The 42685-nt window shown below is 38.4% G+C and carries 34 protein-coding genes (1 of these 34 running past the window's edge); 27 read left to right on the top strand and 7 right to left on the bottom strand.

The window, feature by feature from the left end:
- The first annotated feature begins 756 nt into the window (after positions 1-756).
- Positions 757-936 (top strand): hypothetical protein, encoded by a 180-nt coding sequence (locus FNN09_RS17270; RefSeq protein ID WP_143303732.1) that lies wholly within the window; start codon positions 757-759, stop codon positions 934-936.
- Between the two features lie 545 nt (positions 937-1481).
- Positions 1482-8339: a sugar-binding protein gene (locus FNN09_RS17265; RefSeq protein ID WP_143303731.1), complete on the top strand. Its 6858-nt coding sequence runs from the start codon at positions 1482-1484 to the stop codon at positions 8337-8339.
- 88 nt (positions 8340-8427) lie between these two features.
- Here FNN09_RS17265 and FNN09_RS17260 read toward each other — a convergent pair whose 3' ends face one another.
- From FNN09_RS17260 to FNN09_RS17245, 4 genes are all read right to left on the bottom strand, one after another.
- Positions 8428-8997 carry a peptidylprolyl isomerase gene (locus FNN09_RS17260; protein WP_143303730.1) on the bottom strand — a complete coding sequence of 190 codons (570 nt, stop codon included), beginning with the start codon at positions 8995-8997 and terminating at the stop codon, positions 8428-8430.
- A complete protein-coding gene (locus FNN09_RS17255; RefSeq protein ID WP_143303729.1) occupies positions 8994-10025 on the bottom strand; it encodes a hypothetical protein in 1032 nt (343 codons plus the stop codon). The genes FNN09_RS17260 and FNN09_RS17255 overlap by 4 nt, the downstream gene beginning before the upstream one ends.
- A gap of 129 nt (positions 10026-10154) precedes the next feature.
- Entirely contained in the window at positions 10155-10613 is a 459-nt protein-coding gene (locus FNN09_RS17250; protein WP_143303728.1) for a hypothetical protein, read from the bottom strand.
- A gap of 95 nt (positions 10614-10708) precedes the next feature.
- Complete coding sequence (locus FNN09_RS17245) at positions 10709-11251, bottom strand: RNA polymerase sigma factor (RefSeq protein WP_143303727.1); 543 nt, start codon at positions 11249-11251, stop codon at positions 10709-10711.
- A gap of 334 nt (positions 11252-11585) precedes the next feature.
- On the opposite strand from FNN09_RS17245, the gene FNN09_RS17240 reads away from it, so the two are divergent.
- The 10 genes from FNN09_RS17240 to FNN09_RS17195 all read left to right on the top strand — a co-directional run bounded on the left by FNN09_RS17240 (position 11586) and on the right by FNN09_RS17195 (position 22812).
- Positions 11586-12296: an ABC transporter ATP-binding protein gene (locus FNN09_RS17240; RefSeq protein WP_255434155.1), complete on the top strand. Its 711-nt coding sequence runs from the start codon at positions 11586-11588 to the stop codon at positions 12294-12296.
- Between the two features lie 11 nt (positions 12297-12307).
- On the top strand, positions 12308-13561 hold the full coding sequence (locus tag FNN09_RS17235; protein ID WP_143303725.1) for an ABC transporter permease: 1254 nt from the start codon (positions 12308-12310) through the stop codon (positions 13559-13561).
- Positions 13562-13582: 21 nt separating this feature from the next.
- Positions 13583-14863: an ABC transporter permease gene (locus FNN09_RS17230; protein ID WP_143303724.1), complete on the top strand. Its 1281-nt coding sequence runs from the start codon at positions 13583-13585 to the stop codon at positions 14861-14863.
- Positions 14864-14896: 33 nt separating this feature from the next.
- Positions 14897-15979 carry an efflux RND transporter periplasmic adaptor subunit gene (locus tag FNN09_RS17225; RefSeq protein WP_143303723.1) on the top strand — a complete coding sequence of 361 codons (1083 nt, stop codon included), beginning with the start codon at positions 14897-14899 and terminating at the stop codon, positions 15977-15979.
- Between the two features lie 113 nt (positions 15980-16092).
- Positions 16093-17544 (top strand): TolC family protein, encoded by a 1452-nt coding sequence (locus FNN09_RS17220; protein WP_143303722.1) that lies wholly within the window; start codon positions 16093-16095, stop codon positions 17542-17544.
- A 154-nt stretch (positions 17545-17698) separates the two neighbouring features.
- Complete coding sequence (locus tag FNN09_RS17215; RefSeq protein ID WP_143303721.1) at positions 17699-18967, top strand: efflux RND transporter periplasmic adaptor subunit; 1269 nt, start codon at positions 17699-17701, stop codon at positions 18965-18967.
- Positions 18968-19168: 201 nt separating this feature from the next.
- On the top strand, positions 19169-19870 hold the full coding sequence (gene tsaB, locus FNN09_RS17210) for a tRNA (adenosine(37)-N6)-threonylcarbamoyltransferase complex dimerization subunit type 1 TsaB (protein WP_143303720.1): 702 nt from the start codon (positions 19169-19171) through the stop codon (positions 19868-19870).
- 81 nt (positions 19871-19951) lie between these two features.
- Complete coding sequence (locus FNN09_RS17205; RefSeq protein WP_143303719.1) at positions 19952-20761, top strand: DUF3108 domain-containing protein; 810 nt, start codon at positions 19952-19954, stop codon at positions 20759-20761.
- 108 nt (positions 20762-20869) lie between these two features.
- Positions 20870-21436, top strand: a complete 567-nt coding sequence (gene efp, locus FNN09_RS17200; RefSeq protein WP_143303718.1) for an elongation factor P — start codon at positions 20870-20872, stop codon at positions 21434-21436.
- Between the two features lie 143 nt (positions 21437-21579).
- The gene (locus tag FNN09_RS17195; RefSeq protein ID WP_143303717.1) at positions 21580-22812 is read left to right on the top strand and encodes a PP2C family protein-serine/threonine phosphatase; all 1233 of its coding nucleotides are present in this window, start codon (positions 21580-21582) and stop codon (positions 22810-22812) included.
- A gap of 49 nt (positions 22813-22861) precedes the next feature.
- Here the strand turns inward: FNN09_RS17195 and tyrS are convergent, their stop codons facing one another.
- Positions 22862-24154, bottom strand: coding sequence for a tyrosine--tRNA ligase (tyrS, locus tag FNN09_RS17190; RefSeq protein WP_143303716.1), 1293 nt, complete (start codon positions 24152-24154; stop codon positions 22862-22864).
- 243 nt (positions 24155-24397) lie between these two features.
- On the opposite strand from tyrS, the gene FNN09_RS17185 reads away from it, so the two are divergent.
- The 5 genes from FNN09_RS17185 (at position 24398) to FNN09_RS17165 (ending at position 31016) form a co-directional block, all read left to right on the top strand.
- On the top strand, positions 24398-26812 hold the full coding sequence (locus FNN09_RS17185) for a DUF5916 domain-containing protein (RefSeq protein WP_143303715.1): 2415 nt from the start codon (positions 24398-24400) through the stop codon (positions 26810-26812).
- Positions 26813-26867: 55 nt separating this feature from the next.
- Complete coding sequence (locus FNN09_RS17180; protein WP_143303714.1) at positions 26868-27278, top strand: hypothetical protein; 411 nt, start codon at positions 26868-26870, stop codon at positions 27276-27278.
- A gap of 58 nt (positions 27279-27336) precedes the next feature.
- The gene (locus FNN09_RS17175) at positions 27337-27921 is read left to right on the top strand and encodes a porin family protein (protein WP_143303713.1); all 585 of its coding nucleotides are present in this window, start codon (positions 27337-27339) and stop codon (positions 27919-27921) included.
- 115 nt (positions 27922-28036) lie between these two features.
- A complete protein-coding gene (locus tag FNN09_RS17170; RefSeq protein ID WP_143303712.1) occupies positions 28037-29494 on the top strand; it encodes a M28 family metallopeptidase in 1458 nt (485 codons plus the stop codon).
- A 67-nt stretch (positions 29495-29561) separates the two neighbouring features.
- Positions 29562-31016 (top strand): MFS transporter, encoded by a 1455-nt coding sequence (locus FNN09_RS17165; protein WP_143303711.1) that lies wholly within the window; start codon positions 29562-29564, stop codon positions 31014-31016.
- A gap of 139 nt (positions 31017-31155) precedes the next feature.
- Here FNN09_RS17165 and FNN09_RS17160 read toward each other — a convergent pair whose 3' ends face one another.
- Positions 31156-31455: an RNA-binding protein gene (locus FNN09_RS17160; RefSeq protein WP_143303710.1), complete on the bottom strand. Its 300-nt coding sequence runs from the start codon at positions 31453-31455 to the stop codon at positions 31156-31158.
- 319 nt (positions 31456-31774) lie between these two features.
- Between FNN09_RS17160 and FNN09_RS17155 the strand changes: the two genes are divergently transcribed.
- Positions 31775-32389, top strand: a complete 615-nt coding sequence (locus FNN09_RS17155; RefSeq protein ID WP_143303709.1) for an NUDIX hydrolase N-terminal domain-containing protein — start codon at positions 31775-31777, stop codon at positions 32387-32389.
- 54 nt (positions 32390-32443) lie between these two features.
- Entirely contained in the window at positions 32444-32767 is a 324-nt protein-coding gene (locus FNN09_RS17150; RefSeq protein WP_143303708.1) for a hypothetical protein, read from the top strand.
- A 150-nt stretch (positions 32768-32917) separates the two neighbouring features.
- On the opposite strand, the gene FNN09_RS17145 is transcribed toward FNN09_RS17150, so the two are convergent.
- Positions 32918-35158, bottom strand: a complete 2241-nt coding sequence (locus FNN09_RS17145; RefSeq protein ID WP_143303707.1) for a sugar-binding protein — start codon at positions 35156-35158, stop codon at positions 32918-32920.
- Positions 35159-35376: 218 nt separating this feature from the next.
- On the opposite strand from FNN09_RS17145, the gene FNN09_RS17140 reads away from it, so the two are divergent.
- The 8 genes from FNN09_RS17140 to FNN09_RS17105 form a co-directional block, all read left to right on the top strand.
- A complete protein-coding gene (locus tag FNN09_RS17140) occupies positions 35377-36417 on the top strand; it encodes a sensor histidine kinase (protein ID WP_143303706.1) in 1041 nt (346 codons plus the stop codon).
- Positions 36407-37129 (top strand): LytTR family DNA-binding domain-containing protein, encoded by a 723-nt coding sequence (locus tag FNN09_RS17135; protein ID WP_143303705.1) that lies wholly within the window; start codon positions 36407-36409, stop codon positions 37127-37129. The genes FNN09_RS17140 and FNN09_RS17135 overlap by 11 nt, the downstream gene beginning before the upstream one ends.
- A gap of 126 nt (positions 37130-37255) precedes the next feature.
- On the top strand, positions 37256-38146 hold the full coding sequence (rarD, locus tag FNN09_RS17130; RefSeq protein WP_143303704.1) for an EamA family transporter RarD: 891 nt from the start codon (positions 37256-37258) through the stop codon (positions 38144-38146).
- A gap of 93 nt (positions 38147-38239) precedes the next feature.
- Positions 38240-39124 (top strand): DMT family transporter, encoded by an 885-nt coding sequence (locus FNN09_RS17125; RefSeq protein ID WP_143303703.1) that lies wholly within the window; start codon positions 38240-38242, stop codon positions 39122-39124.
- Positions 39125-39631: 507 nt separating this feature from the next.
- A complete protein-coding gene (locus FNN09_RS17120; protein WP_143303702.1) occupies positions 39632-40084 on the top strand; it encodes a GNAT family N-acetyltransferase in 453 nt (150 codons plus the stop codon).
- Positions 40085-40147: 63 nt separating this feature from the next.
- Entirely contained in the window at positions 40148-40372 is a 225-nt protein-coding gene (locus tag FNN09_RS17115) for a hypothetical protein (protein ID WP_143303701.1), read from the top strand.
- A gap of 100 nt (positions 40373-40472) precedes the next feature.
- Positions 40473-42038: a cell wall metabolism sensor histidine kinase WalK gene (locus FNN09_RS17110; protein WP_143303700.1), complete on the top strand. Its 1566-nt coding sequence runs from the start codon at positions 40473-40475 to the stop codon at positions 42036-42038.
- Positions 42035-42685: the 5' portion of a response regulator transcription factor gene (locus tag FNN09_RS17105; protein WP_143303699.1), read on the top strand. Its footprint extends 39 nt past the window's final position; only the first 651 of its 690 coding nucleotides appear in the window; it begins with the start codon at positions 42035-42037; its stop codon lies off the right edge, out of view. Before FNN09_RS17110 ends, FNN09_RS17105 begins: the two co-directional genes overlap by 4 nt.

Raw genomic sequence — 42685 nt, 5'->3', positions numbered from 1 at the left:
AAGCGAAATTCAAGTTACAAACTATCTTTTCTTTTGTCAAAAAATCAACTTACTCAACATGTTGTTTAGGCCTCGTTTCCCTTGCCTAGTGCGCCTTTCAGAGTAACCATTGTTTCTCAAAGCGGGTGCAAAATAACGGAGTTTATTTTACACATCCAAATCTAAAAGCATGTTTTTTTGTGGTGCGTTTCTTCCAACAAGCTTTATGAGCTGATTTGGTGGAATTTGGGTGGGTAAATATTTTTGAAGTGAGTGTGGAATAGTACATCCACATGCTGAATTCTGTGTAAAGTACGCCTTTTTAAATGATCATGAATAAGAAAGAAAGGAAGCAAACTCATACTAAAGTCATAGTTAAGTCATATTAAACTCAAAGTAAATTCGATTTTAATTGAGTTTGGTGTGGGGTAAGTGTGACTAAACTATGGCTTGATGGCTTTTTTTGGTTTTGATGTTCGCATAAGAAAGACACGAGAATTTCGCCTAAAACATCATGACCTCTACGTCCGTGTAATGAAAGTAGCTATTCACTACTTATACAGTCAACTTCATCAATAAAGGACCATTCACCAAAACCAGCACCTTGAACTTAGGTTATTTATAATGTAACTTGAAAGCTTGTCGAACAGAAAACTAAAAACCAACAACCAATCTTAAAGCCATTGACATGAAACGAGCCATGCTAAATTACCACACAGAAGACTATGTGTAAATTGGCGAATTTCATGTGGCAATAAAGAACAAAAACCTAATCACATGAAAGCAATATTACTAACATTAGCAACAGCCTTTAGTATATCATCTACACTATTGGGACAAATCACCCATCGTGTAGGTAGTTCTGAAACATTCACAACAATCACCCAAGCATTAGAATTTGATGATGTAAACAATGGTGACATTATCTATTTAGTGGATGCTACCCACACGGAATAGTTATCACAAAAAACGTAAGCATACAAGGAGATTCCTACGACGTTACAAGCATACAAGCAGCTGAAAATGTTGACGCATCGCCCGATCGTATTTTCAACATACCCGAAGGCATTGAATTAACACTTCAAAACCTAAGTATCAAAAATGGACGCGTAAACGGTAATGGTGGTGCCATTTTTAATGAAGGAACACTAACTATTCAAAATTGCCATATTAATAACAACAAAGTAAGTACAGTAAGTGGTAATTTCGAAGGAGGAGGGGCAATCTACAGCAGTGGCTCATTAAACATCATTACTTCTAGCTTTGAAAACAATTACTCATCAGGACATGGTGGCGCTATTCTATCATCGGCCTCCACCAGTACCATAGCCATATACAACAGTATTTTTCAACACAATGAAGCATTAAAATCTGGGGCAGGACTAAGCACCATCCTCACTTCAAGTGTTTATATTGAAAACTCATTAATAGCACATAACACCACCCAAGATAAAGGAGGTGGTATAGCCATTAACGGTGTAAGCTTTCTACCGCTTAATAATGTGACATTATTAGGTAACACCATTAGTAAAAACGCATCGAACAGTGAAGGCGGCGGATTATACATGGTTGGTGGCGACCTAAGCATGGGTAATACCATTATTGCTGAAAACATTGATTACTACGCCCCCCTTCTTTCTGACATAGCCGCCTATGGTGTAGAAACGTCACTTGGTTCGAACATCATCGGAATCAATAGCATTGCCGAAGCAGGTTTTCTTAAAGAACGATCAGACTTTGCAGGATCACAAGAAGAACCTTTTGATCCGGAATTAGATGACAGCTTTACACCACTCCCATCGTCGTGGGCAATAAACTACGGTGAAAACCTCTCGTACATAACTCCTGAAAGCAAAGATGTGTACGGGAATGATCGTATTTATCTTGGAGAAGTTGAAATAGTTGACGTAGGTGCAGTTGAATACCAAGGAGATCCATTACCAAAATACATTATTTCAGTATCAGAAACAAACGTTGATTTTGGTGATATACCACGCGATGCAACTACTAATAAAATAGTTACCATCGAAAATATTGGCACAACAATATTAACAATAAACTCAATTGAAACAACAGGTGAATTTACTGTTCAGGTAAACACTGAACCATCCACAAGGGTGGATGCATTTACTATTGCGCCTCAAGAATCTGCTGATTTAGTTATATCCTTGTTACCTACAAACATTGGCGCCTACAATGGTACAGCGACCATAAACAGTAATGCCGACAATGATCCTGAACTTGAAATAACACTTTCTGCCAACAGTATAGATAATTCAGAATTATTCTCTGGCGACATAACAGAAGATACCGAATGGTGTGCACCGCGATATATCATAGGTAGCGATGTTGATGTTAAAGAAAATGTTACTTTAACAATTTGCGCTGGTACAATTATAGAGTTTGCTAATGATTATATTTTGAAAGTTCAGGGTGCTTTAATAACAAATGGCACCTCAGATAACTATGTTGAATTTACAAGTATTGATAACGAATGGGGCGGAATACGTTTTGAACCGAAACCGAAAACAGCCATGCCATCATACCTCAACTACACACAAGTTAAAAATGCAATAGCTAATGGTGGTGGCAAGCACAACAAAGGCGGAGGCATCTACCTAAACAAAGATGCTGAACTTCAGATAGTCAGCTGCATCATTCAGAACAACAGCGCAGAAGAAGTTGGCGGTGGAATATTCAGCGAAGGCTTAGTCAGTATTACATCAACAATCATTCAACAAAATACAACAAGCACTATTGGTTTATCAACCGAAACATTTGGAGGTGCGGGTATAATGAACCAAGGTGTGATGCATCTTGCGAATTCACAAATTCTAAACAACCATTCTTCTGCTGATGGAGGCGGAATCTACAATGCAAAAAAAGGAACTCTCTATGCAACCAACTGTCAGGTACATGACAATTCAGCTCAGGTATTTGGGGGTGGAATTATGGTCAATGGACAAGAAAGTACTGAAATAAGGGGTAGTCTAATTACTAACAACACATCTATTAATAAAGGTGGTGGTATATCCGGAGGTATTGAAGGAGACATCTGGCTTGTTAACACGACTATTTCAATGAACTCATCGGACGGTGATGTTGGAGGTGTTTATAATCTGGGATCTAACTTTAAGATGATTAACTCTATTATTAGCAACAACCTTGGCGACTCAAGTGCTGATATTTATAGCGAGAGCAACTTTACTTCTGACGGATATAATATCGTAGGAACGAAAGGTATGTTTGATTTCCCACTGGCCGATGGCGATATTGTGGGTAGTAACGACCAGCCAATTAACCCACGCATGGAAGCAGATTTTACCCTACAAGGTAATTCAATTGCCCTCAATAATGGAAGCCCTGACACCAGTTCGCTGCACCTTTCACCGGCAGACTTAGCAGGCAATCCGCGTATTTTTGCTGGCGACCTAGCTATTATTGACATTGGCACCTATGAGTACCAGAGTAATCCTGAGGAAGATCACTTCTTAAGTATTGAACGCGACACGATACTATTCAAAACAATAAACACTGGTCAGTTTATTACGGACACGGTTGTTCTAGCTAATATTTCAACAGGTACCATTGAAATTTCAAGTATTGAAGCTTTCACAAATTATAGTTTATCAATTGATAACATCAATTACAGTGAAACACTCTCGGGTATTGAAATACTTCCTGATGACAGTTTGACTTTATGGATCAATTTCACACCACTAAGCGAAGGTGTATTTGATGGTAACATCATTGTTAACAGCAATGATGACTTTGCTCCCGTAAAAAACATTTATGTGCGCGGAGAAGGTAATAACAACCTTTTGCTTGGTGGCATAATTGACGAAGACCTAGTAGCATGTGTGGCTCCAGGTGATACAATAATAATCAATGAAGACCTGACTGTTGAGGCTGGAGTAACACTCGAAATATGCGCCGGTAGCATTGTAAAACCCAAAGAAGGCGTAGTAATCAACATCTTTGGAATGCTCTACACGAATGGAACAGCTGATAATCTTATTCATTTTGTGAGTCAAGACGATGATAGTTGGTGGGCAGGGATAACACTCCATCAAAATGACCTGAATACATCTCCATCTACCATAAGACACACCACATTTGAGAGAGCAAAAGGTGGCGACCATGGCGCGATTTATATTAAAGTGGGAGCTAGTGCACTTATAGAGGATTGTCTTTTTAGCAACAACGAAGGCAATAAACGTGGTGGTGCAATTCTGAACGATGGTTATTTGACCATTAACAACAGTACAATTAGCAACAACACCGTTACCGCAGGCCGACCTGATGGAGGAGGTGGCATTTGCAGTGCTGGTCAATTGGAAATCAACAATTCAGAAATTACATTTAACAATTCAAGTTGGCACGGAGGAGGTATCCTTATTCGCGGCGGCAGCTCTGAGTGCGTTATTAATAACTGTATAATTACCGATAATACTGCCACCCAAAGTGGTGGTGGCTTAGGCACCATCGATGGGCAATCAATAACAATTAACAACTCCCTAGTTGCTAACAATACAGCAACTAATGGGCGAGCAGGAGGTGTACACACAGGCGCTTCCTTTGACAATGAACTAACCATTATACACTCTACTATTGCTTCAAACGAATCCTTGGTAGCCGCAGGTGGTTTATACATGGGAGCTGGCCAGTTAACGATTAGCCATACTGTGATAGCCAACAACATAATGCCAACAGAGTCTGAGGAATACCGCCCTGATTTCTTCTTACAAGGAACCACAAATTCCTTAGGCTATAACTTCATCAGCAACATTGGTCGTTCATTCTGGGAGGCCGGTCCTGAAGATGTTTGGGGAAATACAGATTTTCCGGAAGATCCAATGTTTGATGTGAACTTCATACCTACTGCAACTTCCCCAATTATGAACCTAGGTGACCCCAATGGAGATACACCTGAAAATCCATTCCCTGAGTTTGATTTAGCTGGTAATCCGCGCATTCACGCAGGCAGTTCACCAATAATTGACAGGGGAGCGTATGAATTTATTGGAGAGAAATCCATTCAAAATATGCTTTTAAACGTAGACGATTCTCCTATTAACTTCTACGCACAACCAATTGGCTTTACATCGGAACCATATAGCTTAAAACTATCGAACTTTGATTCAAATGATATATTAAGGGTTGAAACAATTATTTTGCCTGATGGGTTTAAAGTATCTGTTAATGGCAGTGAATATGCTCAAACATACTTTGACGAAATTGCCATTAATATCAATGCTTCGGTATATTTAGACATAATTTTTGAACCAACCGCAGTGATTGAGTATGGAAATGACCTAACAATACAGTATAATGCCACTTTCCCTTCTTTGCCATTCGTTCAAATTCCTATCAGTGGTGTTGGCGCTAATATAATTCCTTCATTTTCAAAAACAACAACTCCACTAAACATTGATGGCGTACTAGAAAATGAGTGGAATAATTTTGCTTACCAAGAACTAGCTATTGAAGTACAAGAACTTAGCAAAAACGCTACTGAGGTAGCAGCCGACATTGCAGCTGGATTTAGAGCCACATGGGATGATACTAATTTATACCTTATTGTTACAGTTGCTGATGACATCTTACATAATGGAAGTGCAACACCTGCTGAAAATGATAACCTGGAGTTATTCCTCGACTTTAATAACAGCAAGGGAGAAACCTTCGATGCCGATGATTACTTCATCCGATTTATTTGGAGCGATGACACTTACATTGTTGAGAGTGCGACAGATTCAAACATCAATTTTGCTCAAGCAACAAATAGCAACAATGAAGCATATGCATTTGAGATGGCGATTCCGTGGACTGCACTTACCATTGAAGCACCTGAGGCAGGTATGTTAATTGGCCTCGACATGAATATCCTTGATAATGATGGAAACGGCATCGAGGATATTCTTGCATGGCATTCATCATCGCCAAGTAAAAACAGCAATCCTTCCTTATGGGGTGAAGCAATTCTATTGGATGAAAACGGAGATGATCCTGATGTTCCTGTAATGAGTATCAATGTACCAACTACTAATTTTAATATCTCCTGCGAAGAAGAAATTAGCTTGTTAGTAGATATTACGAATGATGGCGATGGTAGACCATTACAAGTATCAAGCACTGTTGAAGCTGATATTAACTCTGTTCTACTCAACTTAAGTCAAAGCTACAGTGCCATAACAGCACTTATTCCTAATCGCTACGACTTTACCGAAGGAGAAACAGGAAACAGAATAGAGAACGGTGGAAATAACATGTACAATCAGGGTAATTACATCAACACCAGCCTTAGTGACAAAATCGATTATACAAATGGCCTCGTCATGGAAAGTGAATTGTTTGGCTCAGGAGGTGAATACTTTACACACAAAGCACCAGGTTTATTCACCATGGTAGCCGATATAGCAAACCTTGATCATTTTGAGATTAATGGTGTGGCTGGTGCTAAAGGGAACGCCACACATAAAATGAGTGAAATTACTGTCGATTATAGAGGCGATCAATACTCTGGTTACATTAAAAAAGTATATGGTTCGGGCGAGCCATCTATTAATCAACTAATTATTACAAAAACTAAAAATGGCATAACACATTCAATCGATCCAAACGTAAGTTTCAATCGACATATGCTTGATAACATTGCTGGATCAAATCGAATTTACTACTTGCTATTTGCTGGTAATCAAGGCGAATTTATGGATGATGCAGTTTTTGAAAGGATTATGTTGTCATTCCTTGAGAATGCAGCAACAAATAGCCTATTAAGAACTGTAAATGCAGGAGCCACTTTGCAAGAGGAATTTATTATTCCTGTTAAAAATCTTCCTAATGGTATTAGTAACGATAGCATTGTTATCTATTCCAATGATCCGATTAATACAACCGATACAATAAGGTACTCTGTTACTAAAAACAGCATACCAATTATTAATATTGATGAACAAATTATTGAATTTGGTGAGGTCGAAAAAAACCATACAAAAGGATTGTTTATGACCATTAGTAACATTGGTTGTGAAGCCTTAGAAATATACGATATTACTTCAAGCAGTCCGTATTTCTTTGTTCAGGAAACTGAGTTTGTAATCAACGAAAATAAGAGTATTGAAGTGGAAATTATTTTCCAACCGCAAGAAGAAGGTCTATTTGAAGAAACAATAACGATTGTTAATAACGACACAGAGCAGGTAATTACTGTAAGAGGAAGTAGTGTGGATAATGAACCTCCGGTGTTATTAAGTGCCGATGTACTTAACAACAATGCCTCTGAAATACTATTGATTTATAATGAGCCTGTTACATTCACCAACTTTGATGGCTTTATGGTCAATGGAACACTTGGTACAATTAATAGTATTAGTGGAGATGGCACAAATATCCTTTCTCTAGGGCTTGACATACCGGTGGTTTATGGCGAAGAACTATTACTTGACTATACAGATGGCAATGTGATGGATTTGGCCGGCTCTCCAAACAACATGATTAATTATAAAGACTTCGTAATTATTAATCTTGTGGAAAATGAATTCGTCAATCCTGAAATTAGCAGTGCATCTGTTGAAGATGATACGCGCACAACTATTGAAGTTACATTTAGCGAGATAGTAAAAGTTGAAGATGTGACAGGCTTTGTACTAAATGGCTCTCCAGCATCTCTTACTGGAGTTGCCGGATCAAACACTAATGCATTAACATTCACAACTGATATTGATCTTCGCTTTAGCGATAATCCGCAGTTATCGTACGATGGATTAGGGACGCTTACCGATAGAGTTGGAAATGTATTATTACCTGTTGATTTTAGCATTACGAATAATATTATAGCCAGTAATAATGCCAACTTGGAATCGTTGATGGTTAATGGGCTTGAGATTGACAACTTTGATCCAGAGACTTTGGTGTATACCTATCCGGCTGATGCACTTGTTGATTTGCCTGATGTTACAGCAACAAAAAGTGATGACAGAGCACAAACCGTATTTAACCAGGTTACTACTCTACCAGGGCAAGCGAGCGTAATTATTACGGCCGAAGATGATAACACCACACAAACCTATTTAATCAACTTCACAATTGCCACTAACATTGCACCTACTAGTTTACTAAGCGGAACCAGAGTTTACCCTAATCCCGCTAAAGATGAACTTTTCCTAAAGAGTGAAATTTCGCTTGCTGGCGAATCAATTGTTCGCATTATTGACTTAACTGGTAAAAAAGTATGGGAGAATGCCTTTGATAACTTACAATCAACTATAATTAACATACAGGCTTATCCGAAAGGAATTTACCACATTCAAATCATCAATAACAAGCAGCAAAAAGTGGTGCGGGTAGTTTTTAAATAAGCCTACTGCACAAATACAGCAATATAAAAGGGGTTTTGCATCAAAAACATGCAAAACCCCTTTTTCGTTTATCTGGAAATACTAATTCTTATTGACGCCTTATAGTTTCAATCTTTACAGGCTCATTCAACATTTGCCTAGTATTATCCAAAGATTGAATCTTTTTAACAACATCCATCCCCTTAATAACCCTACCAAAAGCTGCAAAACCTTGTCCATCAGGATTACGTTGTCCACCAAAATCCAGTTCTGGCTGATCTCCAATGCAAATAAAGAACTCGGAACTTGCACTACCTGGCTGTAAACGCGCCATACTTATCGTTCCATTTTTATGCAAAATACCCGTTTGCAGAGTAGTCTCATGAGCTATAGTACTCAATGCAAGCCGGTGATCTTCTTCAAATAAACCTCCCTGAATAACATCAATTTTGATGGGAGTTTGAGGCTGGTTATTTGCATCAACAACTCGATAGAAACACGCTCCATCAAATCGTTTATCATCAACATATTTTAGAAAATTATTTGCTGTTACGGGAGCGTTTTCTATGTCAAGTTCAATAACGATTGTTCCAATAGCCGTATCTATTTTAACTTTTGTTTGGGTCTGACAGGCCATTAAAAACAATGACATAATTAAAATGATCAATGTAGCTTTCATCCTTTTGGTCTTTTAAAAAATGATAAGCCCAATAATACCACTAAAAGCCCAACAAGCATAAATGCCCAATAATTAATTGTTCGATACTTAGTTACCAAGACCATATCTTTATACAGAAACCCTCCTCGTTTAAACGCCCATTTGGGCACATTATCTTCAAGCTCATTTGCATTTGTTTCATATATAAAACCTGGTACTTCAAGCTGTGCCGAATAATCAGAGTTATCGATTAATATTACTTCATCCTCAATTTGCCTCTCAAATTCAGAGAACCAACCTGATTGGAATGCGGCCGATAACCAAGTCACGCCTTTTCGCTTATCAACTAATAAACACACATCATTAACTTCGGGGGAATTTTCAATACTGGAGCTAAATATTTCATTTGCGAAAATTGAATCCTTTTTATTTAAAAAGTCTAAGCTATTATCCCTAGCATAGCCATTCGCTAACCTCACGAATTCAATTGCTAAAGAATTAGTAATAAATTGCCAAAACTTCTCTTCGCTCCTATTATCAAAAACTTTTTCTTCCTCCTTTGTCATGTGTTCAACACATTTGGTATCATCCATAAAAACATAGGCAAATTCCTCTTTGCTTAAATAATCATCTATAGAGAGATGTCTGTAGGGAAATCGTTGTATAAATGCTTCTTTGTATTCATAAAAAGTAAAGAACCACAAAAACTTACTTTCTAATGTCACTTCAATATTATCCAGAAACACAGAATCATTTTCGATTTTAAAACATTCTGTGACTTCAGAAACAGATGCGAACGTTCTCTCCGCTATCGCATAAAACAAAGTATCTCCTACTTCTGCTTGAATTTTCTTATCGTATTTAACAGTCCAACCATCATCCACATCAAAAGAAAATGGTTGTCCGTAAACAGCAGATGAATCGCCCTCTGCAACAACCCTTTTATAAACCGTGCCATCAGAATTAATTCTGGTAAAATACCTGAATGTCAAATCATCACATGCTGACAGAACAAATATCAACAAAATAAATATCCACTTATTTTTCATCTGTTTAAATTTATTTTCATTTGTCAAATGGAACTCTCAAGTAAAATTCACACTTCGTATTATTCTCTAAATTCTAAACCAAATTGGCTCAATTCCTCATCTTATTATTAAATTCTCACTTTAGAAAAACTACTGATTGGCGATCCATTCACACAAGTCATATCCTTTTCGCATCTGCCAGGCATTTAATCTCAGCCTCTCACCGGCTTCATAGGCTCGATAATCCTTCGGGAAATTATCTTGCAGATAAACAATCAAACCGTCAACCAATTCTAGTAACTCAGGCGCATCATCCTCAAGTTTTCCAACAGTTGTCTTATCGACATAAACCCCTTCTTTGTCATACACAAACGCCTTTGTTTTAATTAAGGTACTTAGCATTTCATTAATGGATACTCTACACTGCCAATCTGATGTTTTTGAAATATTTGCCGGCTTAATCCGCTGTTCTGTCAATAATCGTTTCTCCCAAGTATAAACCTGAGTCCATAGGTAGCCTCCAAGGCTTAACACTATCAAAATACTCACTGCGGCCCGATAAAACCTCATATTATTACCTAAGTTCTTTTGCTTTTGTACCTTAACCATAACATGATTAGTTATTAAATCACGATTACTCAATTGAGGCTTATTTTCTCTTAAGTGCTTTGTAAATCTTTTATACCCCTCCTCGTCCATATCAATCAAATTACGTGTTTCATCAATAACTGCTTAACCTGCTTTCGAGCAACATATAAATTGTCCTTTATTTGCTTCGGCGTTAATTCTGAGATCGCTACTACCTCATCCACACTCATCTCTTCAATTTCTCTTAAAACAAATACCAACTTTTGCAGCTCAGTCAAACGATGCATAGCAAACATTAACAATTTTTCATTCTCCTCATTTTCCAATTTCGCATAAGGGTCAGTGTATTGCAGCTCCATTTCTTTCTCACTTAACGACAACAGCACCTTTCTTTTTCGAATAGTATCAATTGCCAATCGTGTGGCAATGGCATACAACCATGTGCTAAACTTCCCTTTTTTAGGATCAAACTTTTTCAACTTATTCCAAGCACTAATAAATGCCTCTTGCACAACATCCTCAGCATCTACTCTAACATGCATCAAACGGAAGACAATAGAAAAGCAAAATTGGGAATACCGCTCTACCAATTGACCATATGCCCTGGCATTTCCCGCCTTGCTTTTTAGTATTAATATTTCCTCCGTAGTTTTTTTCATAAATGCCTTTAAATGTAATACGATAAAATCATACTCTGGTCGAATTTTATTTTACAATTCGACCAATATCGCCCAACTGTTCGAATGCGCACACTACGAACAGTGTAACTTAATAGTAGCCTCAATCGTCCTATTTACAAGCCTTAACACTTTTTAAGTGTTCGATAGCGTGCATAATTAAAGTAAATGAGAGGTGCAATTACAAAACACAAAATTCCAATCAACTAACAATCAGATAGTTTATATATTCGGCATAGCTATTGATACTTCAAAACAACCCATAAGATTCGATTTATTCTAAGAAAAAAATAATATGAGCCAAAGCATTATCCGCGTGAATCAACTTCACAAATCCTATGTAACAGGAAGCAACTCTCTACATGTACTCAAAGGGCTGGACATAGACATTCAGCAAGGCGAAATGGTTTCGATCATGGGCTCTTCAGGCTCTGGCAAATCTACATTGCTTAATATTTTAGGGATATTAGATAATTATGATGAAGGAGAATATTATTTAAATAACATCCTCATCCAAAAAATGAATGAGCGTAAGGCAGCTGCATTTAGAAATAAATACATTGGTTTTATATTCCAATCGTTCAACCTCATTTCGTTTAAAAACGCCATGGAAAATGTTGCTTTACCACTCTACTATCAAGGCGTTAGCAGAAAAAAAAGAAATGCCAAAGCTTTAGAGCTACTTGATAGACTTGGATTAAAAGAGTGGTGGAATCACTTACCAAGTGAGTTGTCAGGAGGGCAAAAACAACGAATTGCTATTGCTCGTTCGTTAATTTCAGAACCTAAAATAATTTTGGCCGATGAACCAACTGGTGCTCTCGACACTCAAACTTCCTATGAAGTAATGGACATCTTAAAAGAGGTCAATAATTCAGGTATTACGGTCATAATTGTCACACACGAAAATGACATTGCCGATATGACTCAAAGAGTTATCAGGCTAAAAGACGGACTTATTGAAACCAACAAGCTCAATGCTCCATTAAGCGAACAACAAGGCCATACTATTTACGCTAATTCCTAAGTCACAATACCATGATAGATTATTTTCAAGAGATATTTTCCACCCTCAGGCAAAATAAGCTAAGAGCGATTATGACCGGTTTTAGTGTAGCTTGGGGAATTTTCATGCTACTCATTCTTTTGGGCTCGGGTAAAGGGCTGCAAAACGGCATGGAAAACAATTTTAAAGGCACATCAAAAAATGCACTATGGATTTGGAGTCGCCGTACACAAGTAGCTCATGATGGATTAAAAGCAGGACGACGCATTCGTTTCAATGATCAGGATGCTGTTGCTATACAGCGTAAGTTTGAAGATGATATGGACAACTTCTCTGGTCGATTTCACATTTGGGGTAACAACGATGTCACCTACAAAACGGAATTTGGCAATTTTCAGACAGAAGGTGTTATGCCGGAGTTTAAAAAGATTCAGATAGTGGACATGGTAAAAGGACGATACATCAACAAATTTGATGTAGAGGAATTCAGAAAATGTGCCATTATTTCAAAGCCTGTTGAAAAAGCTCTGTTCAAAGATGATGAAGATCCAATGGGGAAATACATTCGTATTGGCGGCGTTCCATTTAAAGTTGTAGGGGTATTTATTAACCCAGAAGACCGTGAAGATAAGCAGATTTACCTCCCACTAACCACTACTCAACGTGTGTTTAATGGCAACAACCGCTTAAACGAAATGGCCATAGCCACTAACGCCATCACTGTGGCAGAGAACAAACGTATTGAAGAAGAAGTAAGGCAGTTGCTGGCTGAACGGCATCATGTATCTCCAGAAGACAAACAAGCCATTGGCATATGGAACACACTGGAAAACTTTAAACAGGCACAAGGTGTATTTGCCGGAATCCGGATGTTTGTGTGGGTTATAGGTATCATGACCATTATTGCCGGGATTGTCGGAGTCAGTAATATCATGATTATTCTGGTTAAAGAACGAACCAAAGAAATTGGTATTCGCAAAGCCATTGGAGCTTCGCCATTCTCAATCATCCGCTTGGTTTTATCTGAGTCAGTATTAATCACCAGTCTTGCAGGGTTCTTTGGCATGGTGGCCGGAATGGGTCTTCTGGCCGGTGCAGCTGCAGTCATTAAAATGATTTCGGCCGAAAACCAGGAGGTTGAGCGCATCTTTTTCAACCCCTCCGCCGACCTTGGTGTTGCTGTATGGGCTTTGGCAGTGCTGGTGACAGCCGGTTTAGTAGCAGGCTATATTCCGGCACGAAGAGCATCTGCCATTCGACCAATCGAAGCTTTACACGATGAATAACAACCACTAACCCCAATTTCTATGTTTGACAGAGATAGATGGCAGGAAATATTTAATGCCATAAAAAAGAATAAATTACGAAGCATACTTACCGCGTTCGGTGTCTTTTGGGCCATTTTTATGCTGGTTGTAATGACAGGATCGGGTAATGGTCTTCAAAACGGTGTGTACGATGGCTTTAAAGATTTTGCTACCAACAGTGCATTTATGTGGGCCAGCAACACAACTGTCGCTTATGAAGGTTTTAAAAGAGGCAGAGGCTGGTCAATTGATAACGATGACATTGTTCAGATTCAGGACGATGTAAAAGGCATTGATGTGATATCGCCGCGCCTGCAGGGATGGAACCTCCGAAATGGCGAGAACATCGTACGCGGAAAACGTTCAGCCGCTTTTAATGTGATGGGCGATTACCCAGCCTATAAGAAGATTGACCCTTGCACCATGCCTTGGGGCCGTTTTATCAACGAAGACGACATCAAATTAAGACGCAAGGTTTGCATGATTGGCGAAAAGGTATACGAGGTAATGTTTGATGAAGGAGAAGATCCTGTTGGCCAATACTTACGCGTAAACGGTGTTTATTTCATGGTGGTTGGCGTAATGAAATCCAATAATCCAAAGATAAACATTGGCAATAATAAAAAGGAAACTGTGTACCTGCCCTTTACCTCAATGCAGCAGACCTTTAATTATGGCGACCGCGTGCACTTCTTTGGCATCACTGTAAAAAAAGGGCATAAGGTTAGCTCCGTTATAGATGACATAAAACCAATATTACAGAAAAACCACAAAATATCACCAGAGGATAAGGAAGCTATCGGCCAGTTTGATGTACAGGAGATGCTGAAATCCATGAACTATTTATTCCTTGGTATCAATATCCTAATTTGGGTAGTTGGAATCGGCACCCTGATAGCCGGTGCTGTAGGCATTAGTAATATTATGCTGGTAATTATAAAAGAGCGCACTAAGGAAATTGGAATTCAACGGGCCATTGGTGCCGGACCGAAAGTAATCATCGGCCAAATATTAACAGAGTCGGTGTTCTTAACTACCATTGCCGGTTTTATAGGCCTTGCTTTCGGAACAGTTGTTCTCTTCCTCGTTGATATGGGCATTGATGCCTCGCGGGCAACTGCCAGTCCCGATGAAGAAACATTCTTTTTGAATCCAGAAGTAGGCTTACCGCTCGCCTTATCGGCCCTTGCCATGCTAATATTAGTTGGCTTGGTAGCAGGCTTTATTCCTGCCTTGAAGGCCATTAAAATAAAACCAATTGAAGCACTCAGACACGAATAATAAAAAGAACTAGAAACTATAAAATCTCAACTCATGAAAAAAGTATTTAAAATATTAGGAGGCGTTGTATTTATCGCATTGTTTGGTTGGGTAGTATTTTACCTTTATAACCAATCAAAAAAAGACCCGATAGTTTATGAAACAGAGGCTCCGGAGATAACCAACATCATTAAAAAAACAGTAGCGACAGGTTCTGTTGTACCACGTAAAGAGATTGATATCAAACCTCAGGAGAGTGGCATTATCACAGAAATATATGTTGAAGCTGGCGAAGAAGTAACCAAGGGCGATTTAATTGCCAAAATACAAATCATCCCTGAGATGATTCAGGTTAACAATGCCGAAGCACAACTAAAAAGAGCTGAAATAAGCTTTAAAAATGCCAAGATAGAATACCAAAGAAAAAAAGACTTGTACGATAATGGTGTCATTCCTGAATCAGAATTTCTTGAAGAACAATTACAATACGAAACGGCTGAAGCAGATATGATGGCAGCTGAAAACAACGTACAACTGATCAAAGAAGGTGTTACTAAAAATTCAAAAGGAAAAACCAACACCTTGATTCGTTCCACCATTACGGGTATGATTCTCGATGTTCCAATTAAAGAAGGTAACTCAGTAATCAAGAGTAATACATTCAACGACGGAACAACCATTGCTGTTGTTGCCGATATGGGTAAAATGGTATTTGAAGGTAAAGTAGACGAAACAGAAGTTGGTAAAATACGACAAGGTATGGCGCTACTACTTTCAATTGGAGCTATTGAAGACGAAAAATATGATGCTTTTCTTGAATCGATTGCACCTAAAGGCGTTGAAGAAAATGGCGCTATCCAATTTGAGATTAAGGCCGCTGTAAAACTGAAAGAAGGTCAGTTTATTAGAGCTGGTTACAGTGCTACGGCTGACATTGTTCTCGATCGTCGAGATAGTGTTTTAGCCATCAAGGAAAAGCTAATCACTTTCAGCAATGACTCTGCGTTTGTAGAAATCGAAACTGGAGAACAAACCTTTGAAAAACGCCTGATCACAACGGGCTTATCTGACGGCATTAAGATTGAGATTGAAGAGGGCATTTCGAAAGATGATAAAATTAAGATTCCGAAAAGCTAATTAAATTATTATTGATACTTTTATATCAGATGATGACGTGTGGGATATTCCACAATGTCGTCACCAGCTGAACACAAAATTGAAGCTCACACCTTTCAAAAAAAAATCAATCTATGAAACGAGCATGTTTAAATATAAACACAACAAAATATCGACCCTTTGATGCGAGTTCCATCCGACCTTTTAAAAACATGAATATTCGGATGAAATCAATAATTGCTATTACCATAGTTTTAGTTATGGCATTTAACGTGCAAGCACAAGATTCGCTTAAAATTGAATGGCAAGGACAAAAAAAGCAATGGGCCTTACTGGAGTGCATTACCTACGCTCATGAAAATAACATTACAATTAAACGCCAAACCATCAACACGCAATATCAAGAGAATCTACTAAAGCAAAGCAAGTTAAATCGCTTACCTGATTTAAATGCCAGTTCAGATGGTTCTTTTAGTTATGGTTATACCTGGGTGCAAGAAAGTGCTACAAATGTTGATCAGGATTTACGTTCTTTTGGCATAAGCGCAAATACTAATTTGAATGTATTTAGCGGACTCACAAACACCAATACAATAAAACGTAATAAGGTTAACCTGCTTGCTGCTTTCCAGGATATGGAGAAGACAAAAAATGATATTGGACTGTTAATTACAGGACATTACCTACAAATCCTTTTTAACAAAGAGCTATTAATTGTTGCAAATGAGCAATACGAGACGAGTAAACTACAAGTTGACCGAACCAAAAAGTTAGTGGATGCAGGTAGTCAGGCCATGGGCAGTTACTTGGAAATTAAGTCTCAGGCTGCCAAGGAAGCCTTGAATGTAACGCAACAAGAAAATGATTTAGCTATATCTTTATTGGACTTGGCTCAATTACTAGATTTAGAACGACCTATTGAATTCGATATTGAAATACCAGATCTACCTGAACTCACTGCTTTTACGCCTGCACCTCCAACTGATATTTATGCAGTAGCTCTTGATATTATGCCAGAAATAAAAAGTGCAACGTATAACACAGAAAGTAAAGAATATGATCTCAAAATAGCCAAAGGAAATTATTATCCAACTTTAGGAATTGGAGCTGGTATGTCAACAAATGCTAACTGGTTAGTTGGGGATCCATATGACTCGAACCGACCTCTTAATGAACAATTCAAAACCAATAAGAACACCTACATTGGTGCACGTTTAAGCATCCCAATTTTTGGTCGTTTACAAACGCGTAACAATGTGGCGAATGCCAAGCTTGGAGTAATGGATGCACAATACGAGTTAAAAGCCGAAAAACTGGCCTTGCGTAAAAACATACAACAAGCCTTTGCCGATGCCATGGCTGCATACAACAAATACCTTTCTAGTGAAGAAGCTGTTGAATCATTCACAGAATCTTTCCGCTATACTGAAAAGAAGTTTAATGTTGGCCTAGTAAACTCGGTTGATTACAATGTTGCAAAAACAGATTTTATTAGAGCTCAATCGAATTTATTACAAGCTAAATATGAATATATTTTAAGAACAAAAATTTTAGACTTTTACAAAGGTATTCCTTTGGAACTATAAAACTCTTCATACCCTTTTTACCCTTATTTTGGAAACACCGGATATTCAATAATGAATCCGGTGTTTTTTTTGTCCATAAAATAAAATCTTCTCCTTTGGCACTCAGTTACTATCAAACTTATTTATAAATTAGCCCTATTAAATTACTGAACCTATGAAGAAACCAGTTGTAATCTCTATCGTTGTAATATTTGCCATTATTTTAGTATTAGTTATTGGTAAAAAACAAGGTTGGATTGGCCAAGAGTACCAAGAAAAAGTTTTAGCAGAGAAAGCACAACTAAGAACCCTTACCGAATCAATCACGGCCAATGGTAAAATAAAACCAATGGTTGAAGTAAAGATAAGTTCCGACGTATCAGGCGAAATTTTGGAGTTATCGATTAAAGAAGGCGAAGAGGTTAAGCAAGGGCAAGTACTGGCACGCATCCAACCCGATATTTATGAGCGTAACTACGAAAAAATGGAAGCATCGCTTAAGTCAGCCGAAGCTAATGTACAGCAGGCTAAAGCGCAGCTCCAGCAAAAAAAATTGAATTACAATCGCAATAAACAACTATGGCAAGAAAAAACCATTTCTGAGTCAGACTTTGAGCAAATAGAATCAGAATATGAAATAGCCAAAGCCAACCATGCATCGGCGGAAGCATCCTTACGCAATTCTAGTGCATCACTCAAAGAAGCAAAAGATAACCTTAACCGAACAACCATTTATGCACCGATGGATGGTACCATCTCACGTCTTAATGTTGAAAAAGGAGAGCGTGTAGTTGGAACGGCCCAATTCGAAGGTACTGAAATGATGACATTGGCTAACTTACATCAAATGGAAGTATTGGTCGATGTTAATGAAAACGACATTATTAGAGTAAGCCAGTACGACACCTGCCTCATTGAAGTAGATGCCTACCTGAAACAAAACTTTAAAGGCATCGTTACCCAAATTGCTAACTCGGCCAAAACACAGGGAACCAGTGCCGATCAAATAACTAATTTTGAAGTTCGGGTATTAATCCTACCTCAATCGTATGAGCACCTCATCGCAGAAAACGAAAATAACATTTACCCATTCCGTCCGGGCATGTCGGCCACTGTAGATATCCAAACCAATACGCGTTACAATACATTAACAGTACCTATTCAATCGGTTACAACTCGTCCGGATTCCATTCAAAGCGACTCAACAAAAATTGAAGTAGACAAAGACAAACGCATAGAAGTTGTTTTTGTGGTTGAGGATGGAAAAGCCATACAAAAACAAATAATAGCAGGCGTTCAGGATAACAAACACATTGAAGTATTAGAAGGATTAAATGTAGATGATGAAGTAATTAGCGGCCCCTACTCGGCCATTTCGCGCAAACTTAAAAATGAAACAGCTATTCAAGTAGTTGATAAACTATTTGATGACACGAAAAAATAAAGGATAAAATAAGCGGTAAACCAATGAGCTATTTTTAACATTCCCAAAAATAGCTCATTGTTGTTTTATAAAGCTCCCATCCTCTTATAGGCATTCTCAACTTACAAGCCAAGAGTATTCAAGCTTTTTCTACACAAGCATGTATCTTGCTATTTCGCACTAAAAAAAGTATTACTATTTTTGCTCGCATAAAATTATATCATGGCAAAAATTTTGAGCATTGAAACTTCTACTGGCGTTTGTTCAGTAGCCTACAGCGAAAACGGACAAGTAGTCGCTTCTAAAGAATTGTATCAAATTAACTCTCATGCATCTAACTTAACCGTTTTAATTGAAGAGCTGTTTGAACTGGATTCAACGCCTGAAATGAGTAGCATTGATGCTGTAGCAGTTAGCAGTGGTCCTGGTTCCTATACAGGTCTTCGAATTGGCGTGTCAACGGCTAAGGGTATTTGTTATGCACTTAACAAACCATTGATTGCCATCGACTCGATGCATATTTTAGCTTTCCCCATAACCCAACAGCAGCACGATTCAAGCGAAATACCAATTGCTTTTTGTCCTTTAATGGATGCCAGACGCATGGAGGTTTATACGGCCGTATTCGATAAGGATTTAAACATTTTAGAGAAAATATCCGCAAAAATTATTGATGAGGAAAGCTTTTCAAGCTGGTTAAATCAATATAAAATGGTGTTTTTTGGAAACGGTGCTGACAAATGCAAAGACGTTATTAATCATAAAAATGCACAGTTTATTGATGATTGCCATCCTTTAGCAAAAAACCTGGCTCCTTTAGCCGAGAGCTATTTCAATCAAGAAAAATTTGAAGATGTGGCTTACTTTGAGCCCTTTTATCTTAAAGATTTTGTTGCTACAACACCTAAAAAAAAGATGTTTTAAATAAAGGTTAGTAAGTAATTCAAAAGCTTTGTTTGTCATATAAAAGAACTAATCTTAACTTATGCTCATAAACAAAAGCTGATGAAGAAGCTATTACTCATACTTGTTGCCACTTGGATTGGCATTCACTCTGTTTACTCTCAGGAAGAGAAAAATGATACCATTGTAATACCAAGTTACCCTTTAACAACCCATCAAGCATACCAGGATGGCGAAATGCTTGTTTTTGGGCTTAGCTATGGCTTTGTAACAGGCGGTAAGGCAACGCTCACTGTTAAAGATACGATTGTCAACAACATTCAAACACACCATGTAGTAGGTCGTGGCGTAACTGTGGGTATTGCCGATGTATTATATAAAATTAGGGATCGCTACGAAAGCTTTATGGACGTTAATACCAATGAGCCAGTAAAAGCAGTTCGCAGTATTCGAGAGGGACGATACCGATATTACAATGAAGTTGAATACAATCGTGATTCATCACAAGTCATTTCAAAAAAATCTGGTATTCACAATGTTCAGGAAGGCATACTCGATATCTTATCGGCTTTCTATTTTTCACGAAACCACAAGTTTAACGATGACTTGGAAAAAGACGAAGTTATTGAATATATGACTTACTTCTCCGATGAAAACTTCCCTTTAAGAATTAGGTATAAAGGAACAGAGGTTATCAAAACCAAGTTTGGGAAAATTGAATGTTATAAATTTTTTCCGGTTACTGAAGTAGGCCGCTCGTTTAAAACAGAAGAAGATATGCAAGTTTGGATTAGTCGTGATAAAAACCGCTTGCCTATTCGTGTTCGCTTCGATTTAGCAGTAGGTTCATTCACCTGTGATCTAGACGAATTTAAGGGCTTAAAGCACCCGTTTAGCAGTATTAAAAGGTAAGCTAAGCATAATTCATGATGAGCTTTTATTCACACAATTCGTTTTTTACACTATTTCCCTTATTTTTGCAGCGTTTTTTAGTATAATAATAATCACAATTTCAACAATATGGCTAGTACATCTGATTTTAGAAACGGGATGTGTATCGAGTATAATGGACAATTATTTTTCATTGTACAGTTTCAACATGTAAAACCTGGCAAGGGAGCCGCCTTTGTAAGAACAAAACTTAAAAATGTATCAACCGGAAAGGTAATTGAAAATACCTTTAATGCGGGGGTTAAAGTAAACGAAGCACGTGTTGAGCGTCGTCCACATCAGTTTTTATACAAAGATGATATGGGCTTTCACTTTATGAATGCTGAAACATTTGAGCAGGTGCCAATTGAAGAAAGCTTAATTGACAACACCGCTTTGCTTAACGAAGGAATGGAAGTTGAAGTTGTATACCATGCGGATACAGAAACACCTTTAATGGTTAACTTACCAAACCACGTTGTTTTTGAAATTACTTATACTGAACCTGGCATGCGTGGTGACACCTCTTCAACGAACTCGTTGAAACCAGCTACGGTTACTACAGGAGCGCAGATTATGGTTCCTTTATTTATAAACGAAGGTGACAAAATTAAAATCAACACAACTGACAACTCGTATGTTGAGCGTGTAAAATAATTTAAAGCACAATTTAAAACCCTATTATATACTTGTTACCAAACAGTTATAATAGGGTTTTTTATATAACAATGCTTGATACACTCGCATCTACCGACTTTTGTTGCATTTTTTTAATACCTTAGTTCAAATAACAATCCCCTATGGTAACGCAATTGAAAAAAAAACGACTTCGTTTGTACAAGGATAGATTAAACATCATCCTTGATATTGCGCAGACCATAAATGAAGACCATTCCATAGAAGACCTTTTATCTGAATTTGAGATACTTCTACGTGAAGAACTTGAGGTAGGCAAGGTACTTGTTTATACTCACTCCGATGAAAAATGGAAAAACCTACTAATTTCGGGCGTTACAGAAGATGAGGCCTCGGATATTAATGTTGAGAATGATCTGTTACAATACGATACGATTGAAAGCATAACATTATCACATCCGCCAAGTTTAAAGGGGTTTGATGCCGTTATTCCCTTATTTCATCGTTATAAAGCAATAGGGTATGTACTTATTGGAGATATTGAAGAAGAACAGCAAGGCATTAGTCCCACAATAAAGCATCTGAAGCTAATCCAAATCATCTCAAACCTTATTATTGTTTTTGTTGAGAACAAACGCATGCAGCAGGAGCTGCTTGAGCAAGAAGCAATAAAAAAAGAGATGGAGCTTGCTTCGCGCATTCAAAACCAATTAGTACCCAGTAAACACCAGTTGCCCAAAACATCAAAACTTAATATTCACACATATTACCAACCCCACATGGGTGTTGGTGGCGATTACTACGATGTATTCCAGTTATCACGCAACACAATTGGTTTTTGCATTGCCGATGTATCAGGCAAAGGCATGTCAGCCGCCATGTTGATGTCCAATTTTCAAGCTGTTATACGTTCGGCATTTACCTACCGGTGTAACTTAAAAAAGCTCATTCACCAGCTTAATGCACGTGTTAATGAAAGTGCAAACAATGAGAAATTTATCACTCTCTTTTTGGGCAGGTACAATTTAATAACAAGGCGCCTGAGCTATGTAAATGCGGGTCACTTACCTCCTATGCTTTACGATGTGCGCAAAGAACAGATGTCGCATCTTGAGAGTGGTTGTATTGGACTTGGAATGCTGGATTTTATCCCCTCCATAGAGGTTGGTAAAGTTCAAATTCATAAGGACTCGAAACTACTTGCTTTTACCGATGGATTAGTGGAATTAGACGATGGTCACCAAGTAGAATCAGGGTCCGAAGACGTAGAAAAGACTTTGAACAACAGTCATCCTTTGGAGCAAAATTTCCAAGGCCTTAGGAAAATCATAGACCGTATTGAAAGAGATGGCGCTGCTTTTGATGATATTTCCTTAATTGGTTTAGAATTTAAATAAAAAAAGCAGACATTTCTGCCTGCTTTACTACTTTATATTTTTTATCGTTTTACTGAGCAATTACAAGGAAATAGTTTTTCTTGCCTTTTTGCACCAATAAATATTTGTCATTTAATAACGATTCAGCTTTAACAACTAATTCGGCATTCGATACCTTTTCTTTATTTATACTCATTCCACCTCCTTTAATAGTACGGCGCAATTCGCCTTTTGATGGAAATACCATTGCCTTTTCAGCCAATAAATCAACTACGTTTACTCCATCTGCTAACAACTGCTTATCAACTATAAACTGAGGTACACCTTCAAACACAGCTAGCAATGTTTGTTCATCAATCTTACGTAAAGCTTCTGTTGTGGCTTTGCCAAATAATATTTGCGATGCCTCCACTGCTGAGTCATAAGCCTCTCTCCCATGGACCATTACTGTTACCTCTTCGGCTAAACGCTTTTGCATTGCTCTCAAATGAGGTGCTGCTTCCTGCTCTTTTGCCAACTCGGTCACTTCCTCCTGACTTAGCATGGTAAAGATCTTAATGTACTTTTCTGCATCACTATCTGAAGTATTCATCCAGAATTGGAAGAAATGATAAGGACTTGTTTTCACAGGATCGAGCCAAACATTACCACTTTCCGTTTTCCCAAACTTCCCGCCATCGGCTTTAGTGATCAAAGGACAAGTCATGGCGTATGCTTCTCCTCGTTCTTTACGGCGAATAAGCTCAGTTCCAGTTGTTATATTACCCCACTGATCTGATCCACCCATTTGTAACCTACAGTTCTTCTCACGGTATAAATGCAAGAAGTCAAAACCCTGAACCAACTGGTAAGTAAACTCAGTAAAAGACATACCTACTCGTGATTCTTCACCTAGCCGTTTCTTCACCGAATCTTTCGACATCATATAGTTTACCGTAATGTGCTTGCCGATATCACGAATAAAATCCAGAAATGAAAAATCCTTCATCCAATCGTAGTTATTCACCAACTCAGCACCGTTAGGTAACGAAGAATCGAAATCAAGAAACAGGGCCAATTGCTTTTTCAAACAATCCTGATTGTGACGCAATGACTCTTCATCAAGTAAATTACGTTCCTGGGATTTCCCTGAAGGATCTCCAATCATACCAGTTGCTCCGCCTACCAAAACCAATGGCTTGTGCCCGCATGACTGAAAATGCTTTAACATCATTACCCCCACAAGGTGACCAATGTGTAATGAGTCAGCTGTTGGATCAATCCCCACATAAGCAGATGTCATTTCTTTTTTCAGTTGCTCCTCAGTACCAGGCATTACATCGTGGATCATGCCACGCCATTTAAGTTCTTCAACAAAATTCATGGTAAGCGATTATTTAATGGTCTATTACAACCTGTATTTTACTTCGTGTTCAAAATTGAAGCACAAATATAATAAATTTGATGCTTGTTAGACTGCACTCATTCAGTCTAAAGATCTATTTACTGCTGAATATTTCGTGATACTTGTTTATCAAGAATATTAACAAGTCCTTAACTTCTACTTGTCTTATTTTTTTGGTAAATTCGGTCGTCCATTAATCACACATTATACCAGAGTAATTGAATGAAATCTAAGCTACTGCTTATCATAGCCATAATTGTGGCCTGCAATGCATTATCGCAAAAGAAAAATACCATTGCTACATACATTGACACTCCCATTAAAATTGATGGGCAGCTATCTGAAAGTTACTATCAAAACAATCGTGGAGCAGTCGACTTCGTTCAGCTAGAGCCCTATAACGGTAGTCCTGCCATGCAGCCATCAGAGGTATGGTATTTTTATGACCAACAAGCCATTTATGTTGGCGCCATGTTATACGATTCTGCTCCCGATAGCATCTACAACTATTTAAGCGAAAGAGATGACATTGGCATGTCTGACTATTTTGGCGTTTACATCGACCCATACAACGAGGGACAGCTATCCTACGGTTTTTACCTTACACCAGCTGGCGTTCAAACCGATATAAAAGCTATTAAAAGTGATCGTGATAGAGAAGATTCAAACTGGGATGCAGTTTGGGAAAGTAAAACCCGCATAACAGAGGAGGGATGGGTTATTGAAATGCGCATTCCTTATTCGGCCATTCGCTTTCCTGAGAAAGACGTTCACCTTTGGGGCTTAAATATGTTCCGTAATATCAGGCGTTACAATTCAAACAGTTCCTGGAATTTTATTGATAGAAATGTTTCGGGTTGGATACATCAACAGGGAGAGTTATCGGGAATAGAAAGCATTAAACCTCCCGCACGTTTATCTTTTTCGCCCTATCTAGCTACTTACTTGGAACGCAACGAATACAGTGATGAAACGAACTTTATTTACAAAGGTGGCTTGGATTTAAAGTATGGCATCAATGAAAGTTATACATTGGACATGATGCTGATTCCCGATTTTGGTCAAACACAATCAGATGACAGAGAACTCAACCTTTCGCCGTACGAAATCTATTACGATGAAAGGCGACAATTCTTCACCGAAGGCATGGAGCTTTTTGACAGAGCCGATGTTTTTTATTCGCGACGAATTGGTAACCGACCTAAATTTAGTGGAGATGCCAACAATGCTCTTGAAGAAAATGAAATTATTAGTGAAAGACCATCCGAAGTACAATTAGTAAATGCAACAAAGGTATCGGGCAGAAGCAAAAACGGTTTTGCTGTTGGTTTTTTAAATGCCATGTCGCTCAATTCATATGCTACATTACAAGATACGCTTACGGGTCATCAACGCGATGTTCTTATTCAACCTTTCACCAACTACAATGTATCTGTTATTGATCAATCCTTAAAAAACAACTCATACATCAGCCTTATTAATACGAACATGGCCATGTACGACAATCCGTTTATGGCCAATGTAACTGCCACTGAATTTCAGTTTAGAGATAAAAGTCTAAGCTATGCGATTAGCGGTAAAGGAGGAATTAGCCACCGCGGAGCCACAGAAAAAGAAACTGGTTGGTTTACCGAAGTTGAATTGGCTAAAAACAGTGGACGCTGGCAGTATGGTGCATCTCAGGAGGCATACTCAGCTGATTACAACCCCAATGACATGGGATATCTACGAAGAAATAATCTTTTTGACACCGATGTTTACCTTCGATTTCAGCAGGTAGATCCTTTTAGTATTTTCAGAAACATGATGGCTCGCATCATGGTTAAAAATGACATGGCCATGGAACCTTTTGAGGTTAAGAATCAAGACGTAAGTTTGTACACCGAATGGCAATTCATGAATAACTATGGCTTTGAACTCTTTACAGGATGGATGTCAGACGAGCATAACTTTGATGAACCACGTGTTGAGGGGCGGTACTTTTTTAAACCTCAAGGATACCGCTATCGCATAGGTGTTAATACCGATCAAACTAACAAACTAAGTGCTTATGCTTATTACGGAGGCTTTGGAAGACCGGAGCGCAGCCAGTCTGGGAACTGGATGGGAACTGGCCTAATATGGAGAATCGGGCAAAAATTAGCCATTGACTATGAGCTCGGCTATAACATAGAAGAAAATGACTACGGTTATGTGAGTAAAAATGAAGCACAGGATACCATTAACTTTGCTCAACGCGATTTGGGAACCATAGAAAATGTGTTAGAAATGGCGTATACCTTCAATAATAAGTTAAGCTTGCGCTTGAGGGGACGACACTATTGGTCAAGTGTTGAAAACAAAGCTTTTTACCTACTTCAGGACGATGGTACACTTTTACCAAATGAGGAGTATGACGAAAACCATGATAGTAATTTTAATGCTTTCAACGTGGACATGGTATTACGTTGGGTGTTTGCGCCTGGCTCAGAAATGAGACTTGGATGGAAAAACTCAATTTTCACCATTGATGAAGAGCCAATAACCAACTATAAGGATAATTTAGAGATTGTAAGAAACAGTCCACAAATAAACAATGTATCTTTTAAGGTACTTTATTACATCGATTATAATTCATTATTCAAAAGTAGAACATAGTATCATTTCATTAAATTAATAGCTAACTTTGCCGCTAAACCTAAAACCATTTCCTATGTTTAGTGGCAAACTATTATTACTCACATTGTGTTTTTGCACCTTTAATTGGTACTGTTTAGCTCAATACTCAACAAGTCCTGATAGCATTCAACAAAGCACAGAAATAAACCTCCAGCTAAAACTGGAATACAAGCCTGCAGCTCTCAAGCTCAACACAGCAGACCTTCTCAGCAACAATCAAGCTTTTTACGTATTCAACCAGGCAGGCATGTACGAGCAGTTTCATATTAACCAAAACGAAACTACACAGGCACTGCCCTACAAGGCATACTACCCAGGCGGCACCATTAGCTTACTTGGAATAAACAGACCTCGTGACAGCTACAACCCACATGGAGTCGATGATATTGGAAGCGCCATAGTCAATGGATTAATTAATGGAATAATACTCGGCAACAAATATTAAAGCAATAGCCCTCAAATCCCTCCCTACACATGAACATAACTAATTAATTAACTAGAAAATGAAACAAGTATTCATTTTGGTATTGACGTGCTTTTCTTTTATTAGCATGGCTCAACACCACGAAGAGGACAGACACAGTAGTGAAGCTACAGAACATTCAACGGAGGAACATGTGCATGGTAAGCACAAGCTATCGTTGTACACGGGATTTACACATGTTCCATCTGCTTTTTACGAGCATGAAACACATGAACAGAGCACGGGTAAGTGGGTACCAACAATTGGTATTGATTATTACTACACCTTGAATAAAAAGTGGGATTTCGGGGCAATCATCGATGTGGAATTGGATCAATATTATATTCAAACAGATAATCATGATGACTTAGAGCGTAATAATATTGTAGTTCTTGCAGCGGTAGCAAAATACAAACCCTTTCATCGTTTCGGCATATTTGCCGGACCAGGTGTAGAGTGGGAATTCAAGCAAAATAATACTGAACGTTTTTGGGTTATAAAAGCAGGATTTGAGTATGAGGTTGCCATCGAAAAGGGTTGGGAAATAACGCCGGCGTTCAGTTTTGATTTTAAACAGGAATATAGTGCATACGCCTATGGCTTAAGCATTGGCAAGCGATTTTAAAGAGAATACACTTAACTACATAAAACCGGCATCCGCCGGTTTTTTTTGTTTTATATCGTCTTAAAAATATTATATTTAAAACAGCTATAGAAACGTATTCCTTAAACTTTAGAATATGAAGATCGCTTTACTATTCGTTATTTCTTGTCTCTTTCTTTCTGCATCGTATGCACAATCACCTAAGTTTAAAGATAAGTACTTAAATTCTGTGACAGCCTCTAGCTTAAAAGAGCATGTTTATATTCTTGCCTCAGACAGTTTAAAAGGAAGAGAAACAGGTACAGATGGAGAGCATAAAGCAGCCAAATACATACAAACACATTTTGAAGAATATGGTCTTAAACCGTATAATGACACAACATTTCTGCAAGCAATAGGTTTATGGAGCTGGCGTTGGGGCCAGTTTAACTTCTCTAGCCAGCAAATTCAATTAAACAACTATGGTAACATGGTTTATTTGAGTTCTGCTCCACTTGATCCTATTAATGATGTTGATTGTATTTTTATTGGCAATGGATCAGACTCTATCGTTAGTAAATTAAAACTTGAAGGGAAAGTTGCTTTTGCTCTGGTGAATAACCTGAAAAGTTGGTACAAGATTGCTAATCGCACACGACAAAATGGAGCTGTGGCAATTGTGATGGTTCATAAAACTGATCCAGATGCCTTTGATCAACTTTCTGAGCAGATGAAAAATAAACACCAACAATTATCCATTGGCAGAAAGAAACCTATTTTTAGCAAAACCATTATTAAAGCTTTTGCTGCTGATCAAAGTGTTGCCGAAGAACTTTTTCAGCTATCGATAGATAGTCTTCAACATTTAAATGCGAAACAGATTAAACGCCTAACTACTGCCCAACTATCACTTGCCTGTCCTCTTATAATTGAAAAAGCCAATGCTAATAATGTAGCTGCCTACCTCCCAGGAAAAGGCAAAACAAAAGATGCTGTAGTTATTTCTGCTCATTACGACCATATTGGCGAAGGCTACAATGGCATTAACGTAGGAGCCGATGATAATAGTTCAGGTACAGCCGCAGTTATGGAGTTGGCCAAAGCCTTGTCTCCTCTCAAGGGAAAACTCGATAAAAACATTATTTTCTTATGCACCACGGGAGAAGAAAAAGGCTTACTAGGTGCGTTTTATTTTGCCGACCATCCACAAGAGCATGGTTACGACATAAAGGCGAACATCAACATTGATATGATTGGCCGCATTGATTCCACCCATAAGTCCAATTACATCTATACCATTGGTAATAACCACTATCCCGAGTTTGACTCCCTGTTACATGTGGCCAATAACATGTTGGAGCCATTGAGCATTCAATACGACTATAACCAAAGTCATGGCTTTGGAAACTTTTTAAGGTTATCTGATCATTACGCTTTTCATCGAAGGGGCATCCCGGTTATGGGCTTTTTCAGTGGCCTGCATGCCGATTACCATAAACCAAGTGACACACCGGATAAAATTGACTATGCTGAAATGGAAAAACGTGTCAAGTTAATTTTCACAACAGCCTATTTAGCGGCGCAAAAAACAGCATTCACCTCACAAACTGACTAATTCCATTTGCTTTATACACTAAAGAAGCTATTTTAGCCGTTTCTTGAAAATATAAAACAAATACAATATGTCGGGAATTACAAAAACGATTAAAAGCTTTCCAAAGGTATTTTGGGTATCCAATACTATGGAGCTTTTTGAAAGATGGGCTTGGTATGGCTTTTACATGGCCTTTGCACTTTACCTGGTTGGCTCAAAAGATACAGGAGCCTTGGGGTTCACATCTGCAGAAAAAGGTACCATTATGGGTACAGGTTCCATGCTTTTATACCTATTGCCATTATTTACCGGAGCAATTGCCGACCGAGTGGGATACAAAAAGATCCTCATCTTATCATATGCCATGTATGTAAGTGGTTATTGGATGGTGGCGACTTTTAACTCATTCACCTTAGTGTTTGCAGCATATATTTATTTAGCCGTTGCAGGTGCGCTGTTTAAGCCAATCATATCCGCTATGATTTCTAAAACAACCTCATCAGAAACCGCATCCATTGGTTTTGGAATCTTTTATATGATGATTAACATTGGTGGTTTTATAGGTCCATTTATTGCGGGTGCCATTTACCAAAAAAGTTGGGATTGGGTTTTCTACATTTCAATGATTACCATTTCAATCAATTACATCTTTGTATTCTTTTTCTTTAAAGAGCCAGGGCGTGAAGGAGGTAACGACAAAGAACCTTTAAGTCAAATATTTTTGCAGTCTTTACGTAACATTGGAGTTACCCTTAGTAATTTCAAATACGTTCTATTTCTGTTGATAATGGTAGCATTCTGGACTGCCTTCAACCAACTTTATTATGCATTTCCTGTTTTTGTGGATGATTGGGTTGATACATCGAATTTATACAACTCATTGCATGCGGTGTGGCCGTGGTTAGCAGAAAGCATTGGCACACCTGAGGGAACCATTACTGCTGTTACCATTGGTAGTTTTGATGCCTTTTTTATCATCATCTTCCAGATTTGGATCTCTGGAATTGTAATGCGTTACAAACCTCTAAATGCTATGATGAGTGGTATTTTGGTATTAGCAATTGGTGTAGGAATGATGTTCGCATTTCAAAATAGTTTCTTCATTATACTTGGGGTGCTAATCTTCAGTATTGGAGAGATGGCCAGTAGTCCGAAGTTTACCGAGTACGTTGGCAGCATTGCTCCTGCCGATAAAAAGGCACTTTACATGGGTACCTCATTTTTGCCTATCGCTGTTGGTCACCAGTTAGCTGGTGTGGTATCTGGCGATATCTACGACAAAGCAGCTGGTAAACTATACCTACTAAAACAAGAAGTTGCCAAACGAGGATTAGAAATCCCTGATGTGTCAGATACTTTTACCAAGAATGATTATTGGAATAAAGCCGCAGAGATGATGGGCATGAACAATTCTGAATTAACTAACTTTATTTGGGTTAACTACAACCCATCTAAAATATGGATGTTGTATGCAGGAATTGCAGTAAGTGCTGCTGTTGCTTTGTTTATCTACGATAAACTTATTCTAAAGTCAAAAGCTTAAGAAGCAACTGAAAAAAACATTTCGAAGCCTGGGCTAATTATAACTCAGGCTTTGTTGTATCTATTACAATACCAATAGATACAACAAGCCTGAACAATTAGTTGTTCAGGCTTTGTTATATCGCTTAGTTTAAGCTGTATTAACGACGACGGTTACCACCGCGGTTACCACCACCTTGGCGTCCACCGTTACCACCTTCTTTTGGGCGAGCTTCTTTGATATTGATGATTTTGCCATCGTACTCAGCACGATCAAGCTCTTTAATAGCTTTTTTAGCGGCTGCATCATCTGACATTTCAACAAAGCCAAATCCTCGTGATTTTCTAGTTTCACGATCTTTGATAACTTTTGCGGATGTTACCTCTCCGTACTCTTCAAATAGGTCCTGCAAATCTTCATCATAGATGTTGTCTGTTAGACCAGCAATAAAAATATTCATATAAAATCTATAAAAAATTAAACTACGACACATTCAGCGTGTCACATATCTTATTAAAAAAGACGAGAATTGAAGATTTGAAATGCAGGAACTGCACGATGAGAGGACTCAAAATCAAAGAAATATCAAATACTATTCTTTTTAAATATTGTGCAAAGGTACGTAATTAATTAGGAGTGCAACCAAGCGAAGTTATAAAGTGTGTTAAATATTCTTGTATATTAAGGATATAATGGCCAATAAAACATGCTCATACATAGCACATAATCCAAAAGAAATTGAAATCTTGTATCAATAAACCTAATCGTAAATAAATAAAATGGACTACCTCAACACTTTTAAAAAGATAAAAGCTTTAGCTGAAACAGGTTTGGTGTACGCTCAAAATGGTTACGAAGTAGAGCGTAACCAAGAGCTGGTTGATTTGAGCAAAGAACTAATGGCAGCCATTGCCAATGAACCCATTAAGGCATTTGACACCTATTACCTACCTCCCAAGGAATACCCTACTCCCAAAGTTGATGTGCGTGCATTAATATTGAATGAGGATGGAGAAATATTAATGGCCAAAGAGAAAATGGATGGTCTATGGTCGATTCCTGGTGGTTGGGCCGACATTGGTCATAGCCCATCAGAAGTGGTGGTTAAGGAAGTGGAAGAAGAAACAGGCATTGAAGCTAAAGTTGAACGTGTATTGGCCATATACGATAAACGATGCCACCCACATCCACCCCAGCCTTGGTATGTTTATAAAATTATGTTTTTATGCATTCCTACTGGCGGTAAGTTAAGGGGTAATTTTGATATTGATGAGGCACGATGGTTTAATTTGAATAGCTTACCTCCATTATCTACTGACCGAATTCTTGAGTCGCAAATAAAAGAATTGGTTCACTTGGCTAATCATCCTGAATTCCCAGTGGTTTGTGATTAACACATACTTACAAGCATCATATAATTATCATTTACCCACACATAAACCATTCATATGTCTTCAGCCGGCCATGTATTTGCAATGATTCAATCGCTGCGTAACAATAGAAATTTACTTAAGAAACGAGATAAATTTTTCTCTGGTTTTAATAAACGAGTTGCCAAAGGGTACCGTCAACATACCAGACATGATAAAAAAATGAGTAAGGAGGAATTACAAACCCTTCGACTTAAATTAATAAAAGAGAACAAACGTCTGTTATTTAAAAAAGTCATTGTTTTAAGTATCTCCATTGCATTTATTATCGTTTTTATCATATGGATCAATAAGGCTCTCGATTTAGAATTAATAAATAACCGTTATGGATTTCAGGAATAAAAAAACCTGCTCTCCACCACGAGAACAGGTTCTTGATTTTGATTTGATCATCGTTTAACCAAAGGCAGCCATCAAAATCCACAAAAAGATGACTGCCTTGAATTCAACTATTCAGTAGCCGTTGCTACTTCTCACATTATTGAAATTGCATTACAGATTAAGCCAATACCTCAATTTAAAATTGACTTGAAAACGTTTGTTACTAAAGCTACCCGCTTCAAAATCCTCTTTCACCACAATAAAAAAATCACTCATCGGACGAAAACGCCATTGAATCATGCTATTGATATTCATGTTGTCTTGTTGTGTATTGTATTGCACCAAGGTTGTCCAGTTAAGGTCTTTATGAAAAGCCACTTCTGAAGTAAGAGCAGCCAAATGATAGTTTTCCAGACCTTGTGGCTCCGGAAAATCGAGTCGACAAAAATTATAATCCAATAAAAAACGCCCCCACGGCTGCACTCGATAACTCATTCCCAATTGCGCCGTCGTTTTTTGTCCATTGTAAAAGGTTCCATGTTCAATAGTTGACGATACCTGATAGCGCTTCCGGGCATCGCTAGCCCAATAAGCTCCTAAACTCTGAAAATTATAGGTGCCACTATCCAGAGGTTTATCGTTGTGCAAAATATCGCGTGGAGCCAACAACGTAGCTTGTTCGTAATTAAGAAAAATATTAAAGGCACTACGACCTGTAAACTCACCCCATAAATTGAATGTTCCAATAAAATCATTGACTTCGCCATTTAGGTTAGTAAACACACTAAAACGATGACCTGGCGTGAGGTACAAAAATGTATTACTCTTGGGATAAAACAACATACTTGTAAAATTGGTCAGCTCGGTAAAGCCTTGTCGAAATTCGGTATCATCCACATCGTTTTTATGATACAAACGAGGAACAAAACCCATATCGGCTATGTAATTATTACCCACTTGATACACTTTATTGTTAACCCTTAGTTTAGTAGATGCGTAATTTAATTCACCTCCTGCCATGTGAGCATTGGTGTATTTTTCAGGATTAAAACTATAATGATACTTTATGCTGCCAGTCCAGCTACCAGTTGTATTCATGTAATCAAACTCCAGACCTGCAGTGCGATTAAAGTCCGTGTCGTCAAACTTAATTCCATCGTATAACGATTGTCGATTAGTAAACACACCTTTAATAGCCGAACGCTTAAAAACACCCCACTGAAACGAAGCTGCTGAATAGTTTTGTGAAGGTCTATCCTCATAGGCTTCGTTGGTTACATTTAAGAGACCAACACGCACATCATCACTTACGTTACCCGAAAAACGAGTGCCATACACCATGGGCACATAATCCCAATCATACATACCAATTCGTCTTGTATACAAAGGTTTTATGCGGTTATCACTGGCCACGGTTGTGTGATCGGAGTAGGAACCAAAGTCAGAAAACAAATCACCATTCTCCAAAAAGAAAGAACGCATTTCTGGCAAATAATATTCAAAGCGATAAAAATCGATGTATTGCCTATCCACATAAACAGTTGAAAAATCGGGATATACCGATACATCCAAGGATAGATCGGAGCCGATTGACATTTTAGCATCCACACCTCCTGTAAGGCTGCCTTTTAATGGCTCATTGTCTTCAAAATTGCGTAAAACACCACCTGATACCGATGGAATAATTACTACCTGACTGCCCGTTTGCTCTGGTACATCATCTTTAAAAAAAACTTCTCCATTATAACCAAAGTCCAAACCCGAAAAGGCCATTGGAAAACGCGACCAAATATCATAGGCGGCCCGCTTCATATCGTTTCTAATGAAGTTAAAACCCCAATCAGCATTTTCTTCATTAAACTTAATGGAGCTAAAAGGAATGGCCATTTCGTAAACATAGCCATGCTCGACTACGCGCGCTTCTCCCTCCCAAAACTCATCCCAAAATGGGTCGAGATATGGATTAGCGCCACGTTGCGACAAAGTACCATCAAGCTGAACTCCTGCGGCATTTAAACCAAATATGTAACCGTTCTTATCATTATTATTCGGATCCATCGATACACAAAAGGCATCGCTTCGCCAATAATTCCCCTCATCGTCGCGACGCATAGATAGCACCACAGGCGATGGATTTTCCTCATAGCAAATGGCACCAACATAAATATGCGATTCGCCATAGGCTATGCGCACTTCAGTTTTTACTTCCGAAGGTATGGTATCGTTTGGCCAGTGCTGCCAGAACTCATCAATCAAGCGTGCCTTATCCCATCCTGCTTCATCCAGTACACCATCAATTACAAATGTTTCATTGGTTTTAGTAATATGTACACGATTAAGTCCTGGTGCCTGCCCATAGCATTTGGCCACAAAACTTGTAATAATGAAAATGGATAAATAGATAATTCGCATGGTTGTTTGAGTTGTTATCTGCGAATATATAATGCATCCATACTGCTGCTTTTTATGCAGGATAAACAACCTAAAAAGTAAGACAAACAGTAAAAAATCACTTTACCAATACACCCAAAGTGCCCTTGTCGTTGTTGGTCGACATAATTCAGTATTTTGTCGCTGGCAGTTGGAGATAGTTAGGCTTATTAATACTTTTAATCCAAATAATCTGTGTAATGCAAAAAACCAATCAACACATCATATTCAAGCATCGTTGGCTATGGCACCTCCTTTTCTGGCTTGTCTCCTACCTTTTCTATTCCCTTTCCTATGGCGAATATTCACAAAACTATGCCTTTGAATTCAAGTCCAACCTCATATTTCTCCCTGTGAGAATGATTGGCGCCTACAGCTTCATCTACCTGATAATACCTTACTTATTAAAAAAGCGCTACCATCTGTTTTTTGCGTTTTCAGCCATCCATGCGCTGTTTTACGGTTTTATGATATGGATGCTCTATTACAACATTCCATTCTTTGGTTTGGAAGGAGAATTCCCTGTTTTTTACTGGCCAAAAATAATTGTGGCTGCAGTTACTAATTACGAGGTTCCCGCATTGGCCGCTACCATTAAATTATTTAAGGTGTGGTTTATGGATCAAAGTCAGAAGCAGGATCTTCTTTCGCAAAAGCAACAGGCCGAACTTAACTTTTTAAAAACACAGATACACCCACACTTCTTATTTAATACCCTTAACAACTTGTACGCTCTAACGCTTAAAAAAGCAGATGAAGCACCCGATGTGGTTATTCGCTTAAGTGATTTATTGCGCTATATGTTGTATGAATGTGGCGAAAAATTTGTTCCCTTATCAAAAGAGCTGACCTTTTTAACGAACTACATTGAACTGCAAAGCATCAGGCATGATAAAAACGTGGTGAATATCGATCATCAACTAACAGGCGACCCAAGCAATAAAGTCATTGCGCCTCTGCTCTTATTACCCATTATTGAAAACTGCTTTAAACATGGGATAATCCAGAGTAACAAACAGGTTGACATACTCATCCACCTGAATATTAGTGATGATTTCCTGAACCTACGCGTTAAAAATACATTGGCTGATGAGTTACATGACTTTACCGAAGGTTTGGGGTTAAAAAATGTTAGACGTCGTTTGGAGTTAATCTATCCTCAGCAACACGCTTTCTCCATCAACACAAAAGAAGGATACTTTGATGTTCAACTTAAAATAATGCAAGATAATGCGGGTTAATTGTTTGATTATTGATGACGAACCGTTGGCGGTAGAGGTTATAAAAAGCCATGTTGATAAACTGGATTCCTTAAACGTGGTAGCCACCTGTCATCGTGCAGCCGATGCCTTTGAACTCTTGCGCAGCAAAAAAATTGATCTCTTGTTTTTAGATATTCAAATGCCAGGCTTAACAGGCTTGGAGTTTTTGCGCTCCTTACGCAACCCACCCAAAGTGATACTTACCACCGCTTATAAAGAATATGCCCTTGAAGGTTATGAATTGGACATTGTTGATTACCTGATGAAACCCATTTCTTTTGAGCGATTTATTAAAGCGGTAAACAAGTTTTTTGAACAACAACCACGCGACATTGAACTGCACCATTCTAAGTCCAACGGAGACGACAACGACTTTATGTATATCCGTACTGGTAAAATGGTTCACAAGGTGCTACTCAAGGACATTGTGTTTGTTGAGAGTTTAAAAGATTATGTGAATATTCACACCGCAGATCGTACCATACATGCCCGACAGACCTTATCGTCTATTGAAAACATGCTGAATGAAAACCATTTCATGCGTATCCATCGTTCATTTATCGTATCTATCCACCACATTAGTGGCTTTACTGCTACTACCATTGCCATTGCAGATAAAAACCTACCCATAGGGAGAAATTACAAGCAACAGGTTTTTCATCAACTAAATTACACACCTGGCGATGAGTAACTGTGGATACAAAAACGCATAATTTATGCGCATAATCGAAAGGGGAAATACCAATAGTCCGCCCTTTTTATCGCGAGGCATTCTACCAAGATATTTAACTACCTTTGCCGACCTAATACCTACCACATGGAAGAAAAACATGGTCAAGCAGCTGGCTTTATTTATACACTCCAAGCATTTGTAACCTGGGGTTTATTGCCAATTTATTGGAAATGGTTAAGCCACATTCCTGCCTTGGAAATATTGTCGCACCGTATTTTCTGGTCTCTCATTTTTGTATTGCTATTCTTGTTTGTCAAAAAAAGTTTGAAGCTCGGTCATATCTTTCGTGATAAGAAAGCACTTGGAACCTTGGCTATTGCTGGTATTTTGGTTGGTAGCAACTGGGGCATATATATCTATGCCGTTAATATCAATCACATCGTAGAAGCCAGTCTGGGATATTATATCACGCCCTTACTCAATGTACTTTTGGGCATTGTTTTTTTAAAGGAACGCCTGACACGCATTCAACTTATTGCCCTTTTATTAGCAGCAGCATCTGTTACCTACCTCACAGTTGATTATGGTAGTTTTCCCTGGATATCGATTTATCTGGCGGCATCGTTTGGCGTTTATGGCTTACTTAAGAAAATGAGTGGCGTAGAAGCCATGCCTGCACTGGCCATTGAAACCATGGTGTTAACACCTTTTGCGCTTGCCTATATTATTTGGGGAATGGTAAGTGGTCAGGGCCATTTGTTTAACGAAAGTTTCACAACCGATTTTCTGCTGATTATGGCAGGTGTAGCTACTACCATGCCACTCTACTGGTTTGGCCAGGGTGCCAAACGCATTTCATTAACATCAGTAGGTTTTATGCAATACATTGGCCCTACCATTATGTTATTCTTAGGCATCTTCATGTACAAAGAAGGGTTTCCGAAAGAAAAACAAGTAGCTTTTGCTGCTATCTGGGTTGCCTTGGCTTTGTATAGCTATTCAATCATCTCCAACTATAGTAAGTCAAAAAAATAGCTCTCGTCTGATTGCCTTTCATTATCTATGAACACGAGTAAAATCATGTTTCTATTAGGTTGAACCCGCTACCTTAGCACATAAATTAGTGATATGCAACAACAGGCATCAAGCATAAAAGCATACCTAGCCTTGTTTACAGGTTTGTTAATCATTGGGTTCTCGGCGATACTCATCAAATCAGCCGACGCTCCTGGTATGGTTACAGCTTTTTACAGAGTTGGTATCGCCAGCCTCGTACTTATCTTACCACTGGCCGCTCAATGGAAAAAGGTTCAGCAATTATCAGCCAAAGCCTTGTGGATGCCACTATTGGGAGGCATTGCCTTTGGTATTGATACAGGCTTATGGTCGTGGAGCATTGAAATCAGTAACGCTACCATTCCTACTTTAATGGCTAACCTGGCACCTGTTTGGGTCGGAATAGGGGCTTTGCTCTTCTTCAAAGAAAAACAACGTAAAGGTTTTTGGATTGGATTATCCATTACCATTGGAGGTACCATTTTGATGGCATGGCGTAGCTTCAGTAATAGCGATGGTCTGTTCGCTGGTATTATCATCAGTCTGATAGCAGGTGTTTTTTACGGTATCTACCATCTATTTACGCAACAAGGGCGAGCCATGATGAGCACACTACTCTATTTATCCATTAGTAGCCTTGCCGCCACGTTTACTGTAGGCACTATTATCTTACTCAATAACGATTATTCATTTACAGGATATAGCAACTCAACCTGGATTATATGGCTAATATATGGCATTGGCGTGCATGTGGGTGGGTGGACCTTGATTAATTACTCGCAAGGCCACCTGAAAGCAACTACGGTATCGCCCACTTTGTTAGGTCAACCTGTTATTACGGCCATAGCGGCCTTTTTTATTCTTAACGAGGCGCTCACTAGCTGGCAAATTATTGGCGGCCTGGTGGTGTTTGGAGGTATTTACATGGTGAATATAACGCGACTTAAACAGAAGTAGTGGAGTTAATGGTAAGTACAAAACAATTTTGTCCTTATGACTTTTTCGCTAAAGCCGCGATGGCTCCAACTTTTTTAGTTCACTATTTTGTTAGTTTTATTTGGAGTTCATGATTTACGTTGCACTCCAATTCTACAGTCAAAAAAGTTGGCAAAAAGTCCGTCGGCTGCACCCAATTAGTTCACTGTAGTGTCAGTTTTATATGAGCTCATGTTTTCCGCTTTGCTCCAATTCTCACAAAAAACTAGGTTTCATAACTGAAATTGTTTTAAACTCGACTTTTTTGTTCCTACAAAAGTCTCAAACAAAAAAACAGTTCTTAATCGTTATTTCAATCCTGTTTTTTTGGTTCACTGGCTGAGGCCGAGATAATACTAGTCGTTCACCATATTTTACAAAAACGTTTAGGATGCAAATGATACAAAAAACACAACACATCGTTAAAACTTTGCTTACCCCTTTCAAAAAAAGTATATTCATGCTTCATTAAACCTGAGGTTCCAGAATATGCACACGAAAATTACCCGCTTTAGCGATTTAAGCTTAAAAGACTTATACCAACTACTCCAACTACGAGCAGAAATATTTGTGGTTGAGCAAAATTGTGTTTACAACGACATAGATGGCCTTGATGAGCAGGCCCACCACCTGATAGTGACTGAAGATGACCACGTTATAGCTTATACTCGTATTTTGCCTGCCAACACACGTTTTGAAACGGCATCGATAGGGCGCCTGGTTGTGCATAAAAATTATCGCTTTAAAGGATTAGCGCGAGAAGTAATGCAACAAGCTGGCGAGTGGGCCTTTAAACAATGGCAAAGTGAAAGCCTTAAGATTAGTGCACAGAAATATTTAAAGGCATTTTACCTTAGCCTGGGATATAAAATTATTTCTGATGAATACCTGGAGGATGGCATCCCCCATTACACCATGGAACTACCAAAAGGTGATGAATAACCATGAAGTACTAATGCTCAAATATTTTAGATAATTCCTATTTTAGATTTCTATTTACTGCCTATGAAAGATCAAAAAGCCATATTAACCAAATGCCTTAAAAATGATTGGCCCGCCTTTGTGATATCGGGCACCGATGTTTGTGCTGTGGAAGCCATGGAGGCCTACCTGGAAATTGCCAAACAAAAAGGCTGTAATCAGGCGTTTTTGAGCGATATGCAATTGGTTATCGACGAAATGAGGCATTTCCAGGAGGAAGAGCCTGAGCATATTAAAATACCAGATTAGATTGTTATATATTAGATTTTTAGACAGATAGAATAGCTACTAGCTTGTGGCCATCAACGAGTAACGCAAAGATACGATAAACGAACTTACCCATATTTTAATGTCAAAACGCTTCATCATAAAACCCTGGTTAATTGTTGGCTTGCTACTCGTTATTCCAACATCACTTTTTACGGCCATTGAGCTATTAACGCTCAACGATCAGGAAGAAGTTATTGAAACAATCTACACCAAGCAGCTCGAGTCAGTCCTCTACTCCATTAACCAATACACCGATGATATTACCAACAATTGGATTAACCAGTTTTACAAAGAGTTTCATGCATCGGACCACCAAACAACGTACGAAGTACCCATGAATGAGTTAGCACATGTTCATTCATTTATATTACATCCGATTGATTCCACCTCACTGCGCTTTAATAATTTCATCATTAAAAATGACAGTTTACAGCAGGAGATTAAAACACAACTGAAGACTAAACAATCAGATATACAACAGTTACAACGATATATTAAAAGCGGCTATCGTAAAATTATTGGCATCGACCTGGAATATAAGCAACACCTTACCATGTTGGTTTTTATTACCCAGGAACAAAACAAGCCCTACCTCAACCTATTGCTTTTAGATGCCCAGAAATTTATTGGAGAAGCACTCTCGCCACGTATACAAATGACTGCGGGTGATGATTTAATTATTGTAGTACGTCATAAAAAAACAAACGAGCTAATAGCCTGCAGTCAATTGAACGATGCACCAGAAGAGGTAGTAAAGGAACAGGCTATTTGGTTGTTACCCGATTATAACCTGGGCATACAACCCAAAGGCATTAGCATAAGTGAGCTGGCCAATAACCGTGCAACACAAAACATTGGTTTATTAATATTGGTCGACCTTTTGCTAATCGGAGGTGCCTGGCTGTTTTATCGCAACGTCAACCGCGAGTTGCATCTTGCCAAAGTAAAATCCGACTTTGTATCCAATGTATCGCATGAAATACGTACTCCCCTGGCCCTCATCAGCATGTATGCTGAAACCTTGCAGCTTGGCAGGCTCAAAGATGAAAGCAAACGACAGAAATACTACGATATTATTTATCGCGAGACCCAACGTTTATCAGGCATTGTTAACAACATACTTAACTTTTCGCGCATTGAAAGTGGACGACAAAAATTAAGTTTTTCATCCATAAAAATAAATGAAATTGTGGATGAAGTGGTGAGTAATTACCGTTATCACTTTAATGAAAAAGGATTTGAGGTTACAATTAAATTAAATGAAGCACTATCTCCAATAAGAGGCGATAAGCAAGCCATTACCGAATGTTTGATTAACCTCATCGATAATGCTATTAAATACAGCGGTCAGGATAAAAACATTATCGTATCAAGTGACAGCAAAGGACCATATCAATACCTTGAGGTGGCCGACAAAGGCATTGGCATATCGGCCAAAGAGCAGAAATTGATATTCGATAAATTTTACCGTGTTACCAAAGGAGCATTGGCCCATCATGCCAAAGGCTCAGGCCTTGGCTTAAGCATTGTTATGCACCTGATAAAAGGTCATAATGGCAAAATTGAAGTGGACAGCAACGAAGGACAAGGCAGTCAATTCAGACTATTATTACCCATCGATAACCCAACAAAAAAGACAACATGAAGCGCATATTAGTTATTGAGGACGAGCCCGATATGCAATCAGGCATCAAAGATAATCTGGAATTTGAAGGTTATGAAGTAGATACAGCATCAGACGGTAAAGAAGGGCTTCAGAAGATTCTCAATGATGGCTTTGATCTGGTATTACTCGATGTGATGCTACCCCTTATGAGTGGTTTTGATGTGTGTAAAAAAGTACGACATGAGAACAATGAAACGCCCATCATCTTTTTAACAGCCAAGGGCGAAGAGATAGACAAGGTTATTGGTCTGGAATCAGGTGGTGATGATTACCTGACTAAACCTTTTAGTTTGCGCGAGTTAATGGCGCGGGTTAAGGCCGTATTAAGGCGCACTGAAAAACAAACAACAACTCAGAAAGAAGCCCTCATATCAATAGGTAAACTATCGGTTAACTTCACCACTTACACAGCTAGTGTAAACGGAGAAGAGGTTAAAATGACCAGTAAGGAATTTGAGATACTACAATACTTTCTGAAGCATAAGAATGCCACCATTAGTCGCGATAGCTTATTGGACAATGTATGGGGCTACGATTTTCAGCCAACAGCTCGTACCATTGATAACTTTATTCTTAAGCTGAGGCATAAAATAGAAGAAAATCCTAATGAGCCTCAGATTATACTA

The sequence above is a fragment of the Carboxylicivirga sp. M1479 genome (assembly GCF_007097485.1).
Taxonomy (GTDB): domain Bacteria; phylum Bacteroidota; class Bacteroidia; order Bacteroidales; family Marinilabiliaceae; genus Carboxylicivirga.
This window is presented reverse-complemented; position numbering and strand designations above follow the sequence as displayed.

Bases quoted from the DNA above. Each gene is read 5' to 3' on its own strand.
- FNN09_RS17125 (WP_143303703.1), top strand. From the start codon at position 38,240: ATGCAACAACAGGCATCAAGCATAAAAGCATACCTAGCCTTGTTTACA.
- rarD (WP_143303704.1), top strand. From the start codon at position 37,256: ATGGAAGAAAAACATGGTCAAGCAGCTGGCTTTATTTATACACTCCAA.
- FNN09_RS17145 (WP_143303707.1), bottom strand. From the start codon at position 35,158: ATGCGAATTATCTATTTATCCATTTTCATTATTACAAGTTTTGTGGCC.
- FNN09_RS17135 (WP_143303705.1), top strand. From the start codon at position 36,407: ATGCGGGTTAATTGTTTGATTATTGATGACGAACCGTTGGCGGTAGAG.
- FNN09_RS17140 (WP_143303706.1), top strand. From the start codon at position 35,377: ATGCAAAAAACCAATCAACACATCATATTCAAGCATCGTTGGCTATGG.
- FNN09_RS17180 (WP_143303714.1), top strand. From the start codon at position 26,868: ATGTTTAGTGGCAAACTATTATTACTCACATTGTGTTTTTGCACCTTT.
- FNN09_RS17160 (WP_143303710.1), bottom strand. From the start codon at position 31,455: ATGAATATTTTTATTGCTGGTCTAACAGACAACATCTATGATGAAGAT.
- FNN09_RS17195 (WP_143303717.1), top strand. From the start codon at position 21,580: ATGGTAACGCAATTGAAAAAAAAACGACTTCGTTTGTACAAGGATAGA.
- FNN09_RS17270 (WP_143303732.1), top strand. From the start codon at position 757: ATGAAAGCAATATTACTAACATTAGCAACAGCCTTTAGTATATCATCT.
- FNN09_RS17230 (WP_143303724.1), top strand. From the start codon at position 13,583: ATGTTTGACAGAGATAGATGGCAGGAAATATTTAATGCCATAAAAAAG.
- FNN09_RS17165 (WP_143303711.1), top strand. From the start codon at position 29,562: ATGTCGGGAATTACAAAAACGATTAAAAGCTTTCCAAAGGTATTTTGG.
- FNN09_RS17250 (WP_143303728.1), bottom strand. From the start codon at position 10,613: ATGGTTAAGGTACAAAAGCAAAAGAACTTAGGTAATAATATGAGGTTT.
- FNN09_RS17220 (WP_143303722.1), top strand. From the start codon at position 16,093: ATGAAACGAGCATGTTTAAATATAAACACAACAAAATATCGACCCTTT.
- FNN09_RS17120 (WP_143303702.1), top strand. From the start codon at position 39,632: ATGCACACGAAAATTACCCGCTTTAGCGATTTAAGCTTAAAAGACTTA.
- efp (WP_143303718.1), top strand. From the start codon at position 20,870: ATGGCTAGTACATCTGATTTTAGAAACGGGATGTGTATCGAGTATAAT.
- FNN09_RS17245 (WP_143303727.1), bottom strand. From the start codon at position 11,251: ATGAAAAAAACTACGGAGGAAATATTAATACTAAAAAGCAAGGCGGGA.
- FNN09_RS17260 (WP_143303730.1), bottom strand. From the start codon at position 8,997: ATGAAAGCTACATTGATCATTTTAATTATGTCATTGTTTTTAATGGCC.
- FNN09_RS17235 (WP_143303725.1), top strand. From the start codon at position 12,308: ATGATAGATTATTTTCAAGAGATATTTTCCACCCTCAGGCAAAATAAG.
- FNN09_RS17225 (WP_143303723.1), top strand. From the start codon at position 14,897: ATGAAAAAAGTATTTAAAATATTAGGAGGCGTTGTATTTATCGCATTG.
- FNN09_RS17205 (WP_143303719.1), top strand. From the start codon at position 19,952: ATGAAGAAGCTATTACTCATACTTGTTGCCACTTGGATTGGCATTCAC.
- FNN09_RS17185 (WP_143303715.1), top strand. From the start codon at position 24,398: ATGAAATCTAAGCTACTGCTTATCATAGCCATAATTGTGGCCTGCAAT.
- FNN09_RS17150 (WP_143303708.1), top strand. From the start codon at position 32,444: ATGTCTTCAGCCGGCCATGTATTTGCAATGATTCAATCGCTGCGTAAC.
- FNN09_RS17110 (WP_143303700.1), top strand. From the start codon at position 40,473: ATGTCAAAACGCTTCATCATAAAACCCTGGTTAATTGTTGGCTTGCTA.
- FNN09_RS17115 (WP_143303701.1), top strand. From the start codon at position 40,148: ATGAAAGATCAAAAAGCCATATTAACCAAATGCCTTAAAAATGATTGG.
- FNN09_RS17175 (WP_143303713.1), top strand. From the start codon at position 27,337: ATGAAACAAGTATTCATTTTGGTATTGACGTGCTTTTCTTTTATTAGC.
- FNN09_RS17215 (WP_143303721.1), top strand. From the start codon at position 17,699: ATGAAGAAACCAGTTGTAATCTCTATCGTTGTAATATTTGCCATTATT.
- FNN09_RS17255 (WP_143303729.1), bottom strand. From the start codon at position 10,025: ATGAAAAATAAGTGGATATTTATTTTGTTGATATTTGTTCTGTCAGCA.
- FNN09_RS17155 (WP_143303709.1), top strand. From the start codon at position 31,775: ATGGACTACCTCAACACTTTTAAAAAGATAAAAGCTTTAGCTGAAACA.
- tyrS (WP_143303716.1), bottom strand. From the start codon at position 24,154: ATGAATTTTGTTGAAGAACTTAAATGGCGTGGCATGATCCACGATGTA.
- tsaB (WP_143303720.1), top strand. From the start codon at position 19,169: ATGGCAAAAATTTTGAGCATTGAAACTTCTACTGGCGTTTGTTCAGTA.
- FNN09_RS17170 (WP_143303712.1), top strand. From the start codon at position 28,037: ATGAAGATCGCTTTACTATTCGTTATTTCTTGTCTCTTTCTTTCTGCA.